Origin of the sequence: Amycolatopsis sp. NPDC049159 (assembly GCF_040648295.1) — a bacterium.
Classification (GTDB): domain Bacteria; phylum Actinomycetota; class Actinomycetes; order Mycobacteriales; family Pseudonocardiaceae; genus Amycolatopsis; species Amycolatopsis pretoriensis_A.
Window position 1 is genome coordinate 1 of the sequence record NZ_JBEZDL010000035.1, and the last position, 57,671, is coordinate 57,671.

Consider the following 57,671-nt stretch of genomic DNA (forward strand, 5'->3'; position numbering starts at 1 on the left):
GTTCAGGCGGGTTCCAACCCGCCTGAACACTCACGACCTGGGGGTGTCACTGCTTGCGGGCGACTCCGCCCAGGGTCAGGAAGTTCAGCTCGCTGAGCGGGTGCAGGCGCGGGCCGTCGGGCCACCATTCGTGCAGGTAGACCAGCCCCGGGCGAAGCAGTTCGGTGCCGTCGAAGAACGCCGTGATCTGCTCCCGCGTGCGGTACACGCTGCCCAGCCCGGTGCCCTGGAAGCTCGTCTCCAGCAGCCGCGCGAGTTCCTGCCGCGGCGAGTCCTCTTCCGGGTCGAAGTGGTGCGTGAGCAGCAGGTACGACCCCGGCGCCAGCGCCTTCACGTACTCCGCGACGATCTTCTTCGCGCGTTCGTAGTCGTCGATGTGGTGGATGATCGACGTCAGCATCAGCGCCACCGGCCGGGAGAAGTCGAGGTACTCCTTGACGACGTCGTCGGCGAGGGTGTCGGCCGGGCGGGTCAGGTCGGCGCCCGTCACGTGGGTCAGGTAGTTCTCCTCGAGCAGCGCCCGCCCGTGCACCTGCACCACCGGGTCGTTGTCGACGTACACCACCTGCGCGTCCGGGTTGTACCGCTGCGCCACCTGGTGGGTGTTTTCCGCGGTCGGCATGCCGGAACCCAGGTCGAGGAACTGGTCGATGCCGCGCTTTCCGGCCAGGAACCGCACCGCGCGCACCAGCCAGTCGCGGTGTTCCTTCGCCATCGTGCGGGCGCCGGGCGCGATCGCCAGCAGGCGCCGCATCGCTTCGCGGTCGACCTCGTAGTGGTCGTGGCCGCCGAGCAGCGCGTCGGACAACCGGGCCAGGCTCGCCTTGCTGAAATCGAGCGCGGCGGCGCCGCCCCCGGTTCCGGACCGCAGGTCGCCAGGCGTCATCGGCTGATCTCCCACTCTGCACCGCGGTGGACGGCGCCCCTGCCCGGGCTTCGCTCACCGTGTCCGGCAACGGACAGTGCTCAGCCTACGACATGCCGTTCACAGTGTGAACCAGGGCGAAGGGCCTTACCTGCCAGGGACTATGACCCCCAACGCAGTTCGCGCCAGGAGATTCCGCCGTCCGTGGTGCGGTACACGGCCGAACCGCCCGCGGCATCCGGCTGACCGTCCACGACGACTCCCGTGCCGCGGCCGGGGAAGTCGAGATCGGCCAGCCCGAGGCCGCGTTCGGACAACGCCGTCGTCGTCCAGGTGCGGCCGCCGTCGGCCGTGCGGTGCAGGAACCCGACGCCACCGCCCACCGCCGCGACCGTCGCGGTGGCCGGCGAAGCGGCGGCGAACCCCTGCGTGATCCCGGTGTACGGCGCCTCGTCGCTCCCGCTGAACGCCCCGCCGAGCTGCGGGGCGTGCCGCAGCCGCCGCTCGGTCGAGCCGGGCTGCGGCGACCCGGGACTGCTGCTGCACAGCGCCACGACCTGCCGGTCCCGGACCCCGGCGAGCGAAGCGACCGACCCCGCGGGGCAGGGCGGCTCGGCCCGGGTGAAGCGGACGCCGTCGCGCGAGGTCCAGTACTCCTCCGTGCCGTAGTCCGCGCCGAGCGCGACCTGGAGCCCACCGCCGGCGGAGAGGTCGCCGTAAGTCAGCGCGCCGGTGGCCGCGAACCCGGGCACTCCGGCCAGCACCGGCGAGCCGGCGACGGCGGAGTACAGCCGCGTCGAGCCGCGGCCCTCGCCGTAGGCCGTGAGCACGGCGAACACCCGCCCGCCGGTTTCGGTGATCTTCGAGAGGTAGTACGGCTCGCGCGCGCCGATGAGGCCGACCGGGTGCCAGGTCGCGCCGCCGTCCCGGGTGGTGCGGACGTGGACGCCGTCGCTGACGTACGCGACGCGGGCGGAGACGAACGTGAGCGCGACGTGGTTGTGGTTGTCCGGCAACGGCATCGCCGGCGCACCCAGCCGCCGCCAGTGCGTGCCGCCGTCGGTCGTGCCCACCAGCGCCGGGCACCAGCTCTTCGCGCACGGCGAATACCCGAGGACGTACCCGGTGTCCGGGCCGGTCCAGCTCGTCGACGCGGGCCGGAACCCCGCCGGTACCGCGGTTTCCGCCGACGCGGGGAGGACGGGAAGTGCCAGGAGAGCGAGGACGGACGCCAGCAGCGCCGGGATTCTCATGATCACGTGGACGTCCCGCACGGGGCCGGGTTGCCCGCCCCGCCCGGGATTCCCACGCGCGGCTCAGCGCGCGGCGGCCGGGAGATCAGGTCAGGTTTTCGGCGATCGACGCCACCCACCGCAGCAGGTCGGCGCCCGCGGCGAGGTCACCGAGCACGATGATCTTCATCGTGGCGCGGCCTTCGTCGTGGATGGTCTCCACGCGCAGGGGCCGCTCACCGCCGTCCCGCGGGCCGTTGACCGAGGCCACGACCATGGTCGAGAGCCGGTCCGCGCCGGCCCGGTCGATGCCGCCCAGCTCGACGACGCCCGACAGCTCGGCCGTCCGCGCCGCCCCGGCCCGCTCGGCGACCGGCAGCCCGGTGAACGCCTCGAGGTCGTCGGCGGCGATCCGGTACTGCTTGCCGATCCGGACCGCCTTCAGCCGCCCGTCCCGCACGTAGTTCCGCACCGTCCGGACGTGCAGGCCGAGCTTCGCGGCGACCTGCTCGACGGAGAAGACGTCCTGCGCCATGACCCTCCTTGAGTCCCCTAAACAACCCTAACATGACGCATTTTTCGGAAGTTTGAGGAACGTGCGGTTTACCCGTCCGGGTGACGGGTATTCCCCCGGCGCTACCGTACGCCCAGATACGTCCACATCGGACAGTCGAAAGGACGGCGACGATGCCGTATCCCCCGCCCCAGGAGCCGTACGAACCGCGCTACGAACCGGCCACGACGGAAGAAGTCGTCGAGCGGACCCATCCGCGGATCCGGGTCGTCCGCACGGTCAACGCCCTGATCCACCTCGTGTGCGCGGTGTTCGCGCTGGTCCTGGCCGTGCACATCGTGCTGGTGCTGGGCGAGGCCAACTCGGCGAACGGCTTCGCGCACCTGATCAGCGAGTGGTCGGCCGGCGTCTCGCTGGGCCTGCGCAACCTGTTCACGCCGGATTCGGAGAAGCTGGCGACGTTCCTCAACGACGGTCTCGCGGCGGTGATCTGGCTGGTCATCGGGGCGATCCTGACCGACGTCATCACGCGCATCGGCGCGCCGGGGCCGCGCCGGGTCTGGTACCGGCGCAGCTACCGCTGACCCGGACGTGAAGAAGGCCTCCCCGGCTCGACCGGGGAGGCCTTCTTCACGTCCGTCGTCAGCCCTGCGGCTGTTCGGCCACCGGTTGCGCCGGCTCCGGCTCGCTGACCGGCCGGGCCGGGTCGGCGGGGTCGGCGCCGCGGGGTACCGGAACGCCCACGGGGGCGATCGCGTCGAAGTGCTCGCGGCACCAGCGGCCGTAGCGCCTTGCCTGCACCGTCATCGCGTCCACCTCCTCTCGCCGGGCGATCCTCGTCACACCCTCAGCGTCCTCCGCCAGGGCACCGAATGCCAACAAATTTAAGCGGGACTTAACACGCGCGTCCGGGTGAACGTCTACAAAGGACTCAGCCCGCGAACGAGCGCACGACCTCGCGGCAGAACGCCGGCAGGTCGTCCGGGTTCCGGCTGGACACCAGGCCGTTGTCGACCACCACTTCTTCGTCGACGACGGTGGCGCCGGCGTTACGCAGGTCGGTGCGAATACTCGGGTACGACGTCAGCCGGCGCCCTCGTACGACATCCGCTTCGACGAGCGTCCACGGACCGTGGCAGATCACCCCGACCGGCTTGCCGGCCCGGACGAAATCGCCGGCGAAGCGGACCGCGTCCGGGTCGATGCGGAGGTTGTCCGGGTTCATCGTGCCGCCGGGCAGCAACAGCGCGTCGAAATCGTCGACGCGGACGTCGGCGACCTTCCGGTCGACGGGGAAGCGGTCGCCCTTGTCGATGTCGCCGTTCATCGCCTGGATCTCGCCGGTGTCGAGGGACACCAGCTCGACCGTCGCACCCTCGTCGAGGACGGCCTGGCGCGGCTTTTCGAGTTCGACCTGCTCGACGCCGTCCGCCGCCAGGATCGCGACGCGGCGTCCGTTCAGTGCGTTCGCCATGAGACTCCTGTCATCGGGATCGATGCACGGGGAATTACCCCCTCCGCGTGCGGCCAAACCCGGTCCACAAAGGACTGTGACAGCCGGGGCTCCGCCCCGGGCCGGGGGCTCCGCCACCCGGAACCCCCAACGCAGAGGAGCTCATTCGGGGCACTCGATGGCCAGCACGGCGATGTCGTCGTGGGCCGAGCTGCCGAGCCAGTCCCGGACGGCCTGCCGCAGCCGCCGCACGACCTCGCGGGCCGGCTCCCCCGCCGCGGCCGTGAGCACCGCGCGCAGCCGGTCGTCGCCGAAGAGCTCCGTGGGGTCGTGGCGGTTGCGGGCCTCGGTGATGCCGTCGGTGTAGAGCAGGCACATCTCGCCGCGCTCCAGCCGCACGCCCGCCTCGGCGAACCGGGCCTGCGGCGAGATGCCGACCAGCGTGCCGGGGACGGTGACCTCCTCGACCACGCCCGAGCGGCGGATGATCAGCGGCGCCGGGTGCCCGCCGGAGGCCAGCGTCAGCTCGACGCCGCCGTCCGCCGGGCGCGCGGTGCCGAGCACGAGGGTGGCGAAGCGGCTGCTGCCGCCGGCGATGAGCAGCTCGTTGAGCAGCCGCAGCAGCGTGCGGCCGTCGCGTTCGACCATGGCCAGCGCGGTCAGCGCGTGCCGGACCCGGCCGGTCAGCGCCGCGGCCTCCGGGCCCTTGCCGCAGACGTCGCCGAGCACCAGGAACGCGCTGCCGTCGTCGTGCGGGAGGACGTCGTAGAAGTCGCCGCCGACCGCGAGCACCCCGCCCGCCGGCTCGTACCAGGTCTCGAACCGGGTGCCCTCGAGCTCCGGCGGGTCGATCGGGCGCAGCGTCGTCTCCAGGCCGCGGGTGGCCTCTTCCTGGCGGGCGTAGCGCTGGGCGTTGGCCAGCGCCGTCCCGGCCGCCTTGGCGAACTCGACCACCGCGCGGGTCTGGTCGGTGCCGAACTCGGGGTCGGCGCGCCGGCCCAGCAGCAGGGCACCGGTGACGCCGGCGCCCGCGCTCGGCCCGAGCGAGACGACCGAGACGTCGGCGTGGCCGGCGAACCGGTCGGCGACGACCGACGGGAGCGTCGCCACCTCCGGCGCGGGCACGGGCGCGAGCTGGGGACGGCCGAGGGCGCCGAAGGTGGCCGCCAGCACCGGCGCGACCTGGGCGGGGACCCGCCGGATCCGGCCGTGGCCCTGCGCGGCCGGGCCCTCACAGCTCCACCACTCCCACCGGCCGCGAGTGGTCGGGAGCAGTACGAAGACGGTTTCGGCCAGCGCGGACGCGGCCAGCTCGGCGATCACCCGCGCGGTGCCGTGGCGCCCGCGCGCCCCGGCCAGCCGGGGCCCGGCCTCGGCCAGGAAGTCGCCGACGTGCCGCTGCGGGACGTCCTCCGCCTGAACGGTCCAGGCGTGCCAGCCGCCCGGGAGGGCTCTGATGCGCGCCGGACGCCGGTGGCCGGCCACCTCTACGTGGCCCGAGGTCTCGGCGATCGGGTGCAGCCGCGGCTCGGCGCCGCCGGTCAGCGTGCGTGCCGCCGGGTTCGCCCAGCGCAGCTCCCCGTCGGCGTCCTGGACGAACACCGCGTCGCGCACGTCTTCGAGGACGGCCCGCCCGAAGGCGTCGAAGCCCGGCGGCCCGTCCTCACCGGCGATCGACGGCAGGGCCGCCGACGCCGGGGCCGGACGTGACACCATGCACGGACCTCCTGCCTCCGGACTGCTGTCGCACGGCTACCGCGTGGTGGGCGGACTGGCTCGAAGTGTAGGGCGAATCATGGCACGCTGGGTCGACGACCATGGCTGGCGCATGCGTGGTGGAGAGGGTCGGCACACATGACAACGGAATCCCAGAGCGAAGCGGCCGCGCTGGAACGGCTGCTCGTGGCGGTCCGGGATCTCGGGGACGGCAACTTCCGGCGGCGGCTCGTGCCGCACGGCGACGGCATCTCGGCGCAGCTCGCGGTGGCGTTCAACGACATCGCCGAGCGCAACCAGCGGCTGGTCAGCGAACTGCTGCGGGTGCGGACGGCGGTCGGCCAGGAAGGCAGGCTGCTCGAACGGCTGGAGGGCCAGGTCGGCCCCGGCGGCTGGAACACCGCCGTCGAAGCCGTCAACGGCCTGGTCGAGGACCTCACGCGGCCGGCGATCGAGCTGGAGCGCGTGCTCGGCGGCGTCGCGGACGGCGACCTGTCCCAGCCGATGACCCTCACGCTGGACGGCCGGCCGCTGCAGGGCGCATACGCGACCCTCGCCAAGACCGTCAACGGCCTCATCGCGCAGCTGTCGCGCTTCGCCGTCGAAGTGACGAGGCTCTCCCGCGAAATCGCGGGTGAGGGACGTCTCGGTGGCCAGGCGGTCGTCCCGGGCGTGTCCGGCACCTGGCGCGACCTGACCGACTCGGTCAACTTCATGGCCGACAACCTCACCGAGCAGGTCCGCAACATCGCGCAGGTCACCACCGCCGTCGCGCGCGGCGACCTGACCCAGAAGATCAACGTCGACGCCCGCGGCGAGATCCTCGAGCTCAAGAACACCATCAACACCATGGTCGACCAGCTCTCGTCGTTCGCCGACGAGGTCACCCGCGTCTCCCGCGAGGTCGGCTCGGACGGCAAGCTCGGCGGCCAGGCCCAGGTCGCGGGCGTCGCCGGGACGTGGCGCGACCTCACCGACTCGGTCAACCAGATGGCCGACAACCTGACCGACCAGGTCCGCGGGATCTCGCAGGTGGCGACCGCGGTGGCCAACGGCGACCTGACGAAGAAGATCGACGTCGACGCCCGCGGCGAGATCCTGCAGCTGAAGAACACGCTGAACACGATGGTCGACCAGCTTTCGGCGTTCGCCGGCGAAGTCACCCGTGTCGCGCGCGAGGTGGGCTCCGAGGGCAAGCTGGGCGGCCAGGCGGAGGTGGCGGGCGCGGCCGGGACGTGGCGCAGCCTCACCGACTCGGTCAACGGCATGGCCGACAACCTGACCGACCAGGTCCGCAACATCTCGCACGTGACCACGGCCGTGGCGCGGGGCGACCTGACGCAGAAGATCACCGTCGACGCCCGAGGCGAGATCCTCGAGCTCAAGACGACCATGAACACGATGGTCGACCAGCTCTCCGCCTTCGCCGACGAGGTCACCCGCGTCGCGCGCGAAGTGGGTACCGAGGGCCAGCTGGGCGGGCAGGCGCAGGTCCCGGGGGTCGCCGGCACCTGGCGCGACCTGACCGGGTCGGTGAACTTCATGGCGAACAACCTGACCACCCAGGTGCGCAACATCGCCCAGGTCGCGACCGCCGTCGCGCGGGGCGACCTGACGCAGAAGATCGCGGTCGACGCCCGGGGCGAGATCCTCGAACTCAAGACCACGCTCAACACGATGGTCGACCAGCTCTCCGCCTTCGCCGACGAGGTCACCCGCGTCGCCCGCGAAGTCGGCACCGAGGGCAAGCTCGGCGGCCAGGCCACCGTGCCCGGGGTCGCGGGCACCTGGAAGGACCTCACCGACAACGTCAACTTCATGGCGAACAACCTGACCGACCAGGTCCGGAACATCGCCACGGTGACGTCGGCGGTCGCGAAGGGCGACCTGACGCAGAAGATCACCGTCGACGCGCGCGGCGAGATCCTCGAACTCAAGACCACGCTCAACACCATGGTCGACCAGCTCTCCGCCTTCGCCGACGAAGTCACCCGCGTCGCCCGCGAAGTCGGCACCGAAGGCATCCTCGGCGGCCAGGCCACCGTCCGCGGCGTCGCCGGGACGTGGAAGGACCTGACCGACAACGTCAACGTCATGGCCACCAACCTGACCGACCAGGTGCGCAGCATCGCCACGGTCGCGACCGGCGTGGCCAACGGCGACCTGTCGAAGAAGATCTCGATCGTCGCCCAGGGCGAGGTCGCGGCGCTGGCCGAGACGCTGAACGGCATGGTCGAGACGCTGCGCGCGTTCGCCGACGAGGTCACCCGCGTCTCGCGCGAGGTCGGCACCGAAGGCATCCTCGGCGGTCAGGCGCGGGTCCCCGGCGTGGCCGGGACCTGGAAGGACCTGACCGAGAACGTCAACTTCATGGCGCACAACCTGACCAGCCAGGTGCGCAACATCTCGCAGGTGACCACCGCGGTCGCGAAGGGCGACCTGACGAAGAAGATCGACGTCGACGCCCGCGGCGAGATCCTCGAGCTCAAGACCACGATGAACACGATGGTCGACCAGCTCTCGGCGTTCGCCTCCGAGGTCACGCGCGTGGCGCGCGAGGTCGGCACCGAGGGCAAGCTCGGCGGCCAGGCCGAGGTCGGCGGCGTGTCGGGCACCTGGCAGCGGCTCACCGAGAGCGTGAACCAGCTGGCCGGGAACCTGACCACGCAGGTCCGCGCGATCGCGCAGGTGGCGACCGCGGTGACGGCGGGCGACCTGACCCGGCACATCACGGTCGACGCGTCCGGCGAGGTCGCGGACCTCAAGGACAACATCAACCAGATGATCGCGAACCTCAAGGAGACGACGAGGACCAACCGCGAGCAGGACTGGCTGAAGACGAACCTCGCGCAGCTGTCGGGGCGGATGCAGGGCCACCGCGACCTGGCTTCGGTCGCCGCGCTGATCCTGTCCGAGCTGGCCCCGCTGGTCCGCGCCCAGCAGGGCGCGTTCTTCCTGGCCCGCGACGACGACCGCGACGGCACGGTGCTGGAGTGCATCGCGGCCTACGGGCTCGCGCAGTCCCGCGCCGGCCTGCGCTTCGGGATCGGCGAGTCGCTGATCGGCCAGGCCGCGGTCGACCAGCGCACCATCCTGGTCCACAACGCACCGCCGGAGTACGCGCTGATCTCGTCCGGCCTCGGCTCGGCCGCGCCGGTGAACCTGATCGTGCTGCCGGTGCTGTTCCAGGGCGAGGTGCTCGGCGTGCTGGAGCTGGCCTCGGTCAACGAGTTCAGCACGGTCCACCAGGACCTGCTGGAGCAGCTGCGGCACACCATCGGCGTCAACGTGAACACGATCCTGTCGAACTCGCGCACGGAAGCGCTGCTGACCGAGTCGCAGCGGCTGGCGCAGGAGCTGCGGGCGCGGTCGGAGCAGCTGCAGGCCCAGCAGGGCGAGCTGCGGCGGTCCAACACGGAGCTGGCCGAGAAGGCCGCGCTGCTGGCCCAGCAGAACCGCGACATCGAGGTCAAGAACAGCGAGATCGAGCAGGCACGCCAGGAGCTGGAGGAGCGCGCCGGGCAGCTGACGGTGGCGTCGCAGTACAAGACCGAGTTCATGGCGAACATGTCGCACGAGCTGCGGACGCCGCTGAACAGCGCGTTGATCCTGGCGAAGCTGCTCTCGGAGAACCCGGAAGGGAACCTGACGGAGAAGCAGATCCAGTTCGCGAAGACGATCTACGCGGCCGGGTCCGACCTGCAGCAGCTGATCAACGACATCCTCGACCTGGCCAAGGTCGAAGCGGGCCGGCTGGACATGCAGATGTCCGACATCACGCTGCCGGAGCTGGTGGACTACGTCGAGTCCCTGTGCCGGCCGCTGACCGCGGACAAGGGCCTGGAGTTCGCCGTCCACATCGACCCGCCGGTGCCGGGCAGCGTCCACACCGACGAGCACCGCCTCCAGCAGATCCTCCGCAACCTGCTCTCGAACGCGGCGAAGTTCACCGACGAGGGCGGCGTCCGCCTGCACATCCGCGCGGCCGACCCGGCGGAGGTCGAGCAGGAGGCGCTGCGCAACGCGCCGGGCATCATCGCGTTCGCGGTCGAGGACACCGGGATAGGGATCCCGGAGGAGAAGCTGGCGGTCATCTTCGAGGCGTTCCGCCAGGCGGACGGCACGACGAGCCGCAAGTACGGCGGCACGGGCCTGGGCCTGAACATCAGCCAGCAGCTGACCGAGCTCCTGGGCGGCGAGCTGCGCGTGGTGAGCGAACCGGGCGTCGGCTCGACGTTCACCCTCTACCTCCCGGTGGCGGCGGCCAACCTGGTCGACCCGGCGGTCACGGCCCTGTCCTCCCCCCGCCTCCCCCCGGTCCCGAGCACGGTCCTGGTCGCGGCCCCCGACGTCACGCCCAAGCGCTTCCACGGCGAGAAGGTCCTGATCGTCGACGACGACCTGCGCAACGTGTTCGCACTGGCCGCGGTCCTGGAACAGGCCGGCCTGGAGGTCATCTACGCGGAGACGGGCGTGGACGGCATCCGGGCCCTGGAGCGCAACGAGGACACGGCCCTGGTCCTGATGGACGTGATGATGCCGGAGCTCGACGGCAACGCGACGATCGCGGCGATCCGAGCGGAAGCGGCCAACGCCGACCTCCCGGTGATCGCCGTGACGGCCAAGGCCACCGCGGAGGACCGGGCCAGGACGCTGGCCAGCGGAGCGGACGACTACATCACGAAGCCGGTGGACACCGACAAGCTGCTGGACGTGATCGCGGCATCCCTGGAGGCCGACGCCGCTTCAGCCCGCGACGCCGCCTCCTACGAGAGTGGAGCGGGTGACGGGAATCGAACCCGCGTAGCTAGTTTGGAAGACTAGGGCTCTACCATTGAGCTACACCCGCGTGCCCCCGAGGTACCCGGGTGCGAGGCCAGCTTAGCGTGACGCGCTAGGCTGACCGCACACCCCCCTGGGGGTGTGCCGGGATGTGGCGCAGCTTGGTAGCGCATTCGCTTTGGGAGCGAAGGGTCGCAGGTTCAAATCCTGTCATCCCGACCGGATTCCGTGGGTGGGGTGTGTCCGCGGAGCGCGCGGACTTCCCCCGGAATCCGGGTGTTGCCCGGGGGCCGAGCCCCCGGACCCCCACGGTGCCTTCGGTTCCCGTTGGCAGGTGTGCCCCGGCTTGGCCGGGCCTGGGGTGGGTGGGAACTCCCCGGTGGGGGTGTGTCGCCGTCGCGCCGCAGCCGTACGTCAGCGGGCTGTGGCTCCGCTGATCCTCTCCAGCCACTCCGCCGCCACCGCCGCCAGGGCTTCCGGTTGGTCCTCCGGGGTGTGGTGCCCTGCCTTCTCCGGGCGGTGCACCACCTCCAGCGACGCGAAGTTCGCGGAAAACCACTCGACCATCGACGGCGTCAGCATCGTGCCGAAGCCCGGCTCGAACGTCACCAGCAACTTGGGCAGGGCGGACGACGAAAGCCAGCGGTCGAACGCCTCGATCCGCGACACCACCGACGCCGGCTCGCCGCCCAGCGGCATCGACCGGGTCCACTGCAGCACCGGGCGAAGGTCCTGGGACGCGTACTCCGGGGGCAGGAAGCCGCCGATCATCGACTCGCCCACCCCCGGCGTCTTGAGAGCGCGGAACACCTCGGCCCCCGCGGGCGGGAACTCCGCCCACGACATCGGCTTCAGCACCGCTTCCGTGAACGCCAGCGCCCGGACCCGCGAAGGGTGGCGGGACGCCCAGTCCGCCGCCAGCGCGCCACCCCAGTCGTGGCCGATCAGGACCACGTCGTCCAGCGCCAGGGCGTCGAACCAGTCGTCGAGGTGGCGCGCGTGGTCGTCGAACGTGTACTCGATGTCCGGCCTCGGTGAGTCACCCATCCCGATCAGGTCCGGCGCCAGGCGACGGCCCGGCAAGGACGGCATCACGGTGCGCCACAAGCGGGACGACGTCGGGTTGCCGTGCAGGAACACCAGCGGCGCTCCGCTGCCTTGCTCCTGATAGGCCAGTGTCGTCACTTGAACGCTCCCGCGAAACGCGCGGCCCACGCCGCGAACGGACGCGGCGGGCGGCCCAGGATCCGTTCCACGTCCGGGCTCACCCGCTGCTCCGACGGCGCCGGTGCGCCCAGGATGTCCAGTGTGGACTCCGCCACCTCCGCCGGCATGAAGTTCAGCATCGCGGCGAGTGCCTCGGCGCGCGTCTGCGGGACGAACCGCACCGGCTCCCCGACCGCCTCGCCGATGGCCGCCGCCTGCTCGCGCGGGGACACCGGAGCCGGGCCGGTCAGGACGTACGTCTTTCCCGCGTGCGATGGGGAAACCAGCGCCGCCGCCGCGACCGCCGCGATGTCCTCCGGGTCGATCACCGGCAGGGCGACGTCGCCGAACGGTGCCGCGATCGCACGTGAAGTGCGCACGCTTTCCGCCCACTGGAACGCGTTCGACGCGAACCCGGCCGGACGCAGGATCGTCCACTCCGGACTCGACGCCCGTACGGCGTCTTCGAACACCGCCGGGTGCCGTCCGGTTCCGACGCCCTGCGACGAAAGCAGCACCACGCGGGCGGACCCGGTCCGGGCCAGCACCGGCTCCAGCGAACCCTGGAACCCCGGCGGCACCATCAGGAACACCGCCGACGCGTCCTCGAATTCCGGTGGCGAAGCCAGATCTCCCTGCCGGACAACCACTCCCGGTGGCGCGTCGGCGATCCGGCGGGACACCGCCGTCACTTCTTCTCCGGCCTCCGCCAGCTGGCGCACCAGCGGGGCTCCGACATTTCCCGTTGCTCCCATAACCACGATCATGGGAACGACGCTACATTCGCCGGTATAGTAGGTACCTAGAGGAAAGTAATGGCTGGAGGCCCGAAAAGTGACCAGGACCACACCCGAGCTGGCCTGCCCGATCGCGCCGGTCGTGGACATCGTGTTCAGCCGGTGGACCACGCCGATCCTGTGGGCCCTCAACGAATCCGGCCGGCAGCGGTTCGTCGAACTCGAGCGCCGGATCGCCACCATCACGCCGAAGGTGCTCACCCAGCGGCTGCGACAGCTGGAGCGCGACGGTCTCGTCGTGCGCACCTACCACGCCGAAGTCCCGCCACGGGTGGAGTACGAGATCAGCGAGCTGGGCCGCAGCCTGGGCCCGCTGTTCGCCAGCCTCGCCGAGTGGTCACCCCACCTCGACGAGGTCGAGCAGGCCCGGGCGGCTTACGACTCCCGCAGCTCGGCCAAGTAGGCCTCGGCCGCGGCGACGTCGGCGGCCGAGGCCCTCGCCCGCTCGCGTTCGAGGGCGGCCGAAAGGATCTTCACGGCTTGGGCGACGTCGCCGCGGGAGTCGCCCTGGACGACGGCGTTCTCCAGCGCCCGGCCGAGCTTCGTGGTCGCGAGCGACGCCTGCTCGCGCGAGACGATCCGGATCCAGTTGCCGCCGGGGTCGACCACGCTGAAGCCGGTCAGGCCCCCCATGTTCTTGCGCACGCGCGGCCGCGTCATCCGCGGAATCCCCTTGACCAGCAGTTTCCCGTGCATCGCGCGCATCCCGGCGGCGAACGCGTCGAACAACGCGCCGAGGTCGGGGACCTGCACCAGGCAGGTGCCGTAGGACTGCTCCGGATCGAAGCCCGGCATCCCGAAGAAGTGCAGGTGCAGGTCCTCGCGCCGCAGCGCGACGTACGGGTTCGGGCGGAGCTGCCGGTACGTCCGCTCGAACCCCAGCATCGCGTAGAACTCCGCGATCTCGTCGACGTCCCCGCACGGCAGCAGGGGCGTCGTCACCTCACCGGCCATTGATCTCGTACCCCATACGAAAAGGCTACTGCGAAATGTCCAGATAATCCAGGTTCGCCGGGCCGTCTGCGGTGGTTGCGGTGAGCCGTACGGTGTGCGCGCCCGCCGTGAGAGTCACCGGACGGGCGACCGTGCTCCACGTCGTCCAGGCGCCGGTCGGCGAGAACGGGACGCCGGTGGCCACCACCGCGCCGTCCACCGCGATGTCGACCGGGCGCGCCGTCGTCGTGCCGTTCGCGTAGCCGACCGCGAGCGTCGACGCCGGTCCGCTCACCTGCCACTCGACGTAGCTGCCCACCGCGTTGGCGCCGTTCGCGAAGCCCGTTCCCGAGAAGCCCGCGTGGTTCGCGTCCACCGTGCCGCCGGCCGAAAGGGTCGCGGATTCGGCTTCATAACGGGAACTCCGGGACGACACGCGGTACAGCACCGTCGCGTGCGAGGGCACCGACGCGCTGATCGTGCCCGTGGTGGTCCGGACCGCCTTGCTCCACAGGTCTTTCAGCGTGTACGAAGACACGCCGCCGATGCCGGTCGCGGACGCGGTCGTGCCGATCGTCGCCGTCGCCGCCGTCTCGTTGGACAGCGCCACCGCCCGATCGCCGTTGGCGAGCACCTTGCTGTAGACGACGAGCCCGCCGTTCGCACTCAGCACGGTCGCCTGCTTGCCCAGCGGATCCTGGTCGAGCGCGATCACGTCGGTGTTCTCCAGGATCGCGAAACTGTCGGCCGACGCCTTCCGCAGGTCGCTGCCGATGAGCAGCGGCGCCGCCATCATCGCCCACAGGCTGAAGTGCGTGCGGTACTCGGCCGCGGTCATGCCGCCGTTGCCGACCTCCAGCATGTCGGGGTCGTTCCAGTGCCCGGGGCCGGCGTACTGCGCGAGCCCGCGGTTGGTCTGCGCCTTGCCGATCATGCTCGACCACTTGTCGGAGATGTCGCCGGTGGTGCGCCACAGGTTCCCGACCGGCGCCGCCCACGTCCACGGCTTGTTCTGACCCCACTCGCAGATCGAATAGGCGATCGCGCGCCCGGACTTCGCGAGCGCGTCCCGCATCGCCTTGTACCGCTGCTGCGCGTCGGCACCCTGGTTGTTGCAGTTGTCGTACTTCAGGTAGTCGACGCCCCAGGAGGCGAAGAGGTTCGCGTCCTGCTGCTCGTGACCCAGCGCGCCGGGGAAGCCGGCGGTGTTGCACGTCTTCGTCCCGGCGCTGGTGTAGATGCCGAACTTCAGGCCCTTGCCGTGCACGTAGTCGGCGAGTGCCTTGATGCCGTGGGGAAAGCGCGCGGGGTCGGGGACGAGGTCACCCGCCGGGTTCCGCGACGGCAGCGCCCAGCAGTCGTCGATGTTGACGTAGGTGTAGCCGGCGTCCTTGAGACCCTTGCTGACGAAGATGTCGGCGATGCCCTTGATCATCGCCTCGCCGAACTCGGGGCGGCACTGCGTCGAGTTCCAGTTGTTGAACCCCATCGGCGGTGTCCGCAGCAGCCCGTTTTCGAGCGCCGACGCCGGGGGTGAACCCAGGACGAAACCGCTTGCCGCGATCGCCAGCGCGGCGGCCGCGCTCGCGGTGCGCCGAAGTGAGGACATGCGTGCTCCCGGAGGTGAGTAGGGCGACCTCCGGCTAGTTAAGGATCCTTCCAATCGACTCGTCAAGTCGTGGCGCATGAAACATCAGATATGACACTCCATTTTCCCGGTCACCGGCACGACGCGGGCAGCTCCTCCACCAGCCAGGCGTGCAACTGCCGGGCCGCGTCGGCGACGTCCTCCCCCGTCTTCAGCGTCAGCGTCGGCACCCGCGGCTCGGCGACCGCCGCGTCGAACAGCCGCAGGTAGGCGCCGACGGTCGTGAGCTCGGCGTCCGTGACGGTCGCCGGCAGCTCGTCGAACTCGACCTCCGCCGGGTCGGCGAGCACGACGCCGGTCGCGCCGGCCGCGTCCGCCACCGCGGCGGCGAGCAGCGCGCCCGATCCGGACCCGAGCACGACGAACGGCTCGCCGGCCGCCTGCTCGCGGATCGCCTCGGCCGCCGTCGCGACCAGGGCGCCCAGGTCGGCCGGTGCGGGGGTCTCGCCGTCGAACCCGGGCGCGGGCAGCAGCCACGCCTCGCGGACGCCGTCGAACCGCGTGGTGACCTCTTCGCACCAGCTCGTCGAGCCGGTGAGCGTGCCGACCGCGAACAGCAGCGGCCGGGACGCGCCCGTCGTCACGCGCCGGAGCCGCGGGGTCCACGGTGCCGCCGGCAGGAACTGCGAGGCCGTGGCGAGGAACGTCCGGAACTCCGCGGTGCGGCCGGTTTCCCGGGCCGTCCGGAGCAGGGTGCCCAGTGAGCCACCGGCGTCCGACGTGGTCAGGGCGACGTTGGCCAGCAGGTGGTCGGTCAGCTCGGCGACGGTCGGGTAGTCCCAGACGAGCGCGGCGGGCAGTTCGAGCCCGGTCGCCGCGCTGATCCGGTTGCGCAGCTCGACGACGCCGAGCGAGGTGAACCCCAGCTCGGCGAACGCGGATTCCGGCTCGACGGCGTCGACGGACGGGTGCCCGAGCGTCGCCGCAACCTCCGCCCGGACCCAGTCGAGCAGCCACCCGGGCCGGTCGGCGGCCGGGAGGTCCGCCAGGCGCCCGGTGATCGGCTCGATCTCCGGCGCGTCGCCCGCGTCGGGTGCCATCGTTCCCGGCACCGCTGTCCCCGATGCCGCTGTCTCCGGCAGCACCATGTCGAGCCAGTACCGGCTGCGCTGGAACGCATAGGTGGGCAGGTCGACCCGGGCGGCACCGGCGAAGAACGGCGCCCAGCCGACCTCCGCACCGTGGACGTGAGCAGTGCTCAACGCTGTGAGCAGTGCTCTCTCCTCGTCCCGGTCACGCCGCAACACCGGGATCGCGACGCAGCCCCCGCCGAGCGTTTCCCTGGTCATCGTGCTGAGTACGCCGTCGGGACCCAGCTCCAGGAACGTCGTCACGCCTTCGGTTTCGAGGGTGCGGACGGCGTCGGCGAAGCGGACTGCCTCACGTACATGACGGACCCAGTAGTCGGCGGTGAACGGCTCGGCGAGAGCACCGCTCACATTCGAGATCACCGGTATTGCCGCCGGGTGGTAGGTGAGCGTCTCGGCGACCGCGCGGAACTCGTCCAGCATGGGGTCCATCAGCGGCGAGTGGAACGCGTGACTCACCGTCAGGCGCTTGGTCTTGGGGAACTGCGCGGCGATCGCGAGGACCGCGGCTTCGTCGCCGGAGATGACCACCGACTCGGGGCCGTTCACCGCAGCGATGGACACGCCTTCGGTCAAGACGATCTCGGACTCGGGGGCCGCGATGGAGACCATGGCGCCGCCGGTGGGCAGGGCCTGCATCAGGGAGGCGCGGGCCGTGACCAGGCGGCAGGCGTCTTCGAGGGACAGGACCCCGGCCACGTGGGCAGCCGAAATCTCGCCGATCGAGTGGCCGGCCACGAAGTCCGGGCGGATGCCGAAGGACTCGGCCAACCGGAACAGCGCCACCTCGATCGCGAACAGGGCGGGCTGCGTGAACTCCGTGCGGTTGAGCAACTCGGCGTCGTCGAAGGCTTCGCGCACGTCAGGAAGGTGCGCGAGGACGGCATCGAAAGCTTCGGCGTAAGCGGGGAAGCGGGCGTAGAGACCGCCGCCCATGCCGACTCGCTGGGCGCCTTGGCCGGTGAACAGCGCGGCCAGGCGGCCAGGGCGTTCGCGGCCGGTGACGACGTTCGGGGCCGATCGGCCGTCCGCCAGTGCGGCCAGCCCGGCCGAAAGCTCTTCACGACTGGTGCCGTGAACCACTGCCCGGTGCGCGAACCGGCTCCGCGAGGAAACCAGGGACAACCCGACATCGGCCGGGTGCCCGGCGACGTCCAGCAGCTGAGCGGCCTGCGCCCGCAGCGCGGCTTCGCTCCGCCCGGACAACACCCACGGCAGCAACCCGGTCTCGCCGCGTTCGGGAACGGCCGGCGGCGAAGCAGGAGCCTGCTCGAGGATCGCGTGCGCGTTGGTCCCGCTGACGCCGAACGAGGACACCCCGGCCCGCCGCGGCCGATCGGACATCCACTCGCGGGCTTCGGTCAGCAGCTCCACCGCGCCCGACGTCCAGTCCACATGGGACGACGGCGTGTCCACGTGCAGCGTCGGCGGGAGGACACCGTGACGCATCGCCATGATCATCTTGATGACCCCGCCGACGCCGGCCGCCGCCTGGGTGTGGCCGATGTTGGACTTCAGGGAGCCCAGCCACAACGGCGTCGAACGGTCCTGGCCGTAGGTCGCCAGGATCGCCTGCGCCTCGATCGGGTCGCCGAGGGTCGTGCCGGTGCCGTGCCCTTCCACGACGTCCACTTCGGACGGTCGCAGTCCGGCTCCGGCCAGTGCGGCGCGGATGACCCGCTGCTGCGACGGGCCGTTCGGGGCGGTCAGGCCGTTCGACGCGCCGTCGGAGTTCACCGCCGTGCCGCGGACCACCGCGAGCACCGGGTGACCGTTGCGCCGGGCGTCGGACAGCCGTTCCACGGCGAGGATTCCGGCACCTTCACCCCAGCCGGTGCCGTCGGCGGCGTCGGCGAAGGACTTGCACCGGCCGTCCGCGGCGAGGCCGCGCTGGCGGCTGAAGTCGATGAACACCCCCGGCGTCGAAAGCACCGTGACGCCGCCGGCCAGCGCGAGGTCGCACTCCCCCTGGCGCAGCGACTGGCACGCCAGGTGCAACGCCACCAGCGACGACGAGCAGGCGGTGTCCACGGTGAGCGCCGGGCCTTCCAGTCCGAGCGCGTAGGCGATGCGCCCGGACACCACGCTCGCCGAGCTGCCGGTGCCGAGGAAGCCGTCGACGCCCTCGGGAACGGCGAGCGGGCGGGACGCGTAATCGGAGTACATCACGCCGGTGAACACGCCGGTCCGGCTGCCGCGCAACGTTTCCGGGTCGATCCCCGCGCGTTCGAGCGCCTCCCACGACGTCTCCAGCAGGAGCCGCTGCTGCGGGTCCATGGCCAGCGCCTCGCGCGGCGAGATGCCGAAGAAGCCCGCGTCGAAGTCGGCGGCGTCGTAGAGGAAAGCGCCTTCCTTGGCGTAGCTGGTGCCGGGGTGGTCGGGATCCGGGTCGTAGAGCGCGTCGAGGTCCCAGCCGCGGTCGTCCGGCAGGCCGGCGACGGCGTCGCGGCCCGCGGCGACCAGGTCCCACAGGTCTTCGGGACCGCGGACGCCGCCCGGGTAGCGGCAGCCGATGCCGACGACGACGATCGGGTCGCCGTCCACCCGGCGCTCCCGCACCACGACCTGCGCCGTCTCCCCGGACACCCGCTCGACGACGTATTTGGTGAGCGCCTGCGGGTTCGGGTGGTCGAAGACGAGCGTGGCCGGCAGCCGCAGGCCGGTTTCGGCGGCGAGCCGGTTGCGCAGTTCCAGCGCGGTCAGCGAGTCGAACCCGAGTTCCTTGAACGCCCGCGCGGGCTCGACGGCGGCCGCCGAGGCGTAGCCGAGCACGCCCGCGACCAGGCCGCGGACGAGTTCGAGGACCTGGCGGGTCCGGTCGTCGGCGCCGAGCCCGGCGAGCCGGTCGGCGAACGACGACTTCGCGACCGCCGCCGCGGCTTGACGGCGCAAGGGCGGCAACAGGCCGTGGAGCAGCGCAGGCGTCACCGGCTGGCGGCGCAAAGCGGCGAGTTCCAGCCGGACCGGCGCGAGCACGGCCCGGTCCGCGGCGACCGCCCGGTCGAACAGCGCCAGCCCGAAAGCGCTGTCCAGCGGGGTCATGCCCGCGCCCGCCATGCGCTGCAGGTCGCCCTCGGCGAGGTGCCCGGTCATCGAACTGGCCTCGGCCCACAGGCCCCAAGCCAGTGCGACCGCGGGCAGGCCGTGGGCGCGGCGGTGCTGCGCGAGCGCGTCGAGGTAGGCGTTCGCGGCCGCGTAGTTGGCCTGCCCCGCGCCGCCCATGGTGGCGGCGAAGGAGGAGAACAAGACGAAGGCGGACAGCCCCGAAGTGAGTTCGTGGAGGTTGAGGGCCGCGTCGGCCTTGGGCCGCAGGACCGCATCCAGGCGTTCCGGCGTAAGGGATTCGACGACGCCGTCGTCGAGGACGCCGGCCGCGTGCACAACCGCCGAAACACGGTGCTCGCCGAGGACCGCCGCCAGCTGCGCGCGATCGGCGACGTCGCAGGCGATCGCGGTCGCGGTGGCCCCGAGTCCGGCCAGCTCGGCGACGAGTTCCGGGAGGGAACCGCGGCGGGACAGCAGAAGCAGCTCCCGGACGCCGTGCTCGGTGACGAGGTGCCGGGCGACCAAGCCGCCGAGCAGACCGGACGCGCCGGTGATCAGCACCGCGTCGTCGCCCCACGCGGGCGTGGTGTCCGAAGTGGACGCCCGGGCCAGCCGCGGGACGTGCCACTTCCCCGCGCGCAAGGCGAGCTGGGGTTCCCCGACGGGCAGTTCCGCCGGGATCTCGCCGGCGTCGAGCAGCACGAACCGGCCGGGGTTCTCGGCCTGGGCCGAGCGCACCAGGCCGGTGACGGCCGCGGCGGCGAGGTTCGGCACGTCTTCGCCGTCGACCGAGACCGCGCCCGAGGTCGCGATGACCAGCAGTTCTTCGGATGCGAGGGATTCCTGGAGCCGCGCGAGGACCGCCGTGGTCGTCTTCCGCACCGAGCCGTCCGGGACGCGGAACACGGTGAACTCGCTGGTCAGCTCGGTGACCGGCAGCTCAGGCCAGGTGACTTCGAAGAGCGCGTCGCGGGTGGGCTCCGCCTTGGCGGGTGTGCGCAGGGTCAGCGACCGGACCGTCCCGACCGGGGCGCCGGTTTCGTCGGCCAGCTCCAGCGCGACGGCGTCGCCGGACCCCGGCGTCAACGTCACGCGCAGGACCGTCGCGCCGGACGCGGCCAGCGAGACGCCGCTCCAGGCGAACGGCAGCTTCGGCCCGTCCCCCGTCGCGGACAACGCGCCGAAGCCGGCGGCGTGCAGGGCGGCGTCGAGCAGCGCCGGGTGCAGGCCGAACCGGGCCGCCTCGGCGCGCAGGGCCTCGGGCAGCTCGACCTCGGCGAAGACTTCGCTCCCCCGCGTCCACACGGCACGCAGGCCGCGGAACGCCGGGCCGTAGTCGACGCCGGTCGCCGCCATGGCCGGGTAGAAGCCCGCCACCTCGGCGCGCTCGGCCCCCGCCGGCGGCCACTCCGAAGCGGAGCTTTCACGGGAAAGTGGCGCTTCGGTGAGGAGGCCGGTGGCGTGGCGGGTCCACGGCGTGAACTCGTCCGGGCGGGAGAAGATCGCGAGTTCGCCGTCGTCCCGCACCGAAACCTGGAGGTGCACCCCGCCCCGGGCGGGCAGCACCAAGGGGGTTTCGAGGGTGAGTTCGTCCAGCGTGCGGCGGCCGACCTGGTCGCCGGCGCGGATCGCGAGTTCGACGAACGCCGTGCCCGGCAACAGGACTTCGCCGCCGACGCGGTGGTCGGCCAGCCAGGGCAGGCTGTGCAGCGAAAGCTTGCCGGTGAGCACCGCGCCGCCCGAGTCCGCGAGCCCGACGACGGCGCCGAGCAGCGGGTGCTCCGCCGCGGTCAGCCCGAGGCCGCCCGCGTCGCCGACCGCGACCAGCCGCGGCCAGTACCGTTCGTGCTGGAACGCGTACGTGGGCAGTTCGGTGCGCACGGCGCCGGGGAAGGCGTCTTCCCAGCGGACGTCGACGCCGTGCACCCAGGCTTCGGCCAGCGACGTGTGGAACCGGGCGAGCCCGCCTTCCCCGCGACGCAGGGTGCCGAGGGCGCCGTCGCCGATCGCCATGGTCAGCACGGGGTGCGGCGAAGCCTCGACGAAGGTCCGGAATCCCTGGCCCGTCAACGCGGTCACGGCGGTGTCGAGCCGGACCGGACGGCGGAGGTTGGTGTACCAGTATTCGGCGTCCAGTTCGGTGCCGTCGAGCCAGTCGCCGGTGACCGTCGAGAAGAAGCCGGTCGTGGCCCGCACCGGCCGGACCGGGGCCAAGACCTCGAGGAGGCGCTCACGGATCCGTTCCACCTGCGGCGAATGCGAGGCGTAGTCCACCGGGATCCGCTTCGCGCGGACGTCGTCGGCGGCGCAGGTGGCCATCAGTTCGTCGAGCGCGGCCGGCTCCCCGGAGACGACGACCGCGGCGGGCCCGTTGATCGCGGCGACCGACAGCCGCTCGCCCCACGGCGCGATCCGGGCCGTCACCGCGTCGGCGGATCCGGCGACCGAGACCATGCCGCCCCGCCCGGCCAGCTCCAGGATCGCCTGGCTGCGCAACGCGACCACGCGAGCACCGTCCTCGAGGGACAAGGCGCCCGACACGACCGCGGCCGCGATCTCGCCCTGCGAGTGCCCGACGACCGCGGCCGGCTCGACACCGTGGGAACGCCAGAGTTCCGCCAGCGAAACCATCACGGCGAACAGCGCGGGCTGCACGACGTCGACCCGCTCCAGCATCGCGGAGTCACGGATGGCGCCGGTCAGCGACCAGTCCACAAAGGACGACAGCGCCGTCGCGCACTCGGCCATCCGGGCGGCGAACACCGGCGACCCGGCCAGGAGCTCCACGGCCATCCCGGCCCACTGGGAACCCTGGCCGGGGAACACCATCGCGACCTTGCCCGCGGCGGCCGTCCCCTTGACGACGGCCGGAGCGGGAAGATCTTCGGCCAGCGCGGCGAGTCCTTCGGCCAGGCCGTCCCGGTCACCGACGACCACCGCGCGGTGGTCGAACGCGGACCGCGTCGTCGCCAGCGAGAGCCCGATGTCGCCGACCGGCCCGTCGACGCCGGCGAGCGCGGCGGCCTGGGCGCGCAGCGCCTCGGCCGACCGGGCCGAGAGCACCCAGGGCACGACTCGCCCGGGCTCGTCGGCCCCGGCGGCCGGACGGTCCTCGTCCGGCGCTTCCTCCAAGATCGTGTGCACGTTGGTGCCGCTCATGCCGAACGCCGACACCGCGGCCCGGCGCGGCCGGTCCGACGGCCACTCACGGCGTTCGGTGAGCACCTCCACCGCACCGGCCGACCAGTCCACCCGGGACGACAGCTCGTCGACGTGCAGGGTCCGCGGGAGAACGCCGTGGCGCAGGGCCATGACCATCTTGATGACCCCGGCGACCCCGGCGGCGGCCTGCGTGTGGCCGATGTTGGACTTCACCGAACCCAGCCACAGCGGCGCTTCCCGGTCCTTACCGTAGGTCGCGAGCAGCGCCTGGGCCTCGATCGGGTCGCCCAACGTCGTGCCGGTGCCGTGCGCCTCGACCGCGTCGACGTCCGAAGTGGACAACCCGGCGTCGGCCAGCGCGGCCCGGATGACCCGCTGCTGCGACGGGCCGTTCGGCGCGGTCAGGCCGTTCGACGCGCCGTCGGAGTTCACCGCCGAACCCCGGACGATCGCCAGCACCGGGTGGCCGTGCCGGCGCGCGTCGGAAAGCCGTTCCACCACGACCATGCCGCTACCCTCGCCCCACGAGGTGCCGTCGGCGGCTTCGGCGAACGCCTTGCACCGGCCGTCGGCGGCCAGGCCGCGCAGCCGGCTGAACGCGATGAACGAACCCGGCGTCGGCAGCACGGTCACGCCACCGGCGAGCGCGAGGTCGCACTCCCCCTGCCGCAGCGCCTGCACCGCCAAGTGCAGTGCGACCAGCGACGACGAGCACGCCGTATCGACGGTCAGCGTCGGTCCCTCCAGCCCGAACGCGTACGCGACGCGTCCGGAAAGGACACTCGCCGCGTTGCTCGTGGCGAGGTGCCCTTCGAGGGCCTCGGCGGCGCTGAGCATGAGGGTGCCGTAGTCCTGGCCGTTGGAGCCGACGAAGACACCCGTCCGGCTGCCCTTCAAGGACGGCGGCCGGATCCCCGCGTGTTCGAAGGCCTCCCACGACGTTTCCAGCAGGAGCCGCTGCTGCGGGTCCATGGCCAGCGCCTCACGTGGCGAGATGCCGAAGAAGCCCGCGTCGAAGTCCGCGACGCCGTCGAGGAAACCGCCCTCGCGCACGTACGACGTCCCGGGTGCCTCGGGGTCCGGGTCGTACAACGAGCCCAGTTCCCAGCCGCGGTCCTCCGGGAACCCGGAGATCGCGTCGTGCCCGCCGTCGACCAGGTCCCACAGCTGCGCGGGGGTCCGGACGCCGCCGGGGAACCGGCAGCCGAGGCCGACGATCGCGATCGGTTCGTGCGTCCGGGCTTCCTGGAGCCGCCGGCGGGTGTCCTGAAGATCGGCCGTGACCCGCTTGAGGAAGTAGCGGAGCTTTTCCTCGTTGTCCATCGTCGTTCACTCCATGCAGTAGCGGGCGCCGGATCAGGAGATGCCGAACTCTTTGCCGAGGAGGTCGAACATCTCCTCGTCGCTGGCGGTGTCGAGACTCGGGGCGGCGGGTTCGCCCGCCCAGCCGGCCGTGAGCAGCCGCAGCTGCTCGGCGACCCGGGCCCGGTCGGCTTCGCCCAGGCTCGCGCCGAGCCGGCCGAGCTCGTCGAGCAGCCCGTCGACCCCGCGCGGCGCGGGCTCGTCGCCCGCCAGTTCCGCGGTGAGGTGCCGGGCCAGTGAAGACGGCGACGGGTAGTCGAAGATGAGCGTCGCCGGCAGGCTCAGCCCGGTGACGCGGTCGAGGCGGTTGCGCAGTTCCACGGCGGTCAGCGACGTGAAGCCGGTTTCGCTGAACGACCGGTCCGGCGCGACGTCCGCCGCCCGGCCGTGGCCGAGCACCGCCGCCACGTGCTCGCGGACGACGTCGAGCACGAGTTCACCGGCGTCGGCCGGGGACAGCCCGGTCAGGCGGTCGGCCAGTCCGGTGTGGACTTCGGCGACCGGGGCCGCCGGCGCCAGTTCCGCGTACAGCGGGCGTGCCTGGCCGGGCAGGTAGGTGTCCCAGTCGATGTCGGCGACGACCTGGGAACGCGTGACCCGGCCGAGCGCGGCCGCGGCCTCCGCCGGCGGCAGCGGGGTGACCCCGGCGCGCCGCATGCGGTCGGCGTTTTCGGCGGCCATGCCGTCGCCCGCCCACGGGCCCCACGCGATCGAGGCGGCCGGGCGGCCCATCGCGCGACGGCGGTGGGCGAGCGCGTCCAGTTCGGCGTTGGCGGCCGCGTAGTTCGCCTGCCCGGCGGCGCCGGCCGCGCCGGCGAGCGAGGAGAACAGCACGAAGGCGTCGAGGTCGCCGGTCAGCTCGTCGAGGACGCGAGCGCCGGTCACCTTGGCGTGCAGGACATCGGCGAACCGGTCGCCGGTGAGGGTGTCGACGACGCCGTCGTCGAGGACGCCGGCCGCGTGCACCACCGCCGACACCGGGTGTTCGGCCAGCAGGGCCGCGACCGCGTCCCGGTCGGCGATGTCGCAGGCGACGACCGTCGTGCGCTCGTCCGGCGCCGCACCGCCGCGGCGGCTCGCGAGGACGACGTGCTCGGCGCCGTGGCCGAGGAGCCAGCCGGCCACGTGCCCGCCGAGCGCCCCGGTCCCGCCGGTGACGAGCACGGTGCCCCTCGGTGTCCACTGTGGACCGCTGCTGGTGTCGCGGACGAGCCGCCTGGCGAAGACCCCGGCGGACCGCACGGCGACTTCGTCCTCGCCGCCGGCCGCGAGCACCGCGCACAGCCGCTCGCCGTCCTCGGGGCCGAGGGTGTCCGGCAGGTCGACCAGGCCGCCCCAGCGGTTCGGGTGCTCCATCGCGACCGTCCGGCCGAATCCCCAGAACTGGGCCTGGGCCGGGTCCTCGACGGGTTCGCTGTCCTGGATGGCGATCGCGCCGCGGGTGGCGCACCACAGCGGCGCGGTGACGCCCGCGTCGCCGAGGCCCTGCACCAGCGCGAGGGTCTGCGGGAGCCCGCCCGCCACGGCCGAGCCCGGGGTGCCGGCCGCGAAGGCCAGCAGCGACAGCGCGCCGGCCGGGGTGGCGCCCTCTTCCGCCAGCTTGGCCTCGACCAGCTTGGCGACGGTGATGCGATCGGCGTCTTCGGGGACCCGGACGACCAGGGGCCGCGCCCCCGACGTCGCGAAGGCACCCGCCACCGCGGTCACGGCGCCGGCGTCGTCGAGGGTTTCCGGGAGGACGAACAGCCAGTCGCCGGAGACCGCGGCCGCGGTTTCGCGCAGTTTGCGCCAGACGACGCGGTAGCGCCACCCGTCGGCCGGGGAGTCCACCCGGGACTCCCGCCGCCAGCCGGACAACGCCGGGAGCGCGGAGCCGACGGCCTCGCGCTGGTCGCCGTCGAGGCCGAGCAGCTCGCCGAGCGACTCCAGGTCTTCGCCTTCGACGGCCCGCCAGAACTCGGCGTCCGCTTCGGACACGGGCGCCGCGGGGGCGGGTTCGGGCCAGAAGCGCTGCCGCTGGAAGGGGTAGGTGGGCAGGTCCGCCGTGCGGGCCGGCGGGTAGAACGCGGCCCAGTCGACGTCCACGCCATGGACGTGAACAGTGCTCAACGCCGTGAGCAGTGCTCTCTCTTCGCCGCGGTCACGCCGCAGCGCCGGGACCGCCGCCGGGCGGCCGACCATGGCGCTGAGCACGGCGTCCGGGCCCAGCTCCAGGAACACGTCGGCACCGGCGGCCTGCAGCGTCGAGATGCCGTCGGCGAACCGGACGGCCTCGCGGACGTGCCGCACCCAGTAGTCCGCGGTGAACGGCTCGGCGAGAGCACCGCTCACATTCGAGATCACCGGTATCACCGCGGGGTGGTAGGTGAGCCGCTCGGCGACGGCGCGGAAGTCCTCGAGCATCGGGTCCATCAACGGCGAGTGGAAGGCGTGGCTCGTGTTGAGCCGCTTGGTCTTGACGCCCCGTGCGGCGAACTCCGCGGCGATGTCCAGGACCGCGGCCTCCTCGCCGGAGATCACCACCGACTCGGGGCCGTTGACCGCCGCGATCGAGACCCCGTCGGTCAGGGTGATGGCCGGCTCCGGCGCGGCGATGGAGACCATCGCCCCGCCGGACGGCAGCGCCTGCATCAGCGACGCTCGCGCGGCCACCAGCCGGCAGGCGTCTTCGAGCGAAAGCACTCCGGCGACGTGCGCCGCGACCAGCTCGCCGATCGAGTGCCCGGCGACGAAGTCCGGGCGCACGCCCCACGCCGTCACGAGCCGGTGGAGCGCGACCTCGACGGCGAACAGCGCGGGCTGCGTGTAGCCGGTCCGGTCGAGCCGGTCGCCGCCGTCGAAGACGATCTCGCGCAAGGACGCGTCGAGCAGGCCGTCGAACTCGGCGCACACGGCGTCGAACGCGTCGGCGTACACCGGGAACCGGTCGTACAGCTCGCGGCCCATCCCGGCGCGCTGCGCACCCTGGCCGGTGAACAGCACGGCGAGCCGGCCGGGGCCGGCGGTGCCGCGGACGCCGTTGTCGAGGTCCGCCAGCCCGGCGAGGAGTTCGCCGGTGCCGTCACCGAGCACGACCGCCCGGTGTTCGAGAGCGGCGCGACCGGTCGCCAGGGTGCGGCCGACCCCGGCCGCGGGAACGCCGTCGGCGACCGCCGCGCGAAGACGGCGGGCCTGGTCCTGGAGGGCGTGCTCGTCCCGCGCGGACAGCGGCCAGAGCGTGAGTCCACTCTCGACGGTGGTGGCGGGCTCGGGTTCCCCGGCTTCGAGGACCACGTGGGCGTTCGTCCCGCTGACGCCGAACGCCGACACCGCGGAGCGGCGGGCGTGGCCGGTCTCGGGCCACGGCGTCGGCTCGGTGAGCAGCTCGACGGCGCCGGCCGTCCAGTCCACGTGCGACGACGGCGCGTCGACGTGCAGCGTCTGCGGGAGCACGCCGTGGCGCATGGCCAGCACCATCTTGATGATCCCGGCGATGCCCGCGGCGGCCTGGGTGTGGCCGATGTTGGACTTCACCGAACCCAGCCACAACGGCGTTTCGCGCTCCTGGCCGTAGGTCGCGAGCAACGCCTGGGCCTCGATCGGGTCACCGAGGGTGGTGCCGGTGCCGTGCGCCTCGACGGCGTCGACGTCCGAAGTGGACAGACCGGCGTCGGCGAGCGCGGCGCGGATGACGCGTTGCTGCGACGGGCCGTTGGGTGCGGTGAGACCGTTGGAGGCGCCGTCGGAGTTGACCGCCGAGCCGCGGACGATCGCCAGGACCTGGTGGCCGTTCCGGCGGGCGTCGGACAGCCGCTCCAGCAGCACCAGCCCGGCGCCTTCGCCCCAGCCCGTACCGTCGGCCGCTTCGGCGAACGCCTTGCATCGGCCGTCCGAAGCGAGGCCGCGCTGGCGGCTGAACTCGACGAAGGTGGCCGGGGTCGACATCACGGTCGCGCCGCCCGCCAGCGCCAGGTCGCATTCGCCGCGGCGCAGCGCCTGGGCGGCGAGGTGGATGGCGACCAGCGACGACGAGCACGCGGTGTCGACCGTGAGAGCCGGGCCCTCCAGGCCGAACGCGTAGGCCAGCCGGCCGGACACGACCGCGGCCGCGTTGCCGGTGCCGATGAACCCGCCGACCTCCTCGCCCGCCGCGCCGAGCAAGCCGGCGTAGTCCTGGCCGTTGGTGCCGGCGAACACGCCGGTCCGGCTGCCCCGCACCGAATGCGGGTCGATGCCGGCGCGTTCGAAGACCTCCCACGTGATCTCGAGCAGCAGGCGCTGCTGCGGGTCCATGGCGAGGGCTTCGCGCGGCGAGATCCCGAAGAAGGCCGCGTCGAACTCCCCGGCCGCGTCGAGGAAACCGCCGTCGCGGACGTAGCTGTGGCCGCTCTTGCCGTGCTCCGGGTCGTAGAGCGCGCCGAGGTCCCAGCCGCGGTCTTCGGGCAGGCCGGTCATCGCGTCGACGCCGCCGGCGACGAGCCGCCAGAGGTCTTCCGGAGTGGCCACCGAGCCGGCGAAGCGGCAGCCCATGGCGACGAGCGCGATCGGCTCGTCGGCGCCGGCGCGCGCCGGGCCGGCCTCGACCGGTTCCGGCAGCCGGCCGAGCAGCTCGCGGTGCAGGTGCCGGGCGAGCGCGACCGGCGTCGGGTGGTCGAAGACGAGGGTCGCGGGCAGGCTCAGCCCGGTCGCCGCGTCGAGGCGGTTGCGCAGTTCGACGGCGGTCAGCGAGGTGAAGCCGCTTTCGGAGAACGCGCGTTCGGCGTCGACCGCGGCGGCGTCGGGGTAGCCCAGGACGGCCGCGACGTGCGTGCGGGTCAGGTCGAGGACCTTCCGGCTGCCGTCCTCTTCGGACAGTCCGGCGAGGAGGCCCTCCGGTTCCGCGGCCGCCGGTTCGACGGTCGCGGTGGTCTCGGCGAACCCGGTGAACAGCGGCCGGGGCCGGACGGCCCGCAGCCCCGGGAGGTAGACGTCCCAGTCGAGATCGGCCACGACCGCCACCGGCGCGTCACCGGCGGCTTCGACGGCGAGCGCGTCGAGGGCGAGGCCGGGTTCCAGGGCGCCGACGCCCGCGGCACGCAGCCGGCGGCGCGCTTCGGCGTCCCCGGCGGCCATCCCGTCACCGGCCCAGGGGCCCCACGCGATCGAGACCGCGGGCCGGCCCGCCGCACGCCGTTGCTGCGCGAGCGCGTCGAGGTGCGCGTTGGCCGCGGCGTAGCTGCCCTGGCCCGCCGCGCCGAACGCGCCGGCCATGGAGGAGAAGAGGACGAAGGCGTCGAGGTTTCCGGTGAGCGCGGCCAGGTTCTCCGCGGCGGTCGCCTTGGCGCGCAGGACGGCGTCGAACCGTTCCGGCGTAAGGGATTCGATGACGCCGTCGTCGAGGACGCCCGCGGTGTGCACCACCGCGCGGAGGTCGTCGGGGAGCACGGCGGCCAGTGCGTCGCGGTCGGCGGCGTCGCAGGCCACGATCTCGACCTCGCAGCCGAGGGCGGTCAGCTCGCTTGCCAGTTCCGCGGCGCCGGGCGCGGCCGGTCCGCGACGGCTGAGCAGCACCAGCCGCTCGGCACCGCCGGTCGCCAGCCGCCGGGCGACCTGGGCGCCGAGCGCGCCCGTGCCGCCGGTGACCAGCACGGTTCCCCGCGGCTGCCAGATCTCGCCCGAGGTCGCGGCACGGCGTTCCAGCCGCCGCGCGAAGACCCCGGACGGGCGCAGCGCGACCTCGTCCTCGGCGCCGGCGAGCACGGCGGCGAGCCGCTCGCGGCCGCGGTCGTCCAGCTCGGCCGGCAGGTCGATCAGGCCGCCCCAGCGCTGGGGGTACTCCATCGCCGCCGTCCGGCCGAGGCCCCAGACCTGGGCCTGGACCGGCGCTTCGACGCGGTCGGCCCGCACGGCCGCGACCGCGCCCCGGGTCAGGCACCACAGCCGGCCGCCGAGGCCGAGCTGCAGCAGCGTGGCCGTGCCCGCCGCGACACCGCGGCCGCCGTCGGCCAGTGCCAGCAGCGAAAGCACTCCATCCACTTCGGAGCCGTCGAGGGCTTCCGCCACTCGTTCGCCGAACTCTCCGCGGGGCGCCAGCGGGTCGATCCGCACCGGGGTGACGCGCCCGCCGCGTTCGATGATCGTCTGCGCGACGCCGCCCACGACGCCGGTCTCCCCCGACTCGGGCACGACCAGCAACCAGTGCCCGGCCGACGCCGGCACGTCCTGGGTCACCGGGCGCCAGGCGGCCCCGTACCGCCACGAGTCCACAGTGGACTCCTGGTGCCGCCGCCGGTACCAGGCCGACAGGGCCGGGGTCACCGCCGCCGCGACGTCGTCGTCCAGCTCCAGTTCGGTGGCCAGCTTGCCGCTCGCGACGACGTCCCAGAAGCCGGAGTCGCCGCCGGGCGCCACGCCGGACTGCTGCTCGCTCGCGAGCCAGTACCGCCGGTGCCGGAACGCGTAGGTGGGCAGGTCGACCCGGCGGCCGCCGGGGAAGAACGGCGCCCAGTCGACGTCGACGCCATGGACGTGAGCACTGCTCAACGCCGTGATCAGTGCTCTCTCTTCATCGCGGTCGCGTCGGAGCGTGGGAATGGCGATGCCGGGGACCATGGCGCTGAGCACGCCGTCCGGGCCCAGCTCCAGGAACACGTCGGCACCGGCCGCCTGCAGCGTCGAGATGCCATCGGCGAACCGGACGGCCTCGCGGACGTGCCGCACCCAGTAGTCCGCGGTGAACGGCTCGGCGAGAGCGCCGCTCACATTCGAGATCACCGGTATCGTCGCGGAGCGGTGGTTCAAGGTCTCGGCGACCGCGCGGAAGTCCGCCAGCATCGGGTCCATGAGCGGTGAGTGGAAGGCGTGGCTGACGGTGAGGCGCTTGGTCTTGACGCCCCGCGCCGCGAACTCCGCAGCGATGTCCAGGACCGCGGACTCGTCGCCGGAAATGACCACGGACTCGGGACCGTTCACCGCGGCGATGGACACGCCTTCGGTCAGGACGATGTCGGACTCCGGGGCGGCGATGGAGACCATCGCGCCACCGGCTGGCAGGGCCTGCATCAGCGACGCCCGCGCGGCGACCAGACGACAGGCGTCCTCGAGGGAGAGAACACCGGCAACGTGCGCGGCGGAGATCTCGCCGATCGAATGCCCCGCCACGAAATCCGGGCGGATGCCGAACGATTCCACCAAGCGGAAGAGCGCGACCTCGACGGCGAACAACGCCGGCTGGGTGAACTCGGTGCGGTTGAGCAGCTCGGCGTCCGCGAGGGCGGCGCGGAGGGCGGGGTCGAAGTGGGCGAGGACGGCGTCGAAAGCTTCGGCGTAAGCGGGGAAACGGGCGTAGAGGCCCTGGCCCATGCCGACCCGTTGCGCGCCCTGGCCGGTGAACAGCACCGCCAGCCGGCGGTCCGGCCGGGCGATCCCCGTGGCCACCGGGGTGTCCAGGGCAGCCAGGAGTTCCGCGCGGTCCTCACCGAGGACGACCATCCGGTGGTCCAGGGCAGCGCGGGAGCGGGCCAGCGAGTGACCGATGTCGACCGGGGACAGCGACGGCCGCGCCTCGACGTGCGTGCGGAGGCGGTCGGCCTGCGCGGCGAGCGCGTCCGCGTCACGGGCGGAAAGCAGCCACGGGACCACTCCGGGCTCCGGGCGCTCCGGCTCGGCGACGACGACCTCCGGCGCCTGCTCGATGATCGTGTGGGCGTTGGTCCCCGAGATGCCGAACGACGAGATCCCGGCGCGGCGCGGGTGACCGTTCTCGGGCCAGCGCCGTCCTCCGGTGAGCAGCTCGACCGCGCCGGACTCCCAGTCGATGCGCGACGACGGCGCGTCGACGTGCAGGGTCTGCGGCAGGACGCCGTTCCGCAACGCCATGACGACCTTGATCACGCCCGCCACACCGGCGGCGGCCTGCGTGTGCCCGATGTTGGACTTGAGGGAGCCCAGCCACAGCGGCTCTTCGCGGTCCTGCCCGTAGGTGGCCAGCAGGGCCTGCGCCTCGATCGGGTCGCCGAGGGTGGTGCCGGTGCCGTGCGCTTCCACCATGTCCACTTCGGACGGTGCCAGCCCGGCTCCGGCCAGCGCGGCGCGGATGACCCGTTGCTGCGAGGGGCCGTTCGGGGCGGTCAGGCCGTTGGACGCGCCGTCGGAGTTCACCGCGGAACCCCGTACCACGGCGAGGATTTCGTGACCGTTGCGGCGGGCGTCGGACAGGCGCTCCAGCAGCACCAGGCCCGCGCCTTCGCCCCAGCCGGTGCCGTCGGCGGACTCGGCGAACGCCTTGCAGCGGCTGTCCGAGGACAGCCCGCCCTGGCGGTCGAACTCGACGAACATGCCCGGCTGCGCCATCACGGCGACGCCGCCCGCGAGCGCGAGGTCGCACTCGCCGCGGCGCAGCGCCTGGACCGCCCAGTGCAGGGCGACCAGCGACGACGAGCACGCGGTGTCGACCGAGACGGCGGGGCCTTCGAAGCCGAAGGTGTAGGAGACGCGGCCGGAGATCACGCTGGTCGCGTTGCCGGTCAGCAGGTGGCCTTCGACGCCGGCAGCCACCTCGGCGACGCCGCTGCCGTAGGCCTGGTGCGCCGCGCCGACGAACACGCCGGTGCTGCTGCCGCGCAGCGATCGCGGGTCGATTCCGGCCCGCTCCAAGGCTTCCCACGAGATTTCGAGCAGGAGCCGCTGTTGCGGGTCCATGGCCAGCGCCTCGTGCGGCGAGATGCCGAAGAACTCCGCGTCGAACCCGCCCGCGTCGTGGACGAACCCGCCCTCGGCGGCGTCCAGCGCGGCGAGGTCCCAGCCGCGGTCGGCGGGCAGGGCCGTGAGCGCGTCGCGCCCGGTCTCGACCAGCTGCCACAGCTCCTCCGGGGACGTCACTTCGCCCGGGTAGCGGCAGCTCATCGCGACGATCGCGATCGGATCGTCGTCGACGACCGTCGTGCCGACCGCCGGGGTGCCCGGTGCCGCGTCGCCGGCGAGTTCGGCCTGCAGCAGCGCGGCGAGTGCCTGGGGGTTCGGGTGGTCGAAGGTGATCGTGGCCGGGAGCCGGAGGCCGGTCACCGCGGTGAGCCGGTTGCGCAGCTCGACGGCGGTCAGCGAGTCGAACCCGAGGTCCTTGAACGCCTTCGCCGGCTCGACGGCCTCGGCACCGTCGTGCCCGAGCACGGCGGCGACGTGCGTCCGGACGAGGTCGAGCAGGAACCGGCGGACGTCGTCCGCGCTGAGCCCCGCGAGCTTCGCGGCCAGCCCTTCGACACCCGGCACGGGCCCGGCCGCGCGGCGCGTGCGGACGCGGACCAGGCTGTGCCACAACGTCGGCAGGTGCTCGGCCTGGGCCCGCAGCGCGGCGAGGTCGACGCGGACGGGGACGACGCTGCCGGCGCCGGCGACCTGGGCCGCGTCGAACAGGGCGAGGGCCTCCTCGGTGCCGAGGGCGCCGATGCCCGACCGGGCGATCCGGGACAGGTCTTCGTCGTCGAGGGTGCCGGTCATGCCGCTGGCTTCGGCCCACTGGCCCCAGGCGAGCGAGACGCCGGGCAGGCCCTGCTCGCGGCGCTGGGCGGCGAGCGCGTCGAGGGCGGCGTTGGCGGCGGCGTAGTTGCCCTGGCCCGCCGCACCGGCGACGCCGGCCAGCGAGGAGTACAGGGCGAACCACGCGAGGTCGCGGTCGCGGGTCAGCTCGTGCAGGTTGAGCGCGGCGTCGACCTTGGGCCCGACGACCGCGTCGAGCCGTCCGGGGGTGAGGGATTCGACGACGCCGTCGTCGAGAACGCCTGCGGTGTGCACGATCCCGGTCAGCGGAACCGAGTCGAGCAGTGCGGCGAGGGCGGCGCGGTCGGTGACGTCGCAGCTCTCGACGCGCACGTCGGCACCGAGCGCGGTGAGCTCGGCGACGAGTTCGGCCGCGCCCGGGGCGGCGGCGCCGCGGCGGCTGGTCAGCAGCAGGTGCCGGACGCCGTGGGTGGTCACGAGGTGGCGGGCCAGCAGGCCGCCGAGGGTGCCGGTGCCGCCGGTGACGAGCACGGTGCCGTCCGGGTCCGGGGCGGCGGGGACGGTCAGGACGTTCTTGCCGACGTGCTTGGCCTGGCTGATGAACCGGAACGCGTCCGGCGCGCGGACGACGTCCCACGCCTTGACCGGCAACGGCGTCAGCTGCCGGTTTCCGAACAGTGCCAGCAGATCCCGGAGGATTTCCTGGATGCGGTCCGGGCCCGGGTCGCCGAGGTCGAACGGGAGGTAGGCGACGCCGTCGCGGGCGGCCGGGTCGCGCAGGTCGGTCTTGCCCATCTCGAGGAACCGGCCGCCGCGCGGGAGCAGGGCGAAGGATGCGTCCACAAAGGACCCGGTGAGCGAGTTGAGGACGACGTCGACGCCGCGGCCTTCGGTGGCGGCCAGGAACCGGTGCGAGAAATCGAGATCGCGTGAGGAGGCGATGTTCGTGACGCCGAGCGCGCGGACGGCGTCGTGCTTGGCCGGGCTCGCGGTGGCGAACACTTCGGCGTTCTTCGTGCGGGCGAGCTGGACCGCGGCCATGCCGACGCCGCCGGCCGCGGCGTGGACGAGCACGGACTGGCCCGCTTCGAGCCCGCCGAGGTCGAACAGGGCGTAGTAGGCGGTGACGAACGCGACCGGCACGGAGGCGGCTTCGGCGAAGGTCCAGCCGGCCGGGACGGGGACGAGCAGCCGCGCGTCGGTGACCGCGGTGGGGCCGAAGGCGCCGGTGAACAGGCCCATGACGCGGTCGCCGGGAGCGAGCCCGGTGACGTCGGGGGCGACTTCGGTGACCACGCCGGCGGCTTCGGAGCCGAGGACGGCGGCCGGGTCGGGGTACATGCCGAGCGCGATCAGGACGTCGCGGAAGTTGATCCCGGCGGCGCGGACGGCGACCCGGACCTCGCCTCGGCCGAGTTCCCGTTCGGGTTCCGGGGTGAGGGTGAGGCCGTCGAGGGTGCCGCCGGTGGTGGTGAGCCGCCACGACTCCCCTGGGATGGCGAGGGCACCGCTGTGGGCGCGGACCAGGCGAGGTGCGGTGAACTTGCCTTCGCGGACGGCGAGCTGCGGTTCGGTGGCGGGCAGCGTGGTGAGGTCGGGCCGGGGTGAGCCGTCGAGGTCGAGGAGCTGGAAGCGGCCCGGGTGCTCGGACTGGGCGGACCGCACGAGCCCCTGGACGGCGGCCGCGGCGGGGTCGGTGTCGGCATCGCGGGTGACGACGACGAGGCGTCCGGGCCGGTCGGCGGCGAGCCAGTCCTGGACCAGCGCCAGCGCGCGGTGGGTGGCGGCCTGGACGGAGGTCGTGGTGGTGACGGCGGCGAAGACGAGGGATGCGTCCGTGTCCACATCGGACACTTCGGTGAGGCCGAAGGTGTCGGGACCCAGTGCGACCGCGTCGAGCGCGGGGCCCGCGGCGACGACGGTCCGATCCAGACGGAACAGGGAGCCGCTCTGGGCCGGCGCGGCAGCCGCGCCGGAAATCGGGCGCAGGACCAGGGAATCGACCGTCGCGACGGGGCCGCCGGACTGGTCGTGGACCGTGACCGCGACCGCGTTGTCGCCGGCCGGGGACAGGCGGACGCGCAACGCCGTGGCGCCCGATGCGTGCAGGGCGACGCCGCTCCACGAGAACGGCATGCCGCCGGTGGCGCCCGGTTGCGCCGCGGCCGTGTCCGACGGGGCGGCGAGGCCGAGCGGGTGCAGGGCCGCGTCCAGCAACGCCGGGTGCAGGCCGAAGGCGGCCGCGTCGGGCTGGTACTCCTCGGGCAGGGTGACCTCGGCGAACGTGTCTTCGCCGCGGCGCCAGACCGTCCGCAGGCCGTGGAACGCCGGGCCGTAGGTGAAGCCGAGGCCGGCGAGACCGTCGTAGAGGCCGTCGGTCGGGACGCGCTCGGCTCCCGGCGGCGGCCACTCCGTCAGCTCCGCGGCCGGCGGGGCGCCGGTGGCCAGGAGGCCGCCGGCGTGCCGGGTCCAGGTGTCGGTGTCCTGGCCGGGGGTGGCGCCGTCGTCCGGACGCGAGTGCAGGGTGAGTTCGCGGCGGCCGGCGCCGTCGGCCGGGCCGACGAACACCTGGATCGCGACGCCGCCGCGCTCGGGCAGGACGAGCGGGGCTTCGAGGGTCAGCTCGTCGACGAGGTCGCAGCCGACCTGGTCGCCGGCCCGGACGGCCAGCTCCAGCAGCGCGGTCCCCGGGACGAGCACCGCGCCGCCGAGGACGTGCCCGGCGAGCCACGGCTGGGTTTCCAGCGACAGCCGTCCGGTGAAGACGACGCCGTCGTGACCCGCCAGGCTGACCGCGGCGCCGAGCAGCGGGTGGTCCAGTCCGCCCAGGCCGAGCGATCCCGCGTCACCGTGGGCCACGCCGCCGCGGGGCCAGAAGCGTTCGCGCTGGAAGGCGTAGGACGGCAGGTCGACGCGGCGGCCGCCAGGGAAGAACGCGGCCCAGTCGACGTCGACGCCGTGGACGTGAACAGTGCTCAACGCTGTGAGCAGTGCTCTCTCGTCATCCCGCTCTCGTCGCAGAGCACTGATCGCGGTTCCCTCGACCATCGCGCTGAGCACCCCGTCCGGGCCCAGCTCCAGGAAGATTCGTGCACCTTCGGATTTGAGGGTGGCGACGCCGTCGGCGAAGCGGACCGCCTCGCGGACATGACGCACCCAGTAGTCCGCGGTGAACGGCTCCGCGAGAGCACCGCTCACATTCGAGATCACCGGAATCGCCGCGGGGTGGTACGTGAGGGACTCGGCGACCGCGCGGAACTCCTCCAGCATCGGGTCCATCAGCGGTGAGTGGAACGCGTGACTGACGGAGAGGCGCTTGGTCTTCGGGAACTGCGCGGCAATCGCCAGGACCGCGGACTCCTCGCCGGAGATGACGACCGAATCCGGGGTGTTGACCGCGGCGATCGAGACGCCCTCGGTCAGGGTGATCTCCGACTCGGGGGCGGCGATCGAGACCATCGCGCCACCGGCGGGGAGGGCCTGCATCAGGGAGGCACGGGCCGAGACCAGGCGACAGGCGTCGGCGAGGGTCAGGACGCCGGCCACATGTGCTGCCGAGATTTCGCCGATCGAGTGGCCCGCTACGAAGTCCGGGCGGATGCCGAACGATTCCACGAGCCGGAACAGGGCCACCTCGACGGCGAACAACGCCGGCTGGGTGAACTCCGTGCGATCGAGGAGCGCGGCGTCGTCGAAGGCGGCGCGGAGTGCGGGATCGAAGTGAGCGAGGACCGCGTCGAAAGCCTCGGCGTAGACCGGGAAGCGGGCGTAAAGGCCCTGGCCCATACCGACCCGCTGGGCGCCTTGCCCAGTGAACAGCACCGCCAGCAGAGCATCCGGGTCGGCGGTGCCGGTGATGGCGTCCTCGATGCGCTCCAGACCGGACCGCAGTTCCTCGCGATCGGCGCCGAGCACCACCGCGCGGCGGGCGAGGGCGGCGCGGGTGACCGCGAGGGAGTAGCCGCCGTCGACCGGGTCGGGATCCGCCGCGAGCAAGCGCTGGGCCTGCTCCCGCAAAGCCGCGTCGCTCGCGCCGGAGAGCACCCACGGCAGCAGCCCGGCTGACGGGGCGGCCGGCTCCGGAGCCTCCGCCGCGGGGGCTTCCTCGACGATGACGTGGACGTTCGTCCCGCTCACACCGAACGCCGACACGCCGGCTCGACGGGGAGCATCCCCGGCCGGCCACGGGCGGGGCTCGGTGAGCAGCTCCACCGCGCCCGCGGACCAGTCCACTTCGGATGAAGGCGCGTCGACGTGCAGCGTCCGGGGCAGCACCTCGTGCCGCAACGCCATGACCATCTTGATGACACCGGCGATACCCGACGCCGACTGCGTGTGCCCGATGTTGGACTTCAGCGCACCGAGCCACAACGGACGGTCGGCCGGACGGTCCTGACCGTACGTGGCCAGCAGGGCCTGCGCCTCGATCGGGTCGCCCAGCGCGGTTCCGGTGCCGTGGGCCTCGACGGCGTCGACGTCCGATGTGGACAGACCGGCGTTGGCCAGCGCTTGGCGGATGACTCGTTGCTGTGACGGGCCATTGGGTGCCGTGAGGCCGTTGGAAGCGCCGTCGGAGTTCACCGCGGAACCGCGGATGACGCCGAGGATCCGGTGCCCGTTGCGGCGGGCGTCGGACAGCTTCTCGAGCAGGATCATGCCGACGCCTTCGCCCCAGCCCGTGCCGTCGGCGGCGTCGGCGAAGGACTTGCAACGGCCGTCCGACGCGAGACCGCGCTGGCGGCTGAACTCCGCGAACGCCAGCGGGCTCACCATCACCGTGACACCACCGGCGAGCGCGAGGCCGCATTCGTCCTGCCGCAGCGCCTGGCACGCCCAGTGCAGCGCGACCAGCGACGACGAACACGCAGTGTCCACGGTGACCGACGGGCCTTCCAGCCCGAAGGTGTAGGACAGCCGGCCCGACATGACGCTCGGCGCCTCGCCGGTCAGCAGGTAGCCCTCCGAGCCCGCGGCCGACTGCAGCGTGCTGCTGTACCCGGACGCGTTGGCGCCGATGAACACGCCGGTTCGGCTGCCCCGCAGCGAAAACGGGTCGAGGCGGCCGCGCTCCAGGAGTTCCCAGGACGTCTCCAGCAGGAGGCGCTGCTGGGGGTCCATGGCCAGCGCCTCACGCGGGGAGATGCCGAACAGGCCGGGGTCGAACCGGGCCGCGTCGGGGACGAAGCCGCCCTCGACCGCGCGGGTGCCTTCCTCGCCGTACATGCGCTCGACGTCCCAGCCGCGGTCCTCCGGGAAGCCCGACATCGCGTCGGTTCCGGTCGCGACGAGGTCCCACAGGTCCTCGGGCGAGGCGACCCCGCCCGGGTACCGGCAGGCCAGGGAGATGATGGCGATCGGCTCCTGCTCGGCCGCCTCCGCCGCCTGCAGCCGCTGCCTGGTCTGGTGCAGGTCGGCCGTCACGCGCTTGAGGTACTCGAGGAGCTTGTCCTGCTCTGACATCGCCAACCTCATCCGTTCGTCCAGTCAGGGCGTCACTGCGCCGGCGGCGGGGAAATCTTGTCGATGAAGGCGAAGACCTCGTCGGCCGACGCGTCGGCCAGCTGTGCCTTCTGCGGCGCGGGTTCCGCGCTCCACCGGTTCAGCAGGGACTTCAGCCGCATTTCGACGCGCAGCCGGAGGTTCTCGTCGGTTTCGAGGTCCCCCAGCGACGCCTCCAGCTGGTCCAGCGCCCCGAACGCCGACTCGCCGGGCGCGGTGCCCGGAGTGATCTCGGCGGCCAGGAACCGGGCCAGCGCCACCGGTGTCGGGTGGTCGAAGACGGCGGTGGCCGCCAGCCGCAGGCCGGTGACCTCCCGCAGCCGGTTGCGGACCTCGACCGCGGTCACCGAGTCGAAGCCGAGGTCGCGGAACGGCCGGGTGCTGCCGATCGCGTCGGCGCCGCGGTGACCGAGGACGACCGCGGCTTCGGTGCGGACCAGGTCGAGCACGGCCCGGTCGCGCTCGGCCGCCGTCAGCCCGGCCAGCCGCTCGCGCCAGCCGGCCGCGGCACCTTCGTCGTAGCGGGTCTGCTCGGCTTCCAGCCGGTCCAGCACCTGCCGGACCGCGGGCAGGTCCTCGATCAGCGGGCGGCGCCGCGACGCCGTGAAGGCCGGCACGAACCGCTCCCAGTCGACGTCGGCCACGGCGAGGAACGTCTCGTCGCGGTCGAGGGCGCCCTGCATGGCCGCCACCGCGCGCCCGGGTGCCATCGGCCGCAGGCCGCGGCGCCGCAGCTGCTGCTCGCCTTCGTCCTGCGCCATCCCGCCGCCGGCCCACAGGCCCCAAGCCACCGAAGTCGCCTTGACGCCGCGGGCGCGACGCTGTTCGGCGAGCGCGTCGAGGTAGGCGTTCGCGGCGGCGTAGGCACCCTGGCCCGCGCTGCCCCAGACGCCGGAGTTGGAGGAGAACAGCACGAACGCTTCGAGGTCGTCGCCCAGCAGCTCGTCGAGGTGCGCGGCGCCCGCGACCTTCGCCGCGAGGACGTCTTCGAACTCGTGCAGCCCGGTCTCGGCCAGCGTGCTCGACTGCGGCAGCCCGGCGGCGTGCACGACGGCGGTGGGCGCGTGCGCCAGCCCGGCCAGCAGCTCCTCGACGGCCTTGCGCTCGGCGACGTCGCAGGCGGCGATGGTCACCGCGCAGCCGAGTTCCCGCAGTTCGTCCGCCAGCGCGGTGGCCCCCGGGGCGGCTTCGCCACGACGGCTGGTGAGCACGAGGTGCTCGGCGCCGGCGCGGCCCAGCCAGCGGGCGACGTGCGCGCCCAGCGAACCGGTGCCGCCGGTGACGAGCACGGTGCCGCGCGGCCGCCACGGCTCCCCCGCGGGTGCCGGACGCGCCGGGCGCAGCCGGCGGGCGAGGACGCCCTGGGCGCGGATCGCGAGCTGGTCTTCGCCGCCCGGCTCGGCCAGCACGCCGGCCAGCCGGTCGGCGGCACGGTCGTCCAGCGTCGCGGGCAGGTCGAGCAGACCGCCCCACAGTCCCGGGTACTCCAGGCCGATCACGCGGCCGAGGCCCCACAGCTGCGCGGGCACGCTCGACGCCGGGGCGTCGCCCGCGCCGGTCGCGACCGCACCGCGGGTGAGGATCCACAGTGGAGCATCGATCCCGGCTTCGGCCAGCGCCGGGGCCAACGCGGCCGTCGCCGCGACCCCGGAAGCGATCAGCGGGTGACCGGGCACCGGCGTTTCGTCGAGTCCCAGCAGGGAAACCACACCGGCGTACTCCCCCGGCGGCAGGTCCTCCGCCGTGGTGGTGACGACCTCGGCGCCGCGGACGGCGAGCGCGTCGAGCACCGAGTCCGCGAAGGAACCGCGACCGGCGGGCACGAGTGCCAGCCAGCGCCCGGAAAGCAGCGGCAGAACCGGTTCGGCGACCGGTGTCCAGCCCACCTTCAGGCACCAGGAGTCCACAGTGGATTCTTCGGTGCGGCGGGTGCGCCAGCGGGACAGCGCGGGCAGCACGGCGTCCAAAGCCGCGCTGTCGACACCGAGGACGCCGGCGAGGTCGTCGGTTTCCTCGAGCGCCGTCCAGAGCCCGTCGTCGGCCGGGGCCGCCGGGGCCGGGTCGAGCCAGTACCGCTGGTGGTCGAAGGCGTACGTCGGCAGCGGGACCAGCCGGGCCCCTTCGCCGAACGCCGGCGTCCAGTCGACGTCGACGCCGTGCACCCAAGCTTCCGCGAACGACGTGTACAGCCGGTCCAGGCCGCCTTCACCGCGGCGCAGCGTACCCGTCACGACGGCTTCGTCCACAGTGTCCTGGACGCTCATCGTGAGCACCGGGTGCGAGCTGCATTCGATGAAGGTGCCGTAGCCGTCCTCGGCCAGCAGCCGGGTGGTCGCGTCGAACAGCACCGGGTTGCGCAGGTTGGTGTACCAGTAGCCGCCGTCGAGCCCGGCCGTGTCGAGGGGTTCGGCGGTCACCGTGGAGTAGAAGGCGATGTCGGACGAGCGCGGCGAAACCGGCGCGAGCAGCTCGCGCAGCTCGGCTTCGATCTCTTCGACCTGGGCCGAGTGGGAGGCGTAGTCGACCGGGATCCGCTTGGCGCGCACGCCGTCGGCTTCGCAGGACCTAATCAGCTCGTCCAGTGCGTCCGGAGCGCCGGAGACCACCACCGCGGCCGGGCCGTTCACCGCCGCGACCGAAAGCTGCTCGGTCAGGCGGGCTTCGACGGACTCGCGGGATGCGGCCACGGACACCATGCCCCCGCGCCCGGCCAGCGCCAGGATCGCCTTGCTGCGCAACGCGACCACGCGGGCGGCGTCCTCCAGGGAGAGCGCACCGGCGACCGCGGCCGCGGCGATCTCGCCCTGGGAGTGGCCGATGACGGCGTCGGGCTGGACGCCGTGGGCGCGCCAGGCTTCGGCCAGCGACACCATCACGGCGAAGAGCGCGGGCTGGACGACGTCGACCCGCTGGAGCATGGCGTCGTCACCGAGGACGGCCGGCAGCGACCAGTCGACGAACGGCGCCAGCGCGCGTTCGCAGTCCCGCATGCGGGCCGCGAACGCCGGCGACGTGTCCATCAGGTCCAAAGCCATCCCCACCCACTGCGAGCCCTGCCCGGGAAAGACGAAGGCGACCTTGCCCCCGTGGCGGGCGCTGCCCCGCACCAGGCCGGGAACGGCCCGGCCGTGGGCGAGCGCGCCCAGGGCGTCGTGGCCGCTGTGCTCACCGGCGGCCACGAGCACCGCCCGTTGTTCGAACGTAGACCGGGAATTCGCGAGGGAGTACCCCACATCTGCGGCCCGGACCCCCTGTGCGGCCCCTACGCGGGCCTGCAGGCGACGGGCCTGCGAAGCCAGGGAATCGGGGGTCTTCGCGGACAGGACCCAGGGCACCGGGCCGGTCGCGGCGGGCCCGGACAGCTCCGCCGCGACCGGCTCCGGTGCGGCTTCGAGGACCGCGTGGGCGTTGGTGCCGCTCATCCCGAACGACGAAACGGCGGCCCGGCGCGGCCGGCCGGTTTCGGGCCAGGGCCGGCTTTCGGCCAGCAGCCGGACGTTGCCGGTCGTCCAGTCCACATGGGACGACGGCGTGCCGGCGTGCAGCGTGGCCGGCAGCACGCCGTGGCGCAGGGACAGGACCATCTTGATGATGCCGGCGACGCCGGACGCGGCCTGGCTGTGGCCGATGTTCGACTTGACCGAGCCGAGCCACAGGGGGTGCTCGCGGTCGCGGCCGTAGGTGGCCAGGAGGGCCTGGGCCTCGATGGGGTCGCCGAGGGTGGTGCCGGTGCCGTGGGCCTCGACGGCGTCGACGTCGTCGAAGGTCAGCCGGGCGTTGGCCACGGCCTGGCGGATGACCTGCTGCTGGGCGGGGCCGTTGGGGGCGGTGAGGCCGTTGGAGGCGCCGTCCTGGTTGACCGCCGAGCCGCGGATCACGGCGAGGACCTCGTGGCCGTTGCGCTGGGCGTCGGCGAGCCGCTCGACCAGCACGACGCCGACGCCCTCGGCCATGCCCATGCCGTCGGCGTCGTCGGAGAAGGCCTTGCAGCGGCCGTCGGACGCGAGCGCGCGCTGACGGCTGAAGGCGACGAACGACGCCGGGGTCGACATCAGCGCCACCCCGCCGGCCAGGGCCATCGTGCACTCGCCGTTGCGCAGCGACTGGCAGGCCAGGTGCAGCGCGACCAGCGAAGACGAGCACGCGGTGTCGACGGTGACCGCCGGCCCGGTGAGCCCGAAGGTGTAGGAGATCCGGCCCGAGACGACGCTGGCCGCGCCGCCGGTGAGCAGGTGCCCGGCCGAGCTGTCCGGCTGGGCGAGCCCGATGCCGTAGTCGGCGTAGTTGGTGCCGACGAACACGCCGGTCGCGCTCCCCCGCAGGCTCTCCGGGTCGACGCCGGCGCGTTCCATCGCCTCCCACGTCGTCTCCAGCAGGAGCCGCTGCTGCGGGTCCATGGTGAGCGCTTCGCGCGGCGAGATGCCGAAGAAGCCCGGGTCGAAGTCGCCCGCGTCGTGCAGGAAGCCGCCGTGGCGGGTGTAGCTGGTGCCCTCGTGGTCGGGGTCGGGGTCGAACAGCGCGCCGGTGTCCCAGCCGCGGTTGGCCGGGAACCCGGTGATGGCGTCGCCGCCCGCGGTGATCAGCTCCCAGAGGTCCTCGGGGCTGGTGATGCCGCCGGGGTAGCGGCAGCTCATCGCGACGATCGCGATCGGCTGGTCGTCGGCGACCGCGACGACGGTCTCGGTGACCGCGGTCGTGGCGCCGAAGAGGCCGTCGAGCAGGAACGCCGTGATCCGCTCGGCGGTCGGGTGGTCGAAGGCGAGGGTGGCGGGCAGGCTCTGGCCGGTCTCGGCGGCGAGACGGTTGCGCAGCTCGACCGCGGTGAGCGAGTCGAAGCCGAGTTCCCGCAGGGCGACGCCGGGTGCGACGGCGTCCGGGCCGTCGTGGCCGAGGACCGCCGCCGCGGTGGCGCGGACCAGCTCGAGCACGGTCCGGGTGCGGTCGGCGGCGGACTGCCCGGTCAAGCGCTCGCGCAGGCCGCCCGTGGGGACCGGGGCCGCTTCCACGGTCAGCGCGTTGCGGACCTCGGGCAGCTCGTCCAGCAGGGGGCGGGGCCGCAGCGCGGTGAAGACCGGGGCGAACCGCGTCCAGTCGACGTCGGCGAGCGCGAGGAACGTCTCGTCGTCGGCCAGGACCTGGCGCAGCCCGGCGAACGCGAGGTCGGGGTCGAGGAACGGCAGGCCCTGGCGGAGCAGGCGGCTCGCGTCGAAGTCCTGGTTCTCCTTGGCGGCGTCCCAGGGGTTGACGGCGTTCCAGACGCCCCAGGCCAGCGAGGTCGCGCGGAGGCCGCGGGTCCGTCGGCGCCGGGCGAGGGCGTCGAGGTGGGCGTTGGCCGCGGCGTAGGCCGCGTGGTCGCCGCTGCCCCACACGCCGGCGATCGAGGAGAACAGGACGAACGCGTCGAGGTCGCGGTCGAAGACGGCGTCGAGGTTTTCGGCACCGAGCACCTTGGCCTTGGCGACGGCGGCGAACTCGGCGACGTCGGTGGCGTCGATCGAGGCCAGCTCGATGAGCGCGGCGGCGTGGATCACCGCGCTGATGTCGTAGCGGTCGGCGAGCGCCTGGACATCGGCGCGATCGGCGACGTCGCAAACTGCGAAGGTGACCGGGATGTCCAGCGCGGCGGTCAGCTCGGCCGCGCCGGGCGCCTGGTCGCCGCGGCGGCTGGCCAGGACGACGTGTTCGGCGCCGGTGCGCTCCAGCCAGCGGGCGATCCGCGGGCCGAGCGCGCCGGTGCCACCGGTGACGAGGACGGTTCCGCGGAACGACCACGGACCGCTCTTCGACGCGGGCGCGCGGACCAGGCGGCGGACGAGGACCCCGGAGTCGCGGACGGCGAACTGGTCTTCGTCGCCGCCGGCGGCCAGGATCGCGGCGAGCCGTCCCGCGGCACGCTCGTCGAGGTCGGCGGGCAGGTCGACGAGACCGCCCCAGCGGCCCGGGTGTTCGAGGCCGATCACCCGGCCGAGGCCCCAGATCTGGGCCTGCGCGGGCGACGGCGTCTCGGTCGCGACGGCGCCGGACGTCAGCAGCCACAGCGGCGCGCTGATCTCCGCGTCGCCGAGGGCCTGGGCGAGCAGCAGCGTGCCCGCGACGCCGGACGGCAGCTCGGGGAAGTCCGGGTGCGGACGTTCGTCGAAGCCCAGCAGCGAAACCACGCCCGCCGGGTCCGGTTCGGCGTCGCGCAGGCGGGCGGCCAGGCTCTCGCGGTCGCCGGTCACCTCGACCGGCACGATCTCGACGCCGAGTGCGTCCAAAATGGACGAGTCCTGACCGGGCGCGACCACGGCGAGCCAGCGGCCCGAGAGCGTGCCCGCGGGTTCCGGAGCCGGGCGCCAGCGGACGTCGTAGCGCCAAGAGTCCACCGTGGACTTGTCGTGTGCCGTCCGGCGCCACTCGCTCAGCGCGGGCAGCAGCTCGCTCAACGGGATTTCGGTGTCGACGCCCAGCGTCTCGGCGAGGGCCTGGAGGTCGTGGCTGTCGACGACCTCCCAGAACCCGGAGTCCTCCGTGGTCGCTACCACGGGCGTGCCAGGCTTCAACCAGTAGTGGCGGTGCTGGAAGGCGTAGGTGGGCAGGTCGACGCGCGCCGCGCCGGCGAAGTACGACGTCCAGTCGACCTTGACGCCGCGTACGTGCGCTTCGGCGACCGAAAGCGCGAAGCGGGCCAGGCCGCCTTCGCCGCGACGCAGGGAACCGAGCGCGACGACGTCGTCCCCGATCGCCATGGTCAGCACCGGGTGCGGCGACGCCTCCACGAACGTCCCGAACCCCTCCCGCTTGAGCTGCTCGACCGCGATGTCCAGCCGGACGGTGCCGCGCAGGTTCGTGTACCAGTACTCGGCGTCGAGCGCGGTGCCGTCGATCCACTCGCCGGTCACCGTGGAGAAGAACGCCGTCTCCCCGGGCCGCGGCGTGATCGGAGCCAAGACGTCCAGGAGTTCGCCGTGCAGCTGTTCCACCTGGACGGAGTGGGACGCGTAGTCCACCGGGATCCGGCGGGTGCGCACGTCTTCGCACGCGGCCATGAACTCTTCGAGGGCTTCCGGTTCACCGGAGACGACGGTCGCGGCGGGGCCGTTCACCGCGGCGATCGAGATGCGCTCACCCCAGGGCCGGGCGAGCGCCTCGGTCCGCTCGCGCGAGGTGGCCACGGACACCATCCCGCCCGCACCCGCCAGCGCGAGGATCGCCTTGCTGCGGAGTGCGACCACGCGCGCACCGTCCTCGAGGGACAGCGCACCGGACACGACGGCGGCGGCGATCTCCCCCTGCGAGTGGCCGATCACGGCGTCCGGGCGCACCCCGTGGGCGGCCCACAACGCGGCGAGGGACACCATCATCGCGAACAGCGCGGGCTGCACGACGTCGACGCGGTCCAGGTCGATTTCGCCGTCCAGCAGCGAGAAGCCGGTGTGCGGTTCGAGGGCACGCGCGCACTCGGTGAAGCGAGCGGCGAAGACCTCGGACGTGGCCAGCAGCTCCGTCGCCATCCCGGCCCACTGGGCACCCTGGCCCGGGAAGACCATGGCGACCTTGCCGGCGCTCCCGGCGGCACCCGTGACGACGTTCGGCGCCGGGACGCCGTCAGCCAGCGCCCGCACGCCCGCGAGCAGGCGCTCCCGGTCCTCGCCGACCACGACCGCACGGTGCGCGAACGCGGACCGGGTCGTCGCCAGGGAAAGCGCGACTCCAGCCGGGTCCGCGTCCACAGTGGCCAGCCGGGACGCCTGCTCGCGCAACGCCTCCGCCGACTTGGCCGACAGCACCCACGGCAGGACGCCGTCGACGGGCTCCGCTGCCGCAGGCTCCTCGGCGGGCTCCTCCAAGATGATGTGCGCGTTGGTGCCGGAGATCCCGAACGACGACACCGCACCCCGGCGCGGCCGGTCCGCGGTCCACTCGCGGCCTTCCTGCAGCAGCTCGACCGCGCCCTCGGTCCAGTCGATCTTCGTCGACGGCGTCCCGGCGTGCAGGGTCGGCGGCATCCGGTGGTTCCGCAGCGCCATGACGAGCTTGATGATGCCGCTGACGCCGGCCGCGGCCTGGGTGTGGCCGATGTTCGACTTCACCGAGCCGAGCCAGAGCGGCTCCGGGCGGTCCTGGCCGTAGGTGGCCAGCAACGCCTGGGCTTCGATCGGGTCGCCCAGCGCCGTGCCGGTGCCGTGCGCTTCCACCAGGTCCACGTCCACAGTGGACAAGCGGGCGTCGGCGAGCGCGTCCCGGATCACGCGCTGCTGGGACGGCCCGTTCGGCGCGGACAGGCCGCTGCTCGCGCCGTCCTGGTTCACCGCCGAACCGCGGACGACGGCAAGCACCGGGTGCCCGTGCCGGCGCGCGTCGGACAGCCGCTCCACGAGCAGCATGCCGACGCCCTCGCCCCAGCCGGTGCCGTCGGCGCCCTCGGCGAACGCCTTGCACCGCCCGTTGCCGGACAGGCCGCCCTGGCGCTGCATCTCGGTGAACATGCCGGGGTTGACCATCACCGCCGCACCACCGGCGAGCGCGAAGTCGGATTCCCCGCGCCGCAGCGACTGCACGGCCAGGTGCAGCGCCACCAGCGACGACGAGCACGCCGTGTCGACGGTGACGGACGGGCCTTCGAGGCCGAGGGTGTAGGAGATCCGGCCGGACAGGACGCTGGTCGCGGTGCCGGTCATCAGGTGCCCCGCGACCGCTTCGGCGTCCTCGCCCGCCCCGGTGGCGTACCCCTGGTGCGCGGCGCCGACGAACACCGCGGACCGGCTGCCGCGCAACGACTCCGGCACGATCCCGGCGCGTTCCAGCGCCTCCCACGACGTCTCCAGCAACAGTCGCTGCTGCGGGTCCATCGCGAGCGCTTCGCGCGGCGAGATGCCGAAGAACCCGGCGTCGAACAGGCCCGCGTCGTGCACGAAGCCGCCTTCGGCCGCGAAGCCGGCGTCGTGCGCGTCCGGCCAGCCGCGGTCGGCGGGGAACCCGGACATCGCGTCGCGCCCGCCGTCCACCAGCTGCCACAGGTCTTCCGGCGAGCGGACGCCGCCCGGGAACCGGCAGGCCATCCCGACGATCGCGATCGGCTCGAACCCGGCGTCCTCCACCTCCTGGATGCGCTTGCGGGCGCGCCGGAGGTCCGCGGTCACCTTCTTCAGGTATTCCCGGAGCTTCGCGTCGTTGTCCATCAGGCCCCATCCCGTCGGTGCGTGGCGTCCATTCAGGACAGCCCGAGCTCGTTGTCGATCAGGTCGAAGATTTCGTCGTCGGTGGCGGCGTCGAGCCCGTCGCCGGACTCCTCGTCCGCCTGCGCGCCGCGCCGCCGGGCCAGCAGCGTCTCCAGGCGCGCGGTGATCCGCCTGCTGTCGCCGGCGCCTTCGAGCACGCGCTCGAGCCGGTCCAGCTCGGCCAGGACCGCCGCGTCCGCGTCCGCTTCCCCGGGCGCGAGCCCGGCCAGCAGGTGCGCCGCCAGGTCGGCGGGCGACGGGTGGTCGAAGATCAGCGTGGCCGGCAGCCGCAGCCCGGTCTCGGCGGTGAGGCGGTTGCGCAGCTCCACCGCGGTCAGCGAGTCGAAGCCGAGGTCCAGGAACCCGCGGCCGCCTTCGACGTCGGCGGCCGAGCCGTGGCCCAGCACCGTGGCGACGTGCCCGCGCACGAGGTCGAGCAGGAACTCGCCGCGCTCGGCCGCGGGCACCGCACCCAGGCGCTGCGCGAACGGCGGGCCGGACGGCTCACCGTCGGCGGCCGCTTCGGCGGTCCGGCGAGCCGGGGCCCGCACGAGCGAGGCGAACAGCGGCGGCAAGCCCGCTTGTGCCCCCAGCGCGGCCGTGTCGAGCTGCAGCGGCAGCAGCACCGGCTCGGGCCGCGCGGCGGCGACGTCGAACAGGTCGAGGCCGCTTTCGGCGGTGAACGGGACGAACGCGGACCGCTCCAGCTTCGCGCGGTCGGCGTCGCCGAGCCCGCCGAGCATCCCGTCGGTGGCCCAGGGACCCCACGCCAGCGAGCCGGCGGGCAGGCCGCGCGCCGAGCGGTACTGCGCGAGCGCGTCGAGGAACGCGTTGGCCGCGGCGTAGTTGCCCTGACCCGGGCTGCCCAGCGTGGCCGCGGCCGAGGAGAACAGCACGAACGCCGACAGGCCGAGGTCCCGGGTGAACTCGTGCAGGTTCAGCGCGGCGTCCACCTTGGGCCGCAGCACCGCGTTCAGCCGCTCGGGGGTCAGCGACGCGACGACGCCGTCGTCGAGCACGCCGGCCGCGTGCACCACGCCGGTGAGCGGCCGCTCCGCCGGGATCGCGGCGAGCACCGCGGCCAGCTCCCGGCGGTCGGCGGCGTCCCCGGCGACGATCCGCACGTTCGCGCCGAGTTCCCGCAGGTCGGCGGCCAGTTCGGTGGCGCCCGGCGCGTCCGGCCCGCGCCGGCTCAGCAGGACCAGGTCGCGGACGCCGTGCCCGGTGACCAGCCGCCGGGCGAGCAGGCCGCCCAGCGCGCCGGTGCCGCCGGTGATCAGCACCGTGCCGGGGCCGAAGCACGACGGCATGGTGAGCACGACCTTGCCGACGTGCTTGGCCTGGCTGACGAACCGGAACGCCTCGGGCGCGCGCCGCACGTCCCAGGTCCGCACCGGCAGCGGGGTCAGCGCGCCCGCTTCGAACAGCGCGATGACCTCGGTGAACAGCTCGCGGATCCGGTCCGGCCCGGCTTCGACGAGGTCGAACGCCTGGTAGGCCACGCCCGGGTGGGCCGCGGCGACCTCGCCCGCGTCGCGGACGTCGGCCTTGCCCATCTCCAGGAACCGCCCGCCGCGCGGCATCAGCGCGAAGGACGCGTCGACGAACTCCCGGGTCAGCGCGTTGAGCACGACGTCGACACCCCGGCTGCCACCGGCCTCGCGGAACAGCTCGGCGAACCCGGTCGTGCGCGACGACGCCAGGTGCGCGTCGTCGAGCCCGGACGCGCGCAGGACGTCCCACTTGCCGGGGCTCGCGGTCGCGTAGACCTCGGCGCCGAGGTGGCGGGCCAGCTGGATGGCGGCCATGCCGACGCCACCGGCACCGGCGTGGATCAGCACGGACTCCCCCGCGCGCAGCCCGGCCAGGTCGACCAAGCCGTAGTAGGCGGTGAGGAACACGATGGGCACCGAAGCCGCTTCGCTGAACGACCAGCCTTCGGGCATCTTCGCCAGCATCCGCTGGTCCGCGACCGAGCGCGGGCCGAACGAGCCGGGGAAGAAGCCCATCACCTTGTCGCCGGGCTTGAGGCCGGTGACGCCTTCGCCGCACTCCAGCACGACGCCGGCGCCTTCGATGCCCATGATCGGCTCGCCCGGGTACATGCCGAGGCCGATGAGGACGTCCCGGAAGTTCATCCCGGCCGCGCGGATGGCGACCCGGACGTGACCCGCTTCGAGCGTCTCCGGCAGCGGATTCGGGATCAGCGCGAGGTTTTCGAGCGTGCCCGGGCCGGTGGTGTCGAGCCGCCAGTTGCCCTCGGCGGGCACGCGCAGCAGGTCACCGGAGCCCGCGCGCACCAGCCGTGCGGCCAGTGCGCGGCCGTCCCGCAGCGCGAGCTGCGGTTCGCCCGAGGCGACCGCGCCCAGCAGGGCCGCCGAGCGCGGGTCTTCGTCGTCGAGGTCGACCAGCACGAGCCGGCCGGGGTTCTCGAACTGCGCCGACCGCAGCAGGCCCCACACGGGTGCGGCGGTGAGGTCGGGCACGCGGTCGCCGTCGACCGCGCCGACCGCGCCGCGGGTGACCAGCACCAGCCGGGCGGTGCTGAACCGCTCGTCGGCCAGCCAGGCGCGGACCAGGTCCAGCGCGAAGCCGGCCCGGTCCTTCGGCTGGGGCGAGTGCCGGATCGCGGAGAACACGAACTGCGGCTCCTCGCCGGTCTCCGCCGTGCTGCGGCCGAGGTCCGCGAGGTCCACATAGGACTCCACGGTGCCGGCGGAACCGAGCCCGGCGACCAGGCCGAGCGGGTCCGGGCCGATGACCGCGTACCGGCCGGCGGTCGGCTCGGGCACCGGGATCGGCGTCCACTCGACGCTGAACAACGAGTCGCCGCCGTCCGGGCCGCGCAGCTGCTCGGCCGAAACCGGGCGCAGCACCAGCGCGGCCACCGACGCGACCGGTGCCCCGGTGGCGTCGGCGACGTCGACGGCGACCGCGTCCCCGGCACCCGGGCGCAGCCGGACCCGCAGCGCGGCGGCGCCGGTGGCGTGCAGGGTGACGCCGGTCCAGGCGAACGGCAGCCGTGGCCCGGTTTCGCCGTCCCGCAAGCCCAACGCGTGCAGGGCGGCGTCGAGCAGCGCCGGGTGCAGGCCGAACGCGCCCGCCTGCTGCTGCTCCGGCAGCGCGACCTCGGCGTAGATCTCCGCACCGGCGCGCCAGGCCGCGCGCAGGCCGCGGAACGCCGGGCCGTAGCCGAAGCCGGACGCGGCGAGGGTGTCGTAGAAGCCGGTCACGTCAACGGGTTCCGCACCGGCGGGCGGCCACTCGGCGAGCGCGGCGGGTTCCGCCGCGGCCGCCGGGGCGAGCACGCCTGCCGCGTGCGCGGTCCACTCGTCCCGGCCCTCCGGTCGCGAGTGGATCGTCAGCTCACGGCGGCCGTCGGCGTCCGGCCCGCCGACCGCGACCTGGATCGCGACGGCGTCCTGTTCGCGCAGCACGAGCGGGGCGGCGAGGGTCAGCTCTTCGAGCGCCGGGCAGCCGGCCTGGTCACCGGCGCGCACCGCGAGTTCGACGAAAGCCGTGCCGGGCAACAGGACCGTGCCGAGCACGGCGTGATCGGCCAGCCACGGCTGCGTCGCGAGGGACAGCCGCCCGGTGAGGACGACGCCGTCGCCGCCGGCCAGCGGCAGGGTCGCGGCCAGCAGCGGGTGGGCCGCGTCGGTGAGCCCGGCCGCGCCGACGTCCCCGGCCGCCGCGGCCGAGACCTCGGGCCAGAAGCGCCGGTGCTGGAAGGCGTACGTCGGCAGCGGGACGCGGCGGGCGCCGGTGAACGCGGCCGAGAGGTCGGCCGGGACCCCGCGGACCCAGAGCCCGGCGAGCGCGGTGGCGAACGTGCGTTCCTCCGGCCGGTCGCGGCGCAGCAGCGGCACGGCCACGACGTCCTCGCCGAGGCAGTCCGCGGCCATGGCGCTGAGCACGGCGTCCGGGCCCGCTTCGAGGAACGTCCGGACGCCCTGGCCGGCCAGGGTGGCGACGGCGTCGGCGAAGCGCACCGACGCCCGCACCTGGCGCACCCAGTAGTCCGGAGTGGACAGTTCGGGACCGGCGAGCTCGCCGGTCACCGTGGACACCACGGTCCGTTCGGCCGGGTGGTAGGTCAGCCGGTTCGCGACCGCGGCGAAGTCGTCGAGCATCGCGTCCATCCGCGGGGAGTGGAACGCGTGGCTCACCTTGAGCCGCTTGGTCCGCACGCCCGCGGCGGCGAACCCGGCGGCCAGTTCCAGGACGACGTCTTCGTCGCCGGAGACGACGACCGAGCCGGGTCCGTTGACCGCGGCGATGTCCGCCCGGCCGCCGGTCTTGGCGACCTCCGCGGCCACGGCTTCTTCGCCCGCTCGCAGGGAAACCATCGCGCCGCCGTCCGGCAGTGCGTCCATCAGGCGGCCGCGGGCGGCGACCAGTTCGGCGGCGCCGGCCAGCGACAGGACCCCGGCGACGTGCGCCGCGACCAGCTCGCCGATCGAGTGGCCGGCGAGGTAGTCCGCGTGCACGCCCCAGCTTTCGGCCAGCCGGTGCAGCGCCAGTTCCACGGCGAACAACGCGGTCTGGGTGTAGGCGGTCCGGTCGAGCAGCGCGGCCTTTTCGGTGCCCGGCTCGGCGAAGACGAGGTCCCGGATCGAGTGCTCCAGGTGCGGGTCGAGGTGCGCGCAGGCCTCGTCGAACGCGTTGGCGTAGACGCTGAACCGCGCGTACAGCTCGCGGCCCATGCCGGCGCGCTGCGCGCCTTGCCCGGTGAACAGCACCGCCAGCGGCCCGGTGGCCGCCTCGCCCGAGATCACCTCGGGCGCGGGCGTGCCCTCGGCCAGCGCGGTCAGTCCCGCCCGGAAGTCCGCGGCCGTGGTGCCGAGCACGACGGCCCGGTGGTCCAGCGCGGCGCGGCCGGTGGCCAGGGAGAACCCGATGTCGGCGGGTGTTCCATCCACTTCGGACAGCCGGTTCGCCTGTGCCCGGAGCGCGGCCACCGAACGGCCGGAGACCGGCCACGGCACCAGCCGATCGGGCACCTCGGTCCGGTCGGCGAGAACGGGCTCGGCTTCCTCGATGATGGTGTGCGCGTTGGTCCCGGAGATGCCGAACGACGAGATCCCGGCCCGGCGCGGCCGGCCGGCGGTCCACTCGCGGGCTTCGGTGAGCAGCTCGACCGCACCCGCCGACCAGTCCACGTGGGACGACGGCGTGTCGACGTGCAACGACTTCGGCAGCAGCTCGTGCCGCATCGCCATGACCATCTTGATGATGCCCGCCGCACCGGCGGCGGCCTGCGTGTGCCCGATGTTCGACTTGATCGAGCCCAGCCACAGCGGTGTTTGCCGGTCCTGGCCGTAGGTCGCGAGGACCGCCTGCGCCTCGATCGGGTCACCCAGCGTGGTGCCGGTGCCGTGCGCCTCGACGACGTCCACATCGGACGGCTTCAGGCCCGCGTTCGCCAGCGCCGCGCGGATCACGCGTTGCTGCGACGGCCCGTTCGGCGCGGTCAGGCCGTTCGACGCACCGTCGGAGTTGACCGCCGAACCGCGCACGAGCGCGAGGACTTCGTGGCCGTTGCGCCGGGCGTCGGAAAGCCGTTCCAAGAGCAGCAAACCCGCGCCTTCGGCCCAGCCGGTGCCGTCGGCGGCCTCGGCGAACGGCTTGCACCGGCCGTCCGGGGCCAGCCCGCGCTGGCGGCTGAACTCGACGAACGCGCCCGGGGTCGACATGACCGTGACGCCGCCGGCGACGGCCATCGTGGACTCGCCCTGGCGCAGCGACTGGCAGGCCAGGTGCAGCGCGACCAGCGACGACGAACAGGCCGTGTCGACCGCGACCGACGGCCCCTCCAGGCCGAAGGTGTAGGAGACGCGCCCGGCGATGACGCTCGTGGTGTTGCCGGTCAGCAGGTGGCCTTCGACGCCGGCGGCCGAGCCGAGCATGGTGACGTAGTCCTGGCCGTTGGTGCCGGCGAACACGCCGGTCTTGCTGCCGCGCAACGAATGCGGGTCGATGCCCGCGCGCTCGAACAGCTCCCACGCCGTCTCGAGCAGCAGCCGCTGCTGCGGGTCCATGGCGAGCGCCTCGCGCGGCGAGATCCCGAAGAACGCGGCGTCGAACTGGCCGACGCCCTGGAGGAAGCCGCCGTCGCGGGCGTAGCTGCGGCCGCTCTTGCCGGGGTCCGGGTCGTAGAGCGCGCCGAGGTCCCAGCCGCGGTCGTCGGGGAACCCGGATATGCCGTCGCCGCCTTCGCCGACCAGCCGCCACAGGTCCTCGGGCGAGCGGACCCCGCCCGGGTAGCGGCAGCTCATCGCGACGATCGCGATCGGGTCGTCGGCGACCTCGGCCACGGTCGCGGGCGCGCCCGGTTCCGGGGCGCCGGCGCCGAAGATCTCGCCGAGCAGGCGGTCGGTCAGGTCGGCCGGGGTCGGGTGGTCGAACACCAGCGTCGAGGGCAGGGCGAGGCCGGTGTCGGCGGCCAGGCCGTTGCGCAGCTCGACCGCGGTGAGCGAGTCGAAGCCCAGGTCCTTGAACGGCCGGACCGGGTCGATCGCCTCGGCGCCGTCGTGCCCGAGGACCGCCGCGGCGCGGGCGCGCACGACGTCGAGGAGCACGCGACGCCGTTCGGGCGCGGGCAGCGCGGCCAGCCGGGTGGTCAGCTCGGCCGTGCCGCGAGCGGTTTCGCCTTCGGTCACGGCGAACTCGGGCAGCTCGGCCATGAGCGGCCGCTGCCGGGCGGCCGCGTACGAAGGCGCGAAGCGGGCCCAGTCGACGTCGGCGACGACGACGGTCGTCTCGTCCAGCTCGACGGCCTGCAGGAGCGCGCGCAGGCCCAGCTCCGGGTCCAGCGGGAGGAGCCCGCGGCGGCGGAGCAGTTCTTCGCCCTCCTCGGACGCGCCCATGCCGGCGCCCGCCCACGGGCCCCAGGCGATCGACGTCCCGGCGAGCCCGGCGGCGCGGCGGCGTTCGGCGAGGGCGTCGAGGTGCGCGTTCGCGGCCGCGTAAGCGCCCTGGTGGCCACTGCCCCAGACGCCGGCGATCGAGGAGAACAGCACGAAGGCTTCGAGGTCGTCGCCGAGCAGCTCGTCGAGGTGGACGGCGCCGTCGACCTTCGCGCTGACGACGTCGGCGAAGTCTTCAGTGGACGATTCGGCGATCGGCGTGAACCGGCCGTAGCCGGCGGCGTGGAAGACCGCGCTCACCGACCGTCCATCCAGGACTGCGGCCAGGGCCGCGCGGTCGGCGACGTCGCACGCGACGATCTCGGCGTCCGCGCCGAGGTCACGCAGGTGCGTCGCGAGTTCGGCCGCACCGGGTGCGTCCGGTCCGCGGCGGCTGAGCAGCAGGAGGTGCCGGGCGCCCTGCGCGGCGAGCTTCCGCGCGAGGGCGCTGCCCAGCGCCCCGGTGCCGCCGGTGATCAGGGTGGTGCCCGACGGCGTCCAGCCACCGGGTTCGGTGCCGGCCGGGGCGCGGACGAGCCGGGGCACGAAGGCGCCGGATGCCCGAAGCGCCACCTGGTCCTCGGCGGTGCCCGCGGCGAGCAGGCCCGCGAGACGGTCGTGGCCGCGGTCGTCGAGGGTGGCCGGGAGGTCGAGGAGGCCGACGTCGCGGCCCGTGAGTTCCAGCGCGGCGACCCGGCCGAGGCCCCAGACCTGTGCGAGCGCGGGGTCGGGTGCGGCGTCGGAGCGGGCGGTGCGCACGGCTTCGGTGGTGACGCACCAGAGCGGGCCGGGCAGGTCGGCCTGCAGCACGGTGAGTGCTTCGCCGAGGTTCGCCGGGAAGGCGAGGGCGCCGGCGATGCCGTCCACTTCGTGCAGCCGATCGACGGGCGCGGTGACGACGTCCGCGCCCCGCTCGGCCAGGCCCTCGGCGATCCCGGCGGGTGCGGTGCCGACGAGGACCCAGGTGCCGGACAGCCGGTCGGCCGCGATCGGGTGCGGCCGCCAGGCGACGCGGTAGCGCCACGATTCGAGGGTGCTCGCCTCGCGGTGCCGGATGCGCCAGGCTTGGAGCGCGGGCTGGATCGCGACGGCGAGGTCTTCGTCCACGGCCAGGTCGCGGGCCAGGTCGCCGTTCTCGACGACGGCCCAGAACCCGGCGTCGGCGGTGTCGGCGACGGCCTGCGGCCGGGCGGGCTCGAGCCAGTACCGCTGGTGCTCGAAGGGGTACGTCGGCAGCGCGACGGCCCGGCCCGCGGAGCCTGCGTAGAGGCTCTCCCAGTCCAGGTCGACGCCGCTGACGTGCAGCCGGGCCAGCGCCGTGAACAGGGTGCGTTCTTCGTCGCGGTCGCGGCGCATCGCCGCCACGGCCGTGCCCGGGACCATCGCGCTGAGCACGCCGTCGGGGCCCAGCTCCAGGAACACCCCGACGCCGGCGGCCTCCAACGTCGAGACGCCGTCGGCGAACCGGACCGCTTCCCGCACGTGCCGCACCCAGTACTCCGCGGTGAACGGCTCGGCGAGAGCACCGCTCACATTCGAGATCACCGGAATCGCCGCCGGGTGGTAGGTGAGCGTCTCGGCGACCGCGCGGAACTCCTCCAGCATCGGATCCATGAGCGGCGAGTGGAACGCGTGACTCACCGTGAGCCGCTTGGTCTTCGGGAACTGCGCGGCGATCGCCAGCACCGCGGCCTCGTCGCCCGAGATGACGACCGAATCCGGGCCGTTCACCGCGGCGATCGACACCCCGTCGGTCAGGACGATCTCGGACTCCGCGGCGGCGATCGACACCATCGCGCCGCCCGCCGGGAGGGCTTGCATGAGCGAGGACCGCGCAGCGACCAGGCGGCACGCGTCGTCCAGGGACAGCACACCGGCGACGTGCGCGGCCGAGATCTCGCCGATCGAATGGCCGGCCACGAAGTCCGGGCGGACACCGAAGGACTCGACCAGGCGGTAGAGCGCGACTTCGACGGCGAACAAGGCGGGCTGCGTGAACTCCGTGCGGTTCAGCAGCCCGGGGTCGGTAAGGGCCTCGCGCAGGGCCGGATCGAAGTGGGCGAGCACGGCGTCGAAAGCTTCGGCGTAGACCGGGAAGCGCGCGTGAAGCTCCTGGCCCATGCCGACGCGCTGGGCGCCTTGGCCGGTGAACAGCACCGCCAGCAAGCCGTCGCGGTCGGCCGTGCCGGTGACCACGGCGGCGTCGGTGCCACCCTCGGCGAGGACGCCCAGCGCGCGGTCGATCTCGTCACCGGACGCGACGAGCACCGCGCGATGGTCGTGCGTGGCACGCGTGAAAGCCAGGGAGTACGCGAGATCCTGCGGCACCAGGTCCGTGCCCCGGAGCCGGGCGGCCTGCGCCCGCAACGCGGTGCCGCTCCGGGCCGACAGCGGCACGAGCGGCGGCGTCGCGTCGGGCCCGGCGGGCGGGACCACCACGGCGTCGGCCTGCTCGAGGACCACGTGCGCGTTCGTCCCGCTCACCCCGAACGCCGAGACCGCGGCCCGGCGCGGGCCGTCGGATTCCCACGGCCGCTCCTCGGTGAGCAGCTCGACCGACCCCGCCGTCCAGTCCACTTGGGACGACGGCGTGTCGACGTGCAGCGTCCGCGGCAGGACGCCGTGCCGCATGGCGAGGACCATCTTGATCACGCCCGCCACGCCGGACGCCGACTGCGTGTGCCCGATGTTGGACTTCAGGGATCCCAGCCACAGCGGCCGGTCCCGGTCGCGGCCGTACGTCGCCAGCAGGGCCTGTGCCTCGATCGGGTCGCCGAGCCGGGTGCCCGTGCCGTGCGCCTCGACCGC

17 protein-coding genes and 2 tRNA genes (1 of these 19 running past the window's edge) are annotated in these 57,671 nt (G+C 73.4%); 4 read left to right on the top strand and 15 right to left on the bottom strand.

The features are described 5' to 3' along the window. Positions 1-46 precede the first annotated feature (46 nt). From AB0B33_RS42755 to AB0B33_RS42765, 3 genes are all read right to left on the bottom strand, one after another. On the bottom strand, positions 47-886 hold the full coding sequence (locus AB0B33_RS42755; RefSeq protein ID WP_360782792.1) for an SAM-dependent methyltransferase: 840 nt from the start codon (positions 884-886) through the stop codon (positions 47-49). 140 nt (positions 887-1,026) lie between these two features. After that, positions 1,027-2,124, bottom strand: a complete 1,098-nt coding sequence (locus AB0B33_RS42760; RefSeq protein WP_360782795.1) for a hypothetical protein — start codon at positions 2,122-2,124, stop codon at positions 1,027-1,029. 79 nt (positions 2,125-2,203) lie between these two features. Then, positions 2,204-2,632 carry a helix-turn-helix domain-containing protein gene (locus AB0B33_RS42765; RefSeq protein ID WP_360782798.1) on the bottom strand — a complete coding sequence of 143 codons (429 nt, stop codon included), beginning with the start codon at positions 2,630-2,632 and terminating at the stop codon, positions 2,204-2,206. Between the two features lie 152 nt (positions 2,633-2,784). Here AB0B33_RS42765 and AB0B33_RS42770 point away from each other — a divergent pair, with 152 nt between their 5' ends. After that, positions 2,785-3,195 (top strand): hypothetical protein, encoded by a 411-nt coding sequence (locus tag AB0B33_RS42770; RefSeq protein WP_247020510.1) that lies wholly within the window; start codon positions 2,785-2,787, stop codon positions 3,193-3,195. Positions 3,196-3,253: 58 nt separating this feature from the next. On the opposite strand, the gene AB0B33_RS42775 is transcribed toward AB0B33_RS42770, so the two are convergent. The 3 genes from AB0B33_RS42775 to AB0B33_RS42785 all read right to left on the bottom strand — a co-directional run bounded on the left by AB0B33_RS42775 (position 3,254) and on the right by AB0B33_RS42785 (position 5,780). Further along, positions 3,254-3,454 (bottom strand): hypothetical protein, encoded by a 201-nt coding sequence (locus tag AB0B33_RS42775; protein WP_360782802.1) that lies wholly within the window; start codon positions 3,452-3,454, stop codon positions 3,254-3,256. 88 nt (positions 3,455-3,542) lie between these two features. Continuing rightward, complete coding sequence (locus tag AB0B33_RS42780; protein WP_247020506.1) at positions 3,543-4,085, bottom strand: type 1 glutamine amidotransferase domain-containing protein; 543 nt, start codon at positions 4,083-4,085, stop codon at positions 3,543-3,545. Positions 4,086-4,226: 141 nt separating this feature from the next. After that, entirely contained in the window at positions 4,227-5,780 is a 1,554-nt protein-coding gene (locus tag AB0B33_RS42785) for a SpoIIE family protein phosphatase (protein ID WP_247020504.1), read from the bottom strand. 138 nt (positions 5,781-5,918) lie between these two features. On the opposite strand from AB0B33_RS42785, the gene AB0B33_RS42790 reads away from it, so the two are divergent. Further along, on the top strand, positions 5,919-10,604 hold the full coding sequence (locus AB0B33_RS42790) for a HAMP domain-containing protein (RefSeq protein ID WP_360782834.1): 4,686 nt from the start codon (positions 5,919-5,921) through the stop codon (positions 10,602-10,604). Here the strand turns inward: AB0B33_RS42790 and AB0B33_RS42795 are convergent. Next, a tRNA-Gly gene (locus AB0B33_RS42795) sits at positions 10,556-10,629 on the bottom strand. The genes AB0B33_RS42790 and AB0B33_RS42795 overlap by 49 nt on opposite strands. A gap of 78 nt (positions 10,630-10,707) precedes the next feature. On the opposite strand from AB0B33_RS42795, the gene AB0B33_RS42800 reads away from it, so the two are divergent. Beyond that, positions 10,708-10,781: transfer RNA gene (locus AB0B33_RS42800), tRNA-Pro, on the top strand. Positions 10,782-10,976: 195 nt separating this feature from the next. On the opposite strand, the gene AB0B33_RS42805 is transcribed toward AB0B33_RS42800, so the two are convergent. Further along, entirely contained in the window at positions 10,977-11,747 is a 771-nt protein-coding gene (locus AB0B33_RS42805; RefSeq protein WP_360782807.1) for an alpha/beta fold hydrolase, read from the bottom strand. Then, entirely contained in the window at positions 11,744-12,535 is a 792-nt protein-coding gene (locus AB0B33_RS42810) for an NAD(P)H-binding protein (protein WP_360782809.1), read from the bottom strand. The genes AB0B33_RS42805 and AB0B33_RS42810 overlap by 4 nt, the downstream gene beginning before the upstream one ends. Positions 12,536-12,602: 67 nt before the next feature. Here AB0B33_RS42810 and AB0B33_RS42815 point away from each other — a divergent pair, with 67 nt between their 5' ends. Further along, a complete protein-coding gene (locus tag AB0B33_RS42815) occupies positions 12,603-12,968 on the top strand; it encodes a helix-turn-helix domain-containing protein (RefSeq protein ID WP_360782812.1) in 366 nt (121 codons plus the stop codon). On the opposite strand, the gene AB0B33_RS42820 is transcribed toward AB0B33_RS42815, so the two are convergent. The 6 genes from AB0B33_RS42820 to AB0B33_RS42845 all read right to left on the bottom strand — a co-directional run. Further along, positions 12,941-13,519 carry a hypothetical protein gene (locus AB0B33_RS42820; protein ID WP_360782814.1) on the bottom strand — a complete coding sequence of 193 codons (579 nt, stop codon included), beginning with the start codon at positions 13,517-13,519 and terminating at the stop codon, positions 12,941-12,943. The genes AB0B33_RS42815 and AB0B33_RS42820 overlap by 28 nt on opposite strands. A gap of 25 nt (positions 13,520-13,544) precedes the next feature. Then, a complete protein-coding gene (locus tag AB0B33_RS42825) occupies positions 13,545-15,107 on the bottom strand; it encodes a carbohydrate-binding protein (RefSeq protein WP_360782817.1) in 1,563 nt (520 codons plus the stop codon). Between the two features lie 110 nt (positions 15,108-15,217). Further along, positions 15,218-23,764, bottom strand: a complete 8,547-nt coding sequence (locus AB0B33_RS42830; protein WP_360782820.1) for an SDR family NAD(P)-dependent oxidoreductase — start codon at positions 23,762-23,764, stop codon at positions 15,218-15,220. Between the two features lie 33 nt (positions 23,765-23,797). Continuing rightward, positions 23,798-38,716: a type I polyketide synthase gene (locus AB0B33_RS42835; RefSeq protein ID WP_360782822.1), complete on the bottom strand. Its 14,919-nt coding sequence runs from the start codon at positions 38,714-38,716 to the stop codon at positions 23,798-23,800. 32 nt (positions 38,717-38,748) lie between these two features. Next, the gene (locus AB0B33_RS42840) at positions 38,749-47,916 is read right to left on the bottom strand and encodes a type I polyketide synthase (RefSeq protein ID WP_360782825.1); all 9,168 of its coding nucleotides are present in this window, start codon (positions 47,914-47,916) and stop codon (positions 38,749-38,751) included. Positions 47,917-47,948: 32 nt separating this feature from the next. Next, positions 47,949-57,671: the 3' portion of a type I polyketide synthase gene (locus tag AB0B33_RS42845; RefSeq protein WP_360782828.1), read on the bottom strand. Its footprint extends 5,394 nt past the window's final position; the window shows 9,723 of its 15,117 coding nt (coding positions 5,395-15,117); the start codon falls outside the window, past its right edge; it ends in the stop codon at positions 47,949-47,951.

Excerpts from the sequence above, each read along its gene's own strand:
- AB0B33_RS42810 (WP_360782809.1), bottom strand. The coding sequence starts at position 12,535 with ATGATCGTGGTTATGGGAGCAACGGGAAATGTCGGAGCCCCGCTGGTG.
- AB0B33_RS42820 (WP_360782814.1), bottom strand. The coding sequence starts at position 13,519 with ATGGCCGGTGAGGTGACGACGCCCCTGCTGCCGTGCGGGGACGTCGAC.
- AB0B33_RS42765 (WP_360782798.1), bottom strand. The coding sequence starts at position 2,632 with ATGGCGCAGGACGTCTTCTCCGTCGAGCAGGTCGCCGCGAAGCTCGGC.
- AB0B33_RS42780 (WP_247020506.1), bottom strand. The coding sequence starts at position 4,085 with ATGGCGAACGCACTGAACGGACGCCGCGTCGCGATCCTGGCGGCGGAC.
- AB0B33_RS42790 (WP_360782834.1), top strand. The coding sequence starts at position 5,919 with ATGACAACGGAATCCCAGAGCGAAGCGGCCGCGCTGGAACGGCTGCTC.
- AB0B33_RS42755 (WP_360782792.1), bottom strand. The coding sequence starts at position 886 with ATGACGCCTGGCGACCTGCGGTCCGGAACCGGGGGCGGCGCCGCCGCG.
- AB0B33_RS42770 (WP_247020510.1), top strand. The coding sequence starts at position 2,785 with ATGCCGTATCCCCCGCCCCAGGAGCCGTACGAACCGCGCTACGAACCG.
- AB0B33_RS42825 (WP_360782817.1), bottom strand. The coding sequence starts at position 15,107 with ATGTCCTCACTTCGGCGCACCGCGAGCGCGGCCGCCGCGCTGGCGATC.
- AB0B33_RS42785 (WP_247020504.1), bottom strand. The coding sequence starts at position 5,780 with ATGGTGTCACGTCCGGCCCCGGCGTCGGCGGCCCTGCCGTCGATCGCC.
- AB0B33_RS42840 (WP_360782825.1), bottom strand. The coding sequence starts at position 47,916 with ATGGACAACGACGCGAAGCTCCGGGAATACCTGAAGAAGGTGACCGCG.
- AB0B33_RS42830 (WP_360782820.1), bottom strand. The coding sequence starts at position 23,764 with ATGGACAACGAGGAAAAGCTCCGCTACTTCCTCAAGCGGGTCACGGCC.
- AB0B33_RS42835 (WP_360782822.1), bottom strand. The coding sequence starts at position 38,716 with ATGTCAGAGCAGGACAAGCTCCTCGAGTACCTCAAGCGCGTGACGGCC.